49 protein-coding genes and 1 pseudogene (1 of these 50 running past the window's edge) are annotated in these 55,661 nt (G+C 73.3%); 27 read left to right on the top strand and 23 right to left on the bottom strand.

What is annotated here, in order from left to right:
- Both ACIGXM_RS16605 and ACIGXM_RS16600 read right to left on the bottom strand, forming a co-directional pair.
- Positions 1–609: the 5' portion of a hypothetical protein gene (locus ACIGXM_RS16605; protein WP_396561371.1), read on the bottom strand. It extends 327 nt beyond the left edge of the window; the window shows 609 of its 936 coding nt (coding positions 1–609); its start codon is at positions 607–609; its stop codon lies beyond the left edge, outside the window.
- 92 nt (positions 610–701) lie between these two features.
- On the bottom strand, positions 702–1,313 hold the full coding sequence (locus ACIGXM_RS16600; RefSeq protein WP_396561369.1) for an NTP transferase domain-containing protein: 612 nt from the start codon (positions 1,311–1,313) through the stop codon (positions 702–704).
- A 130-nt stretch (positions 1,314–1,443) separates the two neighbouring features.
- Between ACIGXM_RS16600 and moaA the strand changes: the two genes are divergently transcribed.
- The 3 genes from moaA to ACIGXM_RS16585 all read left to right on the top strand — a co-directional run bounded on the left by moaA (position 1,444) and on the right by ACIGXM_RS16585 (position 5,091).
- A complete protein-coding gene (gene moaA / locus ACIGXM_RS16595) occupies positions 1,444–2,439 on the top strand; it encodes a GTP 3',8-cyclase MoaA (protein ID WP_396561367.1) in 996 nt (331 codons plus the stop codon).
- Positions 2,440–2,518: 79 nt separating this feature from the next.
- Positions 2,519–4,093, top strand: a complete 1,575-nt coding sequence (locus ACIGXM_RS16590; RefSeq protein WP_396561950.1) for an alpha/beta hydrolase — start codon at positions 2,519–2,521, stop codon at positions 4,091–4,093.
- A gap of 335 nt (positions 4,094–4,428) precedes the next feature.
- Positions 4,429–5,091, top strand: a complete 663-nt coding sequence (locus tag ACIGXM_RS16585) for an NAD(P)H-binding protein (protein WP_396561365.1) — start codon at positions 4,429–4,431, stop codon at positions 5,089–5,091.
- A gap of 3 nt (positions 5,092–5,094) precedes the next feature.
- On the opposite strand, the gene ACIGXM_RS16580 is transcribed toward ACIGXM_RS16585, so the two are convergent.
- On the bottom strand, positions 5,095–6,213 hold the full coding sequence (locus tag ACIGXM_RS16580; RefSeq protein WP_396561363.1) for an alpha/beta hydrolase: 1,119 nt from the start codon (positions 6,211–6,213) through the stop codon (positions 5,095–5,097).
- Between the two features lie 491 nt (positions 6,214–6,704).
- On the bottom strand, positions 6,705–8,729 hold the full coding sequence (locus ACIGXM_RS16575; RefSeq protein WP_396561361.1) for a CocE/NonD family hydrolase: 2,025 nt from the start codon (positions 8,727–8,729) through the stop codon (positions 6,705–6,707).
- 213 nt (positions 8,730–8,942) lie between these two features.
- Here ACIGXM_RS16575 and ACIGXM_RS16570 point away from each other — a divergent pair, with 213 nt between their 5' ends.
- The gene (locus tag ACIGXM_RS16570; RefSeq protein ID WP_396561359.1) at positions 8,943–10,100 is read left to right on the top strand and encodes a HoxN/HupN/NixA family nickel/cobalt transporter; all 1,158 of its coding nucleotides are present in this window, start codon (positions 8,943–8,945) and stop codon (positions 10,098–10,100) included.
- A gap of 49 nt (positions 10,101–10,149) precedes the next feature.
- On the opposite strand, the gene ACIGXM_RS16565 is transcribed toward ACIGXM_RS16570, so the two are convergent.
- Together ACIGXM_RS16565 and ACIGXM_RS16560 are read right to left on the bottom strand one after the other, a co-directional pair.
- The gene (locus ACIGXM_RS16565; protein WP_396561357.1) at positions 10,150–11,103 is read right to left on the bottom strand and encodes an SGNH/GDSL hydrolase family protein; all 954 of its coding nucleotides are present in this window, start codon (positions 11,101–11,103) and stop codon (positions 10,150–10,152) included.
- A 222-nt stretch (positions 11,104–11,325) separates the two neighbouring features.
- Entirely contained in the window at positions 11,326–12,078 is a 753-nt protein-coding gene (locus ACIGXM_RS16560) for a hypothetical protein (RefSeq protein WP_396561355.1), read from the bottom strand.
- A 385-nt stretch (positions 12,079–12,463) separates the two neighbouring features.
- Here ACIGXM_RS16560 and ACIGXM_RS16555 point away from each other — a divergent pair, with 385 nt between their 5' ends.
- Positions 12,464–14,119: an FAD-binding dehydrogenase gene (locus ACIGXM_RS16555; protein ID WP_396561354.1), complete on the top strand. Its 1,656-nt coding sequence runs from the start codon at positions 12,464–12,466 to the stop codon at positions 14,117–14,119.
- A gap of 1 nt (position 14,120) precedes the next feature.
- Here ACIGXM_RS16555 and ACIGXM_RS16550 read toward each other — a convergent pair whose 3' ends face one another.
- On the bottom strand, positions 14,121–14,480 hold the full coding sequence (locus ACIGXM_RS16550) for an ArsR/SmtB family transcription factor (RefSeq protein ID WP_396561352.1): 360 nt from the start codon (positions 14,478–14,480) through the stop codon (positions 14,121–14,123).
- Between the two features lie 89 nt (positions 14,481–14,569).
- Between ACIGXM_RS16550 and ACIGXM_RS16545 the strand changes: the two genes are divergently transcribed.
- The 4 genes from ACIGXM_RS16545 (at position 14,570) to ACIGXM_RS16530 (ending at position 18,649) form a co-directional block, all read left to right on the top strand.
- The gene (locus tag ACIGXM_RS16545) at positions 14,570–14,977 is read left to right on the top strand and encodes a (2Fe-2S) ferredoxin domain-containing protein (protein ID WP_396561350.1); all 408 of its coding nucleotides are present in this window, start codon (positions 14,570–14,572) and stop codon (positions 14,975–14,977) included.
- 111 nt (positions 14,978–15,088) lie between these two features.
- Complete coding sequence (locus ACIGXM_RS16540) at positions 15,089–16,759, top strand: purple acid phosphatase family protein (RefSeq protein ID WP_396561348.1); 1,671 nt, start codon at positions 15,089–15,091, stop codon at positions 16,757–16,759.
- A gap of 160 nt (positions 16,760–16,919) precedes the next feature.
- Positions 16,920–18,005: an S-(hydroxymethyl)mycothiol dehydrogenase gene (locus tag ACIGXM_RS16535; RefSeq protein ID WP_396561346.1), complete on the top strand. Its 1,086-nt coding sequence runs from the start codon at positions 16,920–16,922 to the stop codon at positions 18,003–18,005.
- Positions 18,005–18,649: an MBL fold metallo-hydrolase gene (locus tag ACIGXM_RS16530; RefSeq protein ID WP_396561344.1), complete on the top strand. Its 645-nt coding sequence runs from the start codon at positions 18,005–18,007 to the stop codon at positions 18,647–18,649. Before ACIGXM_RS16535 ends, ACIGXM_RS16530 begins: the two co-directional genes overlap by 1 nt.
- Positions 18,650–18,691: 42 nt before the next feature.
- Here the strand turns inward: ACIGXM_RS16530 and ACIGXM_RS16525 are convergent, their stop codons facing one another.
- Positions 18,692–19,180 (bottom strand): peroxiredoxin, encoded by a 489-nt coding sequence (locus ACIGXM_RS16525; protein WP_396561342.1) that lies wholly within the window; start codon positions 19,178–19,180, stop codon positions 18,692–18,694.
- A gap of 129 nt (positions 19,181–19,309) precedes the next feature.
- Here ACIGXM_RS16525 and ACIGXM_RS16520 point away from each other — a divergent pair, with 129 nt between their 5' ends.
- The 3 genes from ACIGXM_RS16520 (at position 19,310) to ACIGXM_RS16510 (ending at position 20,639) form a co-directional block, all read left to right on the top strand.
- Complete coding sequence (locus tag ACIGXM_RS16520; RefSeq protein ID WP_396561340.1) at positions 19,310–19,918, top strand: TetR/AcrR family transcriptional regulator; 609 nt, start codon at positions 19,310–19,312, stop codon at positions 19,916–19,918.
- Between the two features lie 37 nt (positions 19,919–19,955).
- The gene (locus tag ACIGXM_RS16515; protein WP_396561338.1) at positions 19,956–20,291 is read left to right on the top strand and encodes a YnfA family protein; all 336 of its coding nucleotides are present in this window, start codon (positions 19,956–19,958) and stop codon (positions 20,289–20,291) included.
- 72 nt (positions 20,292–20,363) lie between these two features.
- Positions 20,364–20,639 (top strand): hypothetical protein, encoded by a 276-nt coding sequence (locus ACIGXM_RS16510; protein ID WP_396561336.1) that lies wholly within the window; start codon positions 20,364–20,366, stop codon positions 20,637–20,639.
- Between the two features lie 90 nt (positions 20,640–20,729).
- On the opposite strand, the gene ACIGXM_RS16505 is transcribed toward ACIGXM_RS16510, so the two are convergent.
- Together ACIGXM_RS16505 and ACIGXM_RS16500 are read right to left on the bottom strand one after the other, a co-directional pair.
- Positions 20,730–23,297 (bottom strand): germacradienol/geosmin synthase, encoded by a 2,568-nt coding sequence (locus ACIGXM_RS16505; RefSeq protein WP_396561335.1) that lies wholly within the window; start codon positions 23,295–23,297, stop codon positions 20,730–20,732.
- A 238-nt stretch (positions 23,298–23,535) separates the two neighbouring features.
- The gene (locus tag ACIGXM_RS16500) at positions 23,536–24,747 is read right to left on the bottom strand and encodes a pyridoxal phosphate-dependent aminotransferase (protein WP_396561333.1); all 1,212 of its coding nucleotides are present in this window, start codon (positions 24,745–24,747) and stop codon (positions 23,536–23,538) included.
- Between the two features lie 91 nt (positions 24,748–24,838).
- Here ACIGXM_RS16500 and ACIGXM_RS16495 point away from each other — a divergent pair.
- Positions 24,839–25,198 (top strand): annotated as a pseudogene (locus ACIGXM_RS16495) (winged helix-turn-helix transcriptional regulator); the annotation flags it as partial.
- A 95-nt stretch (positions 25,199–25,293) separates the two neighbouring features.
- On the opposite strand, the gene ACIGXM_RS16490 reads toward ACIGXM_RS16495, so the two are convergent.
- A complete protein-coding gene (locus ACIGXM_RS16490) occupies positions 25,294–26,751 on the bottom strand; it encodes a phytoene desaturase family protein (protein ID WP_396561331.1) in 1,458 nt (485 codons plus the stop codon).
- Between the two features lie 103 nt (positions 26,752–26,854).
- Here ACIGXM_RS16490 and ACIGXM_RS16485 point away from each other — a divergent pair, with 103 nt between their 5' ends.
- Positions 26,855–27,652 carry an SGNH/GDSL hydrolase family protein gene (locus ACIGXM_RS16485; protein WP_396561329.1) on the top strand — a complete coding sequence of 266 codons (798 nt, stop codon included), beginning with the start codon at positions 26,855–26,857 and terminating at the stop codon, positions 27,650–27,652.
- 56 nt (positions 27,653–27,708) lie between these two features.
- A complete protein-coding gene (locus tag ACIGXM_RS16480; RefSeq protein ID WP_396561327.1) occupies positions 27,709–29,430 on the top strand; it encodes an AMP-binding protein in 1,722 nt (573 codons plus the stop codon).
- An 81-nt stretch (positions 29,431–29,511) separates the two neighbouring features.
- Here the strand turns inward: ACIGXM_RS16480 and ACIGXM_RS16475 are convergent, their stop codons facing one another.
- A complete protein-coding gene (locus tag ACIGXM_RS16475) occupies positions 29,512–29,886 on the bottom strand; it encodes a cupin domain-containing protein (RefSeq protein WP_396561325.1) in 375 nt (124 codons plus the stop codon).
- 89 nt (positions 29,887–29,975) lie between these two features.
- Here ACIGXM_RS16475 and ACIGXM_RS16470 point away from each other — a divergent pair, with 89 nt between their 5' ends.
- Positions 29,976–30,431 carry a MarR family winged helix-turn-helix transcriptional regulator gene (locus ACIGXM_RS16470; RefSeq protein WP_396561323.1) on the top strand — a complete coding sequence of 152 codons (456 nt, stop codon included), beginning with the start codon at positions 29,976–29,978 and terminating at the stop codon, positions 30,429–30,431.
- 16 nt (positions 30,432–30,447) lie between these two features.
- Here the strand turns inward: ACIGXM_RS16470 and ACIGXM_RS16465 are convergent, their stop codons facing one another.
- Positions 30,448–30,831 (bottom strand): PPOX class F420-dependent oxidoreductase, encoded by a 384-nt coding sequence (locus ACIGXM_RS16465; protein WP_396561321.1) that lies wholly within the window; start codon positions 30,829–30,831, stop codon positions 30,448–30,450.
- 132 nt (positions 30,832–30,963) lie between these two features.
- On the opposite strand from ACIGXM_RS16465, the gene ACIGXM_RS16460 reads away from it, so the two are divergent.
- Positions 30,964–33,354 (top strand): Tex family protein, encoded by a 2,391-nt coding sequence (locus tag ACIGXM_RS16460; protein WP_396561319.1) that lies wholly within the window; start codon positions 30,964–30,966, stop codon positions 33,352–33,354.
- Between the two features lie 52 nt (positions 33,355–33,406).
- Here ACIGXM_RS16460 and ACIGXM_RS16455 read toward each other — a convergent pair whose 3' ends face one another.
- A complete protein-coding gene (locus ACIGXM_RS16455) occupies positions 33,407–33,967 on the bottom strand; it encodes an NUDIX domain-containing protein (RefSeq protein ID WP_396561317.1) in 561 nt (186 codons plus the stop codon).
- A 125-nt stretch (positions 33,968–34,092) separates the two neighbouring features.
- Here ACIGXM_RS16455 and ACIGXM_RS16450 point away from each other — a divergent pair, with 125 nt between their 5' ends.
- Complete coding sequence (locus ACIGXM_RS16450) at positions 34,093–35,727, top strand: isovaleryl-CoA dehydrogenase (protein ID WP_396561316.1); 1,635 nt, start codon at positions 34,093–34,095, stop codon at positions 35,725–35,727.
- A 405-nt stretch (positions 35,728–36,132) separates the two neighbouring features.
- Here ACIGXM_RS16450 and ACIGXM_RS16445 read toward each other — a convergent pair whose 3' ends face one another.
- From ACIGXM_RS16445 to ACIGXM_RS16435, 3 genes are all read right to left on the bottom strand, one after another.
- Entirely contained in the window at positions 36,133–36,744 is a 612-nt protein-coding gene (locus ACIGXM_RS16445) for a GNAT family N-acetyltransferase (protein WP_396561314.1), read from the bottom strand.
- 66 nt (positions 36,745–36,810) lie between these two features.
- Positions 36,811–37,485 (bottom strand): nitroreductase family protein, encoded by a 675-nt coding sequence (locus ACIGXM_RS16440; protein WP_396561312.1) that lies wholly within the window; start codon positions 37,483–37,485, stop codon positions 36,811–36,813.
- 71 nt (positions 37,486–37,556) lie between these two features.
- Positions 37,557–39,194: an ABC-F family ATP-binding cassette domain-containing protein gene (locus ACIGXM_RS16435; protein WP_396561310.1), complete on the bottom strand. Its 1,638-nt coding sequence runs from the start codon at positions 39,192–39,194 to the stop codon at positions 37,557–37,559.
- 340 nt (positions 39,195–39,534) lie between these two features.
- On the opposite strand from ACIGXM_RS16435, the gene ACIGXM_RS16430 reads away from it, so the two are divergent.
- From ACIGXM_RS16430 to ACIGXM_RS16420, 3 genes are read left to right on the top strand one after another with little or no spacing between them, the layout of a single operon-like run.
- Entirely contained in the window at positions 39,535–41,142 is a 1,608-nt protein-coding gene (locus ACIGXM_RS16430) for an ABC-F family ATP-binding cassette domain-containing protein (RefSeq protein WP_396561308.1), read from the top strand.
- Positions 41,143–41,193: 51 nt separating this feature from the next.
- A complete protein-coding gene (locus ACIGXM_RS16425; protein ID WP_396561306.1) occupies positions 41,194–41,421 on the top strand; it encodes a hypothetical protein in 228 nt (75 codons plus the stop codon).
- On the top strand, positions 41,418–41,795 hold the full coding sequence (locus ACIGXM_RS16420) for a toxin Doc (RefSeq protein ID WP_396561305.1): 378 nt from the start codon (positions 41,418–41,420) through the stop codon (positions 41,793–41,795). Before ACIGXM_RS16425 ends, ACIGXM_RS16420 begins: the two co-directional genes overlap by 4 nt.
- Positions 41,796–41,826: 31 nt before the next feature.
- Here the strand turns inward: ACIGXM_RS16420 and ACIGXM_RS16415 are convergent, their stop codons facing one another.
- Both ACIGXM_RS16415 and ACIGXM_RS16410 read right to left on the bottom strand, forming a co-directional pair.
- On the bottom strand, positions 41,827–42,492 hold the full coding sequence (locus tag ACIGXM_RS16415) for a Pr6Pr family membrane protein (RefSeq protein ID WP_396561304.1): 666 nt from the start codon (positions 42,490–42,492) through the stop codon (positions 41,827–41,829).
- Between the two features lie 174 nt (positions 42,493–42,666).
- Positions 42,667–43,140 (bottom strand): DoxX family protein, encoded by a 474-nt coding sequence (locus ACIGXM_RS16410; RefSeq protein ID WP_396561302.1) that lies wholly within the window; start codon positions 43,138–43,140, stop codon positions 42,667–42,669.
- 411 nt (positions 43,141–43,551) lie between these two features.
- Between ACIGXM_RS16410 and ACIGXM_RS16405 the strand changes: the two genes are divergently transcribed.
- Genes ACIGXM_RS16405 through ACIGXM_RS16395 form a run of 3 tightly spaced genes read left to right on the top strand, consistent with a single transcriptional unit; the run spans position 43,552 to position 48,138 of the window.
- Complete coding sequence (locus ACIGXM_RS16405; protein WP_396561948.1) at positions 43,552–44,700, top strand: CaiB/BaiF CoA transferase family protein; 1,149 nt, start codon at positions 43,552–43,554, stop codon at positions 44,698–44,700.
- A complete protein-coding gene (locus ACIGXM_RS16400; RefSeq protein ID WP_396561300.1) occupies positions 44,697–45,911 on the top strand; it encodes an acetyl-CoA C-acetyltransferase in 1,215 nt (404 codons plus the stop codon). The genes ACIGXM_RS16405 and ACIGXM_RS16400 overlap by 4 nt, the downstream gene beginning before the upstream one ends.
- Before the next feature lie 31 nt (positions 45,912–45,942).
- The gene (locus tag ACIGXM_RS16395; protein WP_396561298.1) at positions 45,943–48,138 is read left to right on the top strand and encodes a 3-hydroxyacyl-CoA dehydrogenase NAD-binding domain-containing protein; all 2,196 of its coding nucleotides are present in this window, start codon (positions 45,943–45,945) and stop codon (positions 48,136–48,138) included.
- 69 nt (positions 48,139–48,207) lie between these two features.
- On the opposite strand, the gene ACIGXM_RS16390 is transcribed toward ACIGXM_RS16395, so the two are convergent.
- The 4 genes from ACIGXM_RS16390 to ACIGXM_RS16375 all read right to left on the bottom strand — a co-directional run bounded on the left by ACIGXM_RS16390 (position 48,208) and on the right by ACIGXM_RS16375 (position 53,207).
- Positions 48,208–48,960 (bottom strand): MerR family transcriptional regulator, encoded by a 753-nt coding sequence (locus tag ACIGXM_RS16390; RefSeq protein WP_396561296.1) that lies wholly within the window; start codon positions 48,958–48,960, stop codon positions 48,208–48,210.
- Positions 48,961–49,137: 177 nt separating this feature from the next.
- On the bottom strand, positions 49,138–50,181 hold the full coding sequence (locus ACIGXM_RS16385) for an isopenicillin N synthase family dioxygenase (protein ID WP_396561294.1): 1,044 nt from the start codon (positions 50,179–50,181) through the stop codon (positions 49,138–49,140).
- 377 nt (positions 50,182–50,558) lie between these two features.
- Entirely contained in the window at positions 50,559–52,007 is a 1,449-nt protein-coding gene (locus tag ACIGXM_RS16380; protein ID WP_396561946.1) for a dihydrolipoyl dehydrogenase family protein, read from the bottom strand.
- A 156-nt stretch (positions 52,008–52,163) separates the two neighbouring features.
- Positions 52,164–53,207, bottom strand: coding sequence for a YbhN family protein (locus tag ACIGXM_RS16375; protein ID WP_396561292.1), 1,044 nt, complete (start codon positions 53,205–53,207; stop codon positions 52,164–52,166).
- Between the two features lie 113 nt (positions 53,208–53,320).
- On the opposite strand from ACIGXM_RS16375, the gene ACIGXM_RS16370 reads away from it, so the two are divergent.
- The 3 genes from ACIGXM_RS16370 to ACIGXM_RS16360 all read left to right on the top strand — a co-directional run bounded on the left by ACIGXM_RS16370 (position 53,321) and on the right by ACIGXM_RS16360 (position 55,529).
- A complete protein-coding gene (locus ACIGXM_RS16370) occupies positions 53,321–53,962 on the top strand; it encodes a hypothetical protein (RefSeq protein ID WP_396561290.1) in 642 nt (213 codons plus the stop codon).
- Positions 53,963–54,046: 84 nt separating this feature from the next.
- On the top strand, positions 54,047–54,904 hold the full coding sequence (locus tag ACIGXM_RS16365) for a DsbA family protein (protein WP_396561289.1): 858 nt from the start codon (positions 54,047–54,049) through the stop codon (positions 54,902–54,904).
- Positions 54,905–54,908: 4 nt separating this feature from the next.
- Entirely contained in the window at positions 54,909–55,529 is a 621-nt protein-coding gene (locus ACIGXM_RS16360) for a vitamin K epoxide reductase family protein (RefSeq protein WP_396561287.1), read from the top strand.
- Positions 55,530–55,661 lie beyond the last annotated feature (132 nt).

The raw sequence follows: 55,661 nt of genomic DNA, 5'->3' as shown, positions 1-55,661 counted from the left end.
GCGGACCGCGCTGAGCACGGCGTCCTTCGCGGTGCGCACGGGGTGCGGACGGAACGGCGCGCGGTTCTGCCGCCGGGCGCCGCCGTGCGGGCCGGCCGGTGGCATGGACGGTCGGGCCGGCGGGCCGGCCGGCGGCTGCTCGGCGTAGAGCGGGGTGGGCGAGGGGTGGTACGGGCGCACCCCGAGCGGACGCGCCCCGGCCGGCCCACCGGCCCCCGTCCGCGGCGCGCGATCGACCGGCAGCCGCACGGTGGCCCCGCAGTTGCAGGTGAACTCCGGCTGCGGCCACTGGTCGGAGCGGCCGCAGTGCGGGCAGCGCATGCTCAGCCAGGAGTCCTCCCAGGAGCGGAACCGCACCTGCACCGGCACCCCGCCCGGCAGCAGCGGCACCTTGAGCGCGGCGCCGCACGGGCAGGGCAGGGTCGGCGGCTCGTACCGGTGCTCGCGGCGGCAGGCGGGACAGCGGATCTCCCGGCCGCCACCCCCGGCGTGCTCGGGCCCGCGCGGGACGGCGGGCGGCTCCGCGTCGTACGGGCCGGTGAAGTCGTCGGGCAGCGGGTGTCCGGACATGGCGCGCACCGTCCGTTCGGTGGAGAGGCGGGTCGGCACCCATGCTCCCCGATCGCGGCCCGGGATGGCAGGGAATGCCGGAATGATCAGGGGTTTCTCAGGGATGCGGCCGGTCGTCGCCCGGTGCGTCGTCAGCCCGCCGACCAGCGGGCCAGATCGGCCGGGGTGTCGAGGTCGTCCGGGACCGCGACGTCCGCGCACTCGACCAGCCGCAGCTGGTCGCCGCGGGCCGCCAGCAGTGCCCGTGCGCCGGCGTCGCCCCGGGCCCCGGCGGCGGCCTCGGCCAGGTGCTCGGCGCCGATCAGCACCGGGTGGCCGCGCCGGCCCCCGTACGCCGCGGCGGCCAGCCGGGCGCCCGCCCGGTGTGCGGCCAGCAGCCGGGCGACCGCGGCCGGGGTGACGCCGGGCGTGTCCACCAGCGCGACCAGCACCGCCGAGCAGTCCGCCGGCACCGCGGCCAGCCCGGCGCGCAGCGAACCGCCCATCCCCTCGGCCCAGTCGGGGTTGTCCAGCACCGTGCAGCCGTCCAGCGCGGCGCTCGCCCGGACCTGCTCGCGGGCCGCGCCGAGCACCACCAGCACCGGCCCGCAGCCGCCCTCGCGGACCACTCGCACGGCGTGTTCGACCAGCGGCCGGCCCTGGTACGGCAGCAGCGCCTTGGGCCGGCCGCCGAGCCGCCGGCCGCCGCCGGCCGCCAGCACCAGGGCGGCGACCGGGGAGAGCGGGGAAGTCGGTGAGGCCATGCCACCACTCTGCCGAAAACGAGGCGCCCACGGTGTTGTGTGAACGCACAACGGTGCACCGGTGACCTTGTGCGGAACCCGGGCCTTCCACCGCTGGATCTTCCCGGTCCGGGGGCTTCTACTGGCCGTCATGCACACCGCACCTGCCCCGCTGGTCGACCGGTTCGGCCGGGTCCACACCGACCTGCGGGTCTCCCTGACCGACCGCTGCAACCTGCGCTGCACCTACTGCATGCCCGCCGAGGGCCTCGACTGGCTGCCGCGGTCCGAGGTGCTGAGCGACGACGAGATCGTCCGGTTGGTGCGGGTGGCGGCCGGGCGGCTGGGGATCCGCACGGTCCGGCTGACCGGCGGCGAGCCGCTGCTGCGGCGCGGGCTGCCCGCGCTGGTCGCCCGGCTGGCCGCGCTCGGGGTGGAGCTCTCGCTCACCACCAACGGGATCGGCCTGGCCCGGACGGCCGGCGCGCTGAGGGCGGCGGGTCTGCGCCGGGTCAACGTCAGCCTGGACACCCTGCGGCCGGAGCGCTACCGGGAGATCACCCGCCGGGACCGGCTCCAGGACGTCTTCGCCGGTATGGCCGCCGCGCGGGATGCCGGGCTGGCGCCGGTGAAGATCAACGCCGTCCCGGTGCGCGGGGTGAACGAGGACGAGGTCATCGAGCTGGCCGAGTTCGCGGCCCGGCACGGCTACCGGATGCGGTTCATCGAGTCGATGCCGCTGGACGCCCAGGGCGCCTGGGACCGGACGAAGATGGTCACCGCCGACGAGCTGCTGGCCCGGCTCGGCGCCCGCTGGGATCTGGTGCCGGTCGGCCGGCACGGCAACGCGCCCGCCGAGGAGTGGCGGATCGCCGGCACCGACACCGTGATCGGGGTGATCGCCTCGGTGACCCGGCCGTTCTGCGGAGGCTGCGACCGGGTCCGGCTGACCGCGGACGGTCAGCTGCGCAACTGTCTCTTCGCGACCACCGAGTCCGACCTGCGAGCGCTGCTGCGCGGCGGCGCGGACGACGACGAGGTGGAGCGGGCCTGGCGGCGCACCATCGCGCGCAAGGGGGCGGGGCACGAGATCGGCTCGGCCGACTTCCGGCAGCCGGACCGCCCGATGTCCGCGATCGGCGGGTAGCGGCGGACAACCGCCGGCGTCCGAATCCGGTGTCGGGCGCTGCCGCGATGGTGATATTTCTTATTCTGTGAAGATCATCATGGCGCGGGTGTCGCGCCGCATCCTGCCGGCCGCGCTGGGCGTCACCATGGTCGCCGGGTGCGGCGGCGCCGCCGGATCCAGGGGTGCTGAGGTCGTCAACTCCGCTCGTCCCTCGACGAGTTCGTCGGCAGCGGCATCGAGCGGGGCGGCCGACCCGGCACTCGAGCCGTTCTACGGCCAGCAGATCGCCTGGGCCACCTGCCCCGACGACCCCACGCGGAAGGGCGTCGACGAGGCCGACTTCCAGTGCGCCACGCTGCACGTACCGCTCGACTACACCCACCCCGGCGGCGACACCGTCGACATCGCCGTGGTCCGCAGGCCCGCCGCCCAGCCCGGCCAGCGGCTCGGCGCGCTGGTCGTCGACCCCGGCGGGCCGGGTGGCTCCGGGATCCAGGAAGTCACCCTCGACGGCAAGCAGTTCAGCGGCCTGACCGACCGCTACGACCTGGTCGGCTTCGACCCGCGCGGGGTCGGCAAGAGCACCGCCGTGCACTGCCTCGGCGACCAGGCCCGCGACCAGTGGGACACCGACGACCATCCCGCGCAGCCCAAGGGCACCACGCTCGCCCAGGCCTGCCAGGCGAACTCCGGCAAGCTGTTGCCGTTCGTCGGAACCGCCGACGCCGCCCGCGACATGGACGTGCTGCGCGGCGCGCTCGGCGACCCGAGGCTCAACTACCTCGGCTCCTCCTACGGCACCTACCTCGGCAGCGTGTACGCCGAGGAATTCCCGGACCGGACCGGCCGGTTGGTGCTGGACGGCGCGATGGACCCGAGCATGGACCTGCTGGACCAGGACGTGCAGCAGACCATCGCCTTCGAGGGCGTCTTCGAGCGCTTCGCCAAGGACTGCACGACACAGGCCCGTTGCCCGCTCGGCAAGGACCCGGCCGGCGCCGCCCAGCGCCTCGGGGACTTCCTGGACGGCCTGGACGCCCGCCCGATGACCGCCACCGACGGCCGCAAGCTGACCGCGAGCCAGGGCTGGACCGGCACCCTCGGCATGCTCTACGGCGACGCCAAGTCCTGGGAGTACCTGCGGGACGGACTGGACTGGGCGATGAACGGCAACAAGGCGGACTACCTGCTGGAGTTCGCCGACGACTACAACGGCCGTGACACCGGCGGACATTACAGCAACGAGCTGGACGCCTACGCGGCGATCACCTGCGCGGACCACAGCGGCGAGGGCATCCCGTCGGACGGCCGGGTCCAGCAGGCGGTGCAGCAACTGCACGAGCAGGCGCCGCTGTTGACCAAGCACTACACGACGGACGACCTGTTCGACCCGGACTGCCGCAACTGGCCCTTCAAGTCCACCGCGCAGCCACACGCGATCAGGGCGGCCGGCAGCGCGCCGATCCTGGTGGTCGGCTCCACCGGGGACGACGCCACGCCGTACGCCTGGGCGCAGAAGCTCGCCTCGGGCCTGGCCAACGCCACCCTGCTGACCCGGGACGGCGACGGGCACACCGGTTACGGCAAGAGCGCCTGTATCCAGACGGACGTGAACGCCTTCCTGCTGGACGGGACCATGCCGCCGGCCGGGACGCACTGCCCGACCAGTTGACTGACGCGCGACACCCCCGTCCGTGGTGGGCGGGGGTGTCGCGTGCTCGTGGGGGTCAGTCCTCGCGGCGGTACGACGATGTCGGGATCGCCCGGTGGGTCCGGTCGGGCCCTGGTCGCAGTGCTCCTCGTGCCCGCCCCCCTTGCCGCCGTTGGCCTCCTCCCTCGCCAGCACCGCGAACAGGCCGTCAGGAACCGGGAGTTCGCGGTACGAGGCGCCCAGTGACCGAGGAACCGTTCGCCCCGTCGCTGCTGGCGGGCCCGCTCGTGGCCCTGTCGCGCCGCACCGCCCGGCCGAGCGCCTCCGCGCGGTCGGCTGACGTAGGCTCAGGGACCATGCGCACTCTCATCGCTGGTGGACACGGTCAGATCGCCCTTCGGCTGGAGCGGTTGCTCGCCGCGCGTGGGGACGAGGTCGCGGGGATCATCCGCCGTCCGGAGCAGGCCGGGGACCTGCTCGCGGCGGGGGCCGAGCCGATCGTCTGCGACCTGGAGTCGGCCTCGCTGGCGGATGTCGCGCGGCACCTGGAGGGCGCGGACGCGGCGGTCTTCGCGGCGGGAGCCGGCCCGGGCAGTGGTGTCGCGCGGAAGGACACCGTGGACCGGGCGGCGGCGAGCCTCTTCGCGGACGCGGCCGAGGCGGCCGGCGTGCGCCGGTTCGTGGTGATCTCCGCGATGGGTGCCGACCGCGAGCCGGCCGAGGGCACGGACCCGGTCTTCGCCGCGTACCTGCGGGCGAAGGGCGCGGCGGACGCCGACATCCAGGCCCGGCCAGGCCTGGACTGGACGATCCTGCGGCCCGGCCGGCTGACCGACGACCCGGGCACCGGGCTGGTCGCGCTGGCCGGGACGACCGGGCGCGGCGACGTCACCCGGGACGACGTGGCCGCGGTGCTGGCCGAGCTGCTGTTCGAACCGGGCAGTGCCGGGCGGACGCTGGAGCTGATCGGCGGCGAGGAGCCGGTCGCGGAGGCGGTCCGGGCCGTGGCCCGGAGGTGATGCTCAGACCGGCTGCGGCACGGTCAGGTGCTTGCCGAGCCAGTCCAGCGCCGGCGGGATCTCCCGGTTCCAGGTGTGGAAGTTGTGGCCGCCGCTGTCCAGGGTGATCGTGGAGAGCTGGGTCGGCGCCTTGAAGGCGGCGACCATCTCCTGGGTGTCCTTGTAGTTGTCCTCGTTCGGGCTGGTGGCGAGCAGCAGCGAGACCGGCGCCGCCGGGGCGTTCCGCAGCCGCCAGATCAGGTTGTTCTCCTGCTTCAGCTGCTCGCTGCCGCCGAACAGGTCACCGGTGGTCGGGTCGTTCGAGACGCTGTAGTCGGCGGAGAGCGCGATCGCCGCCCGGTAGGCGTCCGGCTTGCGCAGCGCGAACTTCAGCGCGCAGTAGCCGCCGGTGGAGTCCCCGATCACCGCGTGCGCCGAGGCGTCCGGGGCGACCCGGAAGCCGCTCTCGACGGCCTTCGGCAGGTCCTCGGTGAAGAAGGTCTCCACCTGCGGCCCGCCGGGGATGTCCATGCACTCGGTGTCCCGGTTGCCGACCACGGTGGGCGTCATCATCACCAGGACGGTCGGCGGCAGCTGCTTGGCCTGGATCGCCTGGAGCGTGCTGGTCGGGTACTGCATCAGCGAGATCAGCTTCTCGGCCGAGCCGGGGTAGCCGGAGAGCACCAGCGCCATCGGAAACCGCTGGTTGGCGTACGCGGACTGGAAGTACTGCGGCGGCAGGTAGACGTAGCCGGGGTGGCTCAGGCCGGACAGCGCGCCGTGCACCTCGATCTTCTTGATCACCCCGGAGCGGTTCTCGGCCGAGCCCAGCGTGGAGTAGACCTTCTGCTGGCCGGTGACCGAGAGCGCGTTGCTCGGGGTGTGGTCCACCACCGTGCCCGGCCCGCCGGCCGTGCCGAGCAGGTCGGTCCAGGTGGTGTAGAAGCCGAAGTACGAGTTGGCGACCAGGCCCATCGCCACCAGCACCATCACCTGGGTGGCGAAGAACGCGCCGATCCGGCCGAGCAGCGCCCGCCAGCCGTGGCCGCCCAGCCTCGGCCACAGCCAGATGGTGGCGACGAAGGTGGCCACGGCCAGCAGACTGGCGATGATCTGCAGTGGGAGTCCGGTCAGCGCGAGCATTGGCTGATATTAATGGACGAAATCTGGAAGGTTTCGATCGCCCCCGAGTCTCCTGGGCACCCCGTGTGCGCCAGCTGTGCGCCTGATGAGCACCCCGGCACGCCGTTGACCGGCTCGCCCGGGCGCGGGACCCTGTTCAGCCACGACCGGACACCACGCGTGGGCTCGGGTGGGACACGCACGAACCGCCGGGGGGCGAGTCCTGCACGGTTCAGACTGTCCAGACCCTTCAGCGGCCGGACGCGCGCCCCGGTGCGGCCTGCTCGCGCTGCCCGTCGCCGCCGGGTTGCTGGTCGCCGGCTGTACGTCCGGCTCGTCGGGGGCCGCGCCGGCGCCGGTCAGCCAGGTTCCGAGCCGGCCGACCGCCGGACTGACCCAGCTCGACACCGATCTCTCCCAGGTGCGCAGCGACATTTCCAGCCAGCAGGTCTGCGCGCCCTCCGCCGCGCTGGTCGACACCGCCGGCTCGCAGGGCCTCCAGCCGGGCGGGCTCAGCCCGCGCTGCGCGGGAAGCGCCGCTCCCAGTCCCGTTCGAACACCACCGCGCCCGCCTCCCAGCCGGTCAGCCGGTGCACGGCCGTGAACGACGTCGCGTCGCAGCTGAGTTCGGCGCTGCTCCGGAGCGTGACGTCCCAGCCCTGGTCGGGCCGTTGGAACCGGACGGTGCGCTCGGCGCGGGCGGTCGCGCTGAGCGGGTCGTCCTGCCGGATCCGGTAGCTCTCCCGGACCTCGTCGGTGCGGATCACGCCGTCCGGGTGGCTGTGCGCGCCGCCGAGGTCGGGGTCGGCCGCCAGTCGCCACTCGCCGGTCGCGAACTCGTGCGTCGCCAGTCGCTCCGGGCGCGCGTCGGTCCGGTGCGCGACCAGCACCTCCAGCGGCGCGGCCTGCTCGGGCGGCCCGAAGGTGATCGGCGCCCGCCCGATGTCGGCGGCCAGATGGCGGACGGGCAGCGTCAGCACGCCGTGCCCGGGGTCCACGCCGAAACCGGCGTCCGGCGGCTGCGGCCAGATCCAGGGCCAGTAGGCGGAGGAGAGCGCCAGCCGGATCCGGTGGCCCACCGGGAAGGCGTGCGCGATCGCCGCCAGCTCGACCTCGACCTCCTCCACCGCGCCCGGCTCCCAGGGCACCACCTGGTCCCGGCCGTGCCGGGCGGTGAGGTTGAGCACGCCCCGGGTGACCAGGGCGGACGAGCCGTCCGGCGCCACGTCGCAGAGCCGGGCCACCACCTGTCCGCGGGCGGCCGTGCCGCGCAGCCGCAGCCGCACCACGGGCCCGCCGAGGATCTCCACCCGCTCGGACAGCGGCGCGCCGTCGAAGCAGACCGACCGGCCGTCCTCGGCGCGCTGGTCGGGCGGCAGGTCGGCGGGGGAGCCGGTCGGGCACGGGCGTCCGGCGTCGATCCCGGTCTGCTGGGGCGAGCGGACCGGGACGTAGCGCTCGCCGGACGGGGTGCCGGCGGTGCGCAGGGTGTCGGCCAGGTCGTAGTGGATCTCCCGGACGTCGTCCGAGGGCCAGCCGTCCTCGCCGATCCACCGGCCGTCGTGCTCGGCGCCCGGCTCGTCGGGCGGCTCGGGCATCCAGCTGCGCAACGCGGGTTCGGCCAGCACGCCGGTGTCCAGGTCCTTGAGCCAGTGGTCCCACCAGCGCAGCGTCTCCTGGAGGAAACCGATCGGGTGCCGCCGGTCCCGGTCCGGATAGTCGTGCGCCCAGGGGCCGATCAGGCCGCGCACCGGCGCCGCCAGCCGCTCGACCAGGCGCAGCACGGTGTCCCGGTGCGGCTCCGCCCAGCCGCCGACGGCCAGCACGGCGGCCCGGATCGCCCGGTAGTCCTCGGCGACGCTGCCGCGCCGCCAGTAGTGGTCCCGGGTCTGGTGGGCCAGCCAGCGGTGCAGCGGCGGCTCGACCGCGGCCAGCCGGGCCAGCCAGGCCTGCCGCCAGTCCGCGTCCGTGCCGGCGTACCGGGGGTCGGGCGGGGCGGCGGCCAGCGCCAGCAGTTCGGCCGAGCGGGCCGGCAGCTCCTCGGCGAGCAGCGAACCGCCCAGGTGGTGGCCGTCGTTGCGGTACCGGTCGTCGGTGGCGCAGACGGCGACCACGGCCCGCAGCGGTTCGGGCGCCAGCGCGGCGAGCTGCAGGCCGGCGGTGCCGCCGCGGCCGAGCCCGAAGAGTCCCACCCGGCCGTTGCACCAGGGCTGCCGGGCCAGCCACTCGATCACCGCGACGCCGTCGGTGAGCTCGTGCGGGGCGTACTCGTCGCCGGCGAACCCGGCGGAGTTGCCGTGGCCGCGGGCATCCACCCGCAGGCTCGCGTAGCCGTGGCCGGCGTACCAGGGGTGCCGCTCGGCGTCGCGGGTCGCCGTCCCGTCGCCGAGCCGGGCGGGCAGGTACTCCAGCAGCGCGGGCACCGGTGTCCCGGTGACGGGCCGCCAGAGCCGCGCGTGGAGCGTGCCGCCCTCGGGGAGCGGGATGCGTGGCTCCTCGCGGGTGATCCGGTTGGGGTACGAGCTCGGGTGCTGCATGCGGGCTCCGTGCGGCGGTGCGGGATGCCCGGCGGGCGGCCGGTAGAAACCGACAATAGTGGACATTTCGCTGCACTCGCCTGTTCGCGTGCGCGGTCTCCCGGCCGGATTCGCCGTTGGCGCGTAGTTGCAAGCTATTTGCAATTACGACTTGGCGGAGGGAAGGATGACCCGGTCGCACCGCCCCCGTACGCCCGAAAGAGGTCGCCGCCCATGAGCAGCGCGTCCGCGGCTCCCGCCGCCCGGTCCCGATGGACCGCCAGACTCACCCGTGACGAGTGGATCCGGCTGGCCGGCATGTGCGGCTTCATCCTGGCGCTGCACGTGATCGGCTGGTTCACCCTGCTGGCCGTCATCGCGCCCGAGCACTACCGGATGGGCGACCAGGTCTTCGGCGCCGGGATGGGCCTGACCGCCTACACCCTCGGCATGCGGCACGCCTTCGACGCCGACCACATAGCGGCCATCGACAACACCACCCGCAAGCTGATGGGCCAGGGCAAGCGGCCGCTCTCGGTCGGCTTCTGGTTCTCGCTCGGCCACTCGTCCATCGTCTTCGGCCTCTGCGCGCTGCTCGCCTTCGGCATCCGCTCGCTGGCCGGCGCGGTCGAGACCGACGACTCCGCGCTGCACAAGACCACCAACCTGATCGGAACCAGCGTCTCCGGCGGCTTCCTGCTGCTGATCGGCCTGGTCAACCTGGGTGCCTTCAACGGGATCCTGAAGGTCTTCCGGAAGATGCGCGGTGGCCACTTCGACGAGGCCGAGCTGGAGCGGCAGCTCGACAAGCGCGGCCTGCTCAACCGGATCCTGGGCCGGGCCACCCGGGCGGTCAGCAAGCCCTGGCACATGTACCTGGTCGGCCTGCTGTTCGGGCTGGGCTTCGACACCGCGACCGAGGTCTCGCTGCTGGTGCTGGCCGGCGGTGCGGCGGCCTTCGCGCTGCCCTGGTACGCGCTGCTGGTGCTGCCGGTGCTGTTCGCGGCCGGGATGAGTCTGCTGGACACCATCGACGGCTCGTTCATGAACTTCGCCTACGAGTGGGCGTTCTCCAAGCCGGTCCGGAAGATCTACTACAACCTCACGGTGACCGGGCTCTCCGTGCTGGTCGCGCTGGTGATCGGGGCGATCGAGCTGATCGGGCTGCTCGCCGACCAGTACGACATCACCACTGGCCCGATCGGCTGGATCGGCTCGCTCGACCTCAACCTGGTCGGGTACGCGATCGTCGGGCTCTTCGTGCTCACCTGGGTCGGCGCGCTGGCGTTCTGGAAGTTCGGCAAGGTCGAGCAGAAGTGGTCGGCGGAGATCCGGGAGGACGCGCCGGCTGCGGCTCCCGCGCCGGCCTCGGCCTGCGCCGAAGTCGACTGAGGCTCGGCGGTCTTCCGGCCGCCGAGCATCAACTCCTCTTCTCCATCGATTACTTGAGCGCGGCCAGGACGGCGTCCGCCATCACCTGCTCGCCGGTCGCGTTCGGGTGGAACGGTACGGCGGGCTGCTCGGGCAGCGCGCCCTCGATCCAGCGGTCGTCGGAGCAGACGTCGTGGCCCTGGGTCGGGGTGGCGGTGTCCACGTAGGTCGCGCCGTTGGCGGCGGCGGTGCTGGCCAGCATGGCGTTCAACTGGTCCAGGATGCCGTGCAGGTAGGCCACGTCCCCGACGGTGACCGGCTGCTTGCCCGCGCAGGTCGAGGCGTCCGCGGGCAGCACGGACGGGTAACCGACCAGCAGCACCTTGGCGTTGGGCGCCTTGGCGTGGATCTGCTGGAGCACGGAGGCGAGTTGGGGAGCTGCCGCGTTGATCCGGTCGACCAGGGTGTCGTCGTCGCTGTACTGCCAGGACCAGGAGAGCGTGCTCCAGTTCCAGACCCAGTGACCGTGCTCGTAGACGTCGCGGCACGGCGTGCCGGACGGGTTGACCACCGCGCCCGCGATGCAGGTCGCGATGACGTCGCCGATGCCCAGGGCGGAGGTGCCGAGGTCGTTGCCGCCGATGCCGAGGGTGACCAGGCCGGTGCCGGCGTTCACCGCGTCGATCTGTGGGTCGTTGACCTTGATGATGGCGTCGTACTGCGACCCGGTGATGTCCTTGATCTTGGCCGCCGAGCAGGTGGCGTCCGTGTACGAGGGGGAATTGAGCGCGGCCGCCACCAGATGTCCGTAGTTGTGGTCCGAACGAAGGCAGAGCCCGTCCGACTGGTCGGGCACGCCGGCACCGGCGGCGTACGAGTCGCCGAGCGCGACGTAGTTGCCGTAGCCGGCGGCGGGCGCGGCGGCGGAGGCCGGGGTGGCGAGTGCGACCAGCGAGCCGGCCAGCGCGAAGCTGCCGAGGACGGTGGCGAGTTGGCGGGCGGACTTCCGGGCAGGGCTGAACACGGTTCCTCCTGGGGGAGAGAAACGGGAACGGGTGGGGATGCCGAGCCGCGGCTACTGCTACTGGTTGGTAAGTTACCGTCAGGTTTCGTACGCGTCTATGGAAACAGTGGGTGAATTTCTCGCCGATCCCCTTCGGGTGATTTCGAATTTCGCTCCGGCGTGAAGCGTTTTTAATTCCACGTCACCGCGTAGCGAAATTCGCTCTGCCCGCTCCGCCCCGAGTCACCCGGTCGCCGGCAGATTTCGAGTCCGGCAGTCACGGCACCGGCCGGCCGTGGGCGACCGGAACGCCCGCTCGCAGCCCGGGCAGTTCTGCAGCGGCGCGGGGATGGCCGTCGTGGTGTGCGGCCGACCCGCCGGCGGCGGCAGCTGGTTGGCCAGCCGGTACGCCAGCAGCCGGGCCGGGCGCCGCTGGATCGGCACGGGCAGGTCGGTCGCCAGCGTCTTGGCGATCGCCTCCGGCGCGACCCCGCGCGTCAGCCACTCCCTCACCGCCGGCGCGAGTTCGGCCACCTCGCGCTCGGACAGCAGCAGCCGCGAGTCCCGCCGGCGCAGTGAGGTCAGCACGGCGGCGGCCTCGGGATCGGGCACGCTCGCCGGCGGAGTCCGCCCGACCCTCCGCCCCTGGGGCCTCGGCTTCCCGCCCGGCACATCATGGGCGTACGTCCGGGTGCAGATCCTCCCGCCCGCGATCCGCTCGCGACGCCGCTCCAGGTAGCCGGCGGCCTCCAACTCCCGCAGCGCGCGGGCGATCAGGATCTCGCCCTCGCTGAAGTGCGCGCAGAGCGCCGCGATGCTGACCGGCGCGCCGTCGGGGAGGGAGAGGATGTACGTCGCCACTCCGAGCGCGATCGCGCTTCCGCCGCGCTGGGCAAGGCGGTTGGAGATCACGGTGAAGTGGGAGGTGAGACGGGTCCGGACGTGGATCACGCCGGAAGTGGGCGCGCAGGGCGCGTTAGACTCTGGCTCAGCCATCGGGAAGGTACTACTTCCTCGTCATGGTCAGGCCCTCGGTCGGGAGTGCAAGTCCCGCCCGGGGGCTGTCCGCGTTCATGGGGTTGTGTGGCCGAGCGTACCTCCAGCTGACGGACCGTCCGGTCGAAGTCACCCGCGCGGGTGAACCCTTTGCCGGGAGGGTGGGTGGGAGGTTCTTTTCCCCGGTTCTTTTACTTGGAAGACCTCGTGCCCCACCGGCTCGCGGCCCACCACGACCCGGTGACGTCGGTCTCGGCCCGGTCGGCGGCCGTGAAGGCCGACCGTCCGCCACCGCCCGTGCCCGATCGTCAATCCTCGGTTGACGGCGGGTGGCGGGGGACGCAGTATCGACCCCACTGTCGGGGTGGCTCTGGAGGATTGGCGCATGGCGCTCGATGCCGACGTGATCGTGATCGGGGCGGGGCTCGCCGGGCTGGCGGCCACGGCCGAACTGGCCGAGGCGGGACGGCGGGTGATCCTGCTGGACCAGGAGCCGGCCGCCTCGTTGGGCGGGCAGGCGCACTGGTCCTTCGGTGGCCTGTTCCTGGTCGACTCGCCCGAGCAGCGCCGGCTGCGGATCCGTGACTCGTTCGAACTCGCCTGGCAGGACTGGCAGGGCACGGCCGGCTTCGACCGCACCGAGGACCACTGGCCGAGCCAGTGGGCCCGCGCCTACGTCGAGTTCGCGGCCGGTGAGAAGCGCGCCTGGCTGCGCGCGCTGGGCGTGCGGCTCTTCCCGGTGGTCGGCTGGGCCGAGCGCGGCGGGTTGCTGGCCAGCGGGCCGGGCAACTCGGTGCCGCGCTTCCACATCACCTGGGGGACCGGCCCGGGCCTGGTCGAGCCGTTCGTCCACCGGGTCCGCGCGGCCGCCGCCAAGGGGCTGGTCGAGCTGCGGTTCCGGCACCGGGTCACCGGGCTGGCCGCCACCGCCGGGGTGACGGACACCGTCACCGGCGAGGTGCTGGTGCCCAGCGGGGCCGAGCGCGGCACCGCGTCCTCACGCGAGGTGGCCGGCGCCTTCGAACTGCGGGCGCAGGCGGTGATCGTCACCTCCGGCGGCATCGGCGGCAACCACGAACTGGTCCGCAAGGCCTGGCCGGCCCGGCTCGGCGCACCGCCCGAGCGGCTGCTCTCCGGGGTCCCCGCGCACGTGGACGGGCTGATGCTCGGAGTCACCGAGCGGGCCGGTGCCCACCTGGTCAACGGCGACCGGATGTGGCACTACACCGAGGGCATCGAGAACTGGAACCCGATCTGGGCCCGGCACGGCATCCGGATCCTGCCCGGCCCCTCCTCGCTCTGGCTGGACGCCCGCGGGCGGCGGCTGCCGGTACCGCTCTTCCCCGGTTTCGACACCCTGGGCACCCTCGAACACATCATGACCACCGGGTACGACCACACCTGGTTCGTGCTCACCCAGAAGATCATCGAGAAGGAGTTCGCGCTCTCCGGCTCCGAGCAGAACCCCGACCTGACCGGCCGCAGCGTCCGCGACGTACTGGGCCGGGCGCTGCCCGGTGCCCCCGGCCCGGTCGAGGCGTTCAAGCGGTACGGCGCGGACTTCGTGGTCGCCCGCGAGCTGTCGGCACTGGTCCGCGGGATGAACGCCCGGACCGGGCAGGCGCTGCTCGACGAGGCGGCGGTGCGCCGCGAGATCGAGGCGCGCGACCGCGAGCTGGCCAATCCGTTCAGCAAGGACCTTCAGGTGACGGCGATCCACGGGGCCCGCCGCTACCTGGGCGACCGGCTGGTGCGCACCGCCAGCCCGCACCGGCTGCTCGACCCCGAGGCCGGGCCGCTGATCGCGGTGCGGCTGAACATCCTGACCCGCAAGTCGCTGGGCGGGCTGGAGACCGACCTCTCGGCGCGGGTGCTGCGCCCGGACGGCGGGGTGCTGGCGGGCGTCTACGCGGCGGGGGAGGCGGCCGGCTTCGGCGGCGGTGGGATGCACGGCTACCGCTCGCTGGAGGGCACCTTCCTCGGCGGCTGCCTGTTCTCGGGCCGCACGGCGGGCCGGGCGGCGGCGCTGGCCACCGCCTGAACTAGGGCCGGTCCGGCAGGCCGAGGCGGAGGTGCTCCACGTGGTAGACCGCCTGGTCGAGCAGCTGGGCCACGTGGTTGTCGTGCAGCGAGTAGACCACCGACCGGCCGCGTCGCTCACCGACCACCAAGCCGAGGTTGCGCAGCAGGCGCAGCTGGTGGGAGCAGGCCGACTGCTCCATCCCCACCGCACCGGCCAGCTCGGTGGCGGCCCGCGGTCCCTCCCGCAGCTCGGCCAGGATCAGCAGTCGGGACGGGGTCGCCAGGGCCTGCAGGGTGCTCGCCACCCGCGCGACGTTGGCCGCGTCCAGACGCATCCGAGGCACGGCGTTCTCTTCGGTGGTCGCGACTCCATGGCCCATGGCGGCATCCTACGTGTGTTGAGCTGATGAACGACCGCCGCCGAGCGGGCAACGCCCGGTGGCGGTCGCCCGTGTCCGAGGAGACGCCGATGAGCCGCCGCAGGAGCCGTGACCTACCCACTCCGCAGGACTCGCCCTGCACGGTGACGGTCTGCCGGGGCTGCTGCTGCGGCACGGAGGCCAAGCACCCGGGCGTCGACCACGCCGGACAGCTGGCCCGGCTGAAGGAGCGGGTCGGCGGCGACGGCCGGGTGCGCGCGGTGCCCTGCCTGGACGCCTGCGCCCACTCCAACGTGGTGGTGGTCAGCCCGTCGGCCGAGGGGCGCCGGGCCGGCGGGCGACCGGTCTGGCTGGGTTGGGTGCTGCAGGACGACATGGTCGAGGAGATCGCCGAGTGGGTCCGGGCGGGCGGCCCGGGGCTGGCGGAACCGCCGGGCACCCTGGACCTCCAGGAGTTCGCGGTCTCCCGGCGGGTGCGCGAGGGCCTGTCGGGGTGACGGATCGTCAAGGTACCGGCTGGCACGGGAAGGGAGCGTCACCGACGCGTTCCCGGCCGTTCACCACGGTGGCCTTGTCGTTCGCCACCGGCTGCTGGTTGGGTCGGCGCCATGGATATCCCGAACATGGGCGTGCCCGAGCGACTCGCCGCCCGGATGAGCATGGCCGAGCAGCATGAGTACCTGCGCAGCCGGTTCTCCCGGCGGAAGGCGCTGCGCGCCGGTGCGATCACCGTCGGCGCCCTGGCGGTGGGCGGGGCGATCAACAGCGGTACGGCGTACGCCGCGCCCGCCGCCGGGCCGACCCTGGTCACCGACCGGGCCTCCTCGACCGTGGACGGCTCGCAGGTCGTCCCGGTCGGCCGTCACCTTCAGTTCGGCGCCGAGCCGGAGAGCGAGTTCCGGATCTCCTGGCAGGTGCCGGTGCCGGTGAAGAAGCCCTTCGTGCGCTACGGCCGCACCCCGTGGGACCTGGAGTGCGAGGTCCGGGCGGAGATCCGCTCGCTGCACACGCCGGCGCTGGTCCCGGGTCAGACCCCGCTGGACCAGTACTACGTGCACGCGGCGCTGGAGGACCTGGAGCCCGACACCACGTACTACTACGGCGTGGGCCACCAGGGCTTCGACCCGACGCGCCAGCAGGCCATCTCCTCGCTCGGCACCTTCCGCACCGCGCCCTCGCGCGACCACCGCTGGGGCAAGGTCTACCAGCCGTTCACCTTCACCGCCTTCGGCGACCAGGGCGTCAGCGTTCATGCGGCCAACAACGACAACGTGATCCTGGCCCAGCAGCCCGCCTTCCACCTGCACGCCGGCGACATCTGCTACGCCGACCCGGACGGCCAGGGCCTGGACGCCGACAAGGTCGACTACAACGCGAAGACCTGGGACGCGTTCCTGGTCCAGACCGAGCCGATCGCCTCGAAGATCCCGTGGATGGTCGCCTACGGCAACCACGACATGGAGGCCTGGTACTCGCACAACGGCTACGGCGGCGAGGACAGCCGCTGGTTCCTGCCGGGCAACGGCCCGGAGCCGCGCAAGGCCCCCGGCGTCTACGCCTTCCGCTACGGCAACGTCGGCGTCGTCTCGCTGGACGCCAACGACGTCTCGTACGAGATCCCGGCCAACCTGGGCCTCACCGCGGGCCGCCAGACCAAGTGGCTGGAGCGCACCCTCAAGGACCTCCGCGGCGACGAGACCGTCGACTTCGTGGTGGTCTTCTTCCACCACTGCGCCTTCTCGACCACCACCGCCCACGCCTCCGAGGGCGGGGTGCGCGAGGCCTGGGTGCCGCTGTTCGAGAAGTACCGGGTGGACCTGGTGATCAACGGTCACAACCACGTCTACGAGCGGACCGACGCGATCCTCGGCAACAAGGTCTCCAAGGCGGTCCCGAGCGGCGCCACCCTGGAGCCGGCGAAGGACGGCGTGGTCTACGTGACCGCGGGCGCCGCCGGCCGCAGCCTCTACTCCTTCGGCGCGCCGCAGAGCTACGAGGGCCACGAGGACCGGGTCGACGAGATCCAGACCTTCTACAACGCCAAGGGGCAGACCAAGGTCGCCGAGACGGTCGAGTGGTCCCGGGTCCGCTACCTGGGCTACTCGTTCATCAAGGTCGACGTCACCCCGGCGCGGCTGGGCCAGCAGTCCTCGATGAAGGTCACCGCGCTGACCGAGACCGGGCAGCGGATCGACCACTACACCATCGTGCGCACGGTGGGCGAGGGCTGGGACAGCGGTTCGGACGACGACGGCGAGGGCGGCGGCTGGGGCTGGTGAGCCCGCGCCGACGCGCTGGTGGTCCGGGGCCGACGCCCCGGTGATCCGGCCGATGACCGACGCCCGCTGACGGACGGGCGTCATGGGCGGTCCCTCGGGAGAGAATCTTCCCGGGGGGCCGTTCGGCTCCTCGCAGAGGTCGCAGAAAGGGCACCACCGGATGTCACAGCAGGTCAGGGGAGTCATCGCACGGGGCAAGGGCGAGCCGGTGCGGGTGGAGACGATCGTGGTGCCCGATCCGGGACCGGGTGAGGCGGTGGTCAAGGTCCAGGCCTGCGGCGTCTGCCACACCGACCTGCACTACCGGGAGGGCGGGATCAACGACGACTTCCCGTTCCTGCTCGGCCACGAGGCGGCCGGCCTGGTGGAGAGCGTCGGCGAGGGCGTCACCGAGGTCGCCCCGGGCGACTTCGTGATCCTCAACTGGCGTGCGGTCTGCGGGCAGTGCCGGGCCTGTCGGCGCGGCCGGCCGCAGTACTGCTTCGCCACCCACAACGCCAAGCAGTCGATGACCCTGCTGGACGGCACCAAGCTCTCGCCGGCGCTGGGCATCGGTGCCTTCGCGGAGAAGACCCTGGTCGCCGCCGGGCAGTGCACCAAGGTCGACCCGGCCGCCTCGCCGGCCGCGGCCGGCCTGCTGGGCTGCGGGGTGATGGCCGGCCTCGGCGCCGCCGTCAACACCGGCGGGGTCGGGCGGGGCGACAGCGTCGCGGTGATCGGCTGCGGTGGCGTGGGCAACGCGGCCGTGCTGGGCGCCCGCCTCGCCGGCGCGGCGAAGATCATCGCGGTGGATGTCGACCCGCGGAAGCTGAACCGGGCGAGCGCGCTCGGGGCCACCCACACGGTGGACTCCTCGAAGAGCGACCCGGTCGAGGAGATCCGGGCGCTGACCGGTGGTCACGGCGCCGACGTGGTGATCGAGGCGGTCGGCCGCCCGGAGACCTACAAGCAGGCCTTCTACGCCCGTGACCTGGCCGGCACGGTGGTGCTGGTGGGCGTGCCGACCCCCGAGATGACCCTGGAGCTGCCGCTGCTGGACGTCTTCGGCCGCGGTGGCGCGCTGAAGTCCTCCTGGTACGGCGACTGCCTGCCCTCGCGCGACTTCCCGATGCTGATCGACCTCTACCTCCAGGGCCGCCTCGACCTGGACGCCTTCGTCACCGAGACGATCGCCCTGGACGAGGTCGAGCAGGCCTTCGACCGGATGCACGGCGGCGACGTGCTGCGTTCGGTGGTGGTGTTCTGATGCAGGTCATGCCTCCCGAGCCGGAGATCGAACACCTGGTCACCGCCGGCACCTTCACCCTGGACGGCGGCAGCTGGGAGGTGGAGAACAACGTCTGGATCATCGCCAACGACCGCGAGGCCGTGGTGATCGACCCCGCGCACGACGCCGAGGCCATCGCGACGGCGGTCGGCGACCGGCGGCTGCTGGCGATCATCTGCACGCACGCCCACAACGACCACGTGAACGGCGCGCCGGCGCTGGCCGCGCTCACCGGCGCGCCGATCCTGCTGCACCCGGACGACCTGCCGCTGTGGAAGCAGGCCCACCCGGGCGACAGCCCCGACGAGGACCTGAGGGACGGTCAGCGACTGGTCGTCGGCGGGATCTACCTGCACGTCCGGCACACCCCCGGGCACAGCCCCGGCAGCGTCAGCCTGTACGTGCCGGCGCTGGACGCGGTGTTCACCGGGGACACCCTGTTCAAGGGCGGGCCGGGGGCGACCGGGCGGTCGTTCTCGGACTTCCCGACCATCATCCGCTCGATCCGCGAGCGGCTGCTCGACCTGCCGCCGGAGACCGTGGTGTACACCGGGCACGGTGAGACCACCACGATCGGCGCGGAGGCGCCGGACCTGCCGGACTGGATCGCCCGCGGGCACTGAGGTGGCGGGGCCCGGGCGGTGTGGTCCGCCCGGGCCCTGGGCTCACAGCGCGGCGAGCTGGGCGGTGAGGGTGTCGCTGTGCTGGAAGGTCAGGCCGGCCAGCGCGACGTGCTTCCAGCGGACCGTGCCGTCGGCGTCGAGGATGAAGACCGAGCGGCGCAGGCCCAGGCCGGGTACCGCGATGCCGTAGGCCTTGGCGACCGTGCGCTCGGTGTCGGCGAGCAGCGGGAAGCCGAGCCGGTGCTTGCGCGCGAAGCGCTCGTGGCTGTCGAGGTCCTGCGGGCTGATGCCCCAGACCGTGGCGCCGAGGCCCTTGAAGCGGTCCAGGTCGGAGGTGTACGAGCAGAGCTGCTTGGTGCAGACGGCGGTGTCGTCGCCCGGGTAGAAGACCAGCACGAGCGGGGCACCGGCCGCGTCGGCGAGCCGGTAGTCGCGGCGGTCGGCGGTGCCGCCCTCGCTGTCGCCGTCGAGGACGAGGCCGGGGAGGGTGAAGTCGGGGGCGGGCGAGCCGACCTCGGGGGACTTGGCCATCGGGGAACCCTTCGTGGGCTGTAGTGGATAGAACGTTCGTTCTTCCGGTGTGCCGAATGGTAGCCCGGCGGCGGTGCCGGCGCCAGCACCACGGTCGGGGCCGGGCGCTCGTGCAGTACGGTCGGGGACGTGAGTACGTCTGCCGCCACCAGCGCTTCCGCCGACGCCCCGCCCGTCCCTCGCCGGTCCGCGGCCCGCGAGCGCGTACTCGCGGCCGCCACCCGGCTGTTCTACGCCGAGGGGATCCATGCCGTGGGCGTGGACCGGATCATCACCGAGGCCGGCGTCACCCGGGCCACCTTCTACCGGCACTTCCCGGGCAAGGAGGACCTGGTCCGCTCGTACGTCGAGGAGTGGGACGCCCGGGTGCGTGCCGAGGCGGTCAGCGTGCTGGCCCGGCTGACGGCGGAACAGGTGCTGCCGGCGCTGGTCGCCCGGCTGGCCGAGGAGATGTGCGGGCCGGGCTTCCGAGGCTGCCCGTTCATCAACGCCGCGGCCGAGTACCCGGATGCCGACCACCCGGTGACCCTCGCCATCGCCGCGCACCGGCAGTGGTTCCGCGGCCTGCTGGCGCGCCTGCTCGCCGAGACCGGCCTGCCGGTGGAGGCGGCCGAGCAGCGCGCCGACGAGCTGGTGCTGCTGCGCGACGGCGCGATGGTCGGCGCCGCGCTGGGCGCCCCGACGCCGGTGGCCGCGACTCTGGAACGCGCGGTGCGGGAACTGCTCCGGGCCGGTTAGCGCCTGGCGCCGGGCCGGGGTCGTAAGCTCGCTGGTCATGACCGTGACGCGTTCCGCCCTGCTCTTCGTGCTCGCCGCCCTGCTGGAGATCGGGGGTGCCTGGCTGGTCTGGCAGGGCGTCCGCGAACACCGGGGCTGGGCGTGGATCGGCGTGGGCGTGGTGGCCCTCGGCGCCTACGGTTTCGTGGCGACCCTGCAGCCCGACAGCCACTTCGGCCGGGTACTGGCCGCCTACGGCGGCGTGTTCGTGGCCGGCTCGCTGCTGTGGGGCGTGCTGGTCGACGGCTTCCGCCCGAGCCGGTACGACGTGATCGGCGCGGTGATCTGCCTGGCGGGGGTGGCGGTGATCATGTACGGGCCGCGGGGGCGGTAGGGGTGGGTGCCCCTGGCGCCGGCGGTGGGGTGCCGGGATGCGGTCGGCGGTGGGGTGGCGCAGGGTCGAGGCATGAGCGGTGTGATCGTGCTGATGGAGTTGGAGCCGAGTACCGAGGTGCTCAGCGGCGGCGAGGTCGACGTGGGGGCGCGGATCCGGTGGGTGCATGCCGCCCCGGCGGATCCGGAGGTGCCGGAGGACCCCGGACCGCTGACCTTCTGCGGGATCGACACCGGGCCGCTGGAGCGGGAGCCGTACGTCCCCGCCGCGCCTGGTGACCCCTGGTACCCGCCCTCGCAGCGCACCCGCCGCTGCCGAGCCTGCGAGGCCGCGCTGCGTGCGCGGTGAGGGGGTGGGGTGGCGGGAGCGGTCGGTGGTGGGGGCACGGGCGGACCGCGGGCCCCGGGTGGGGCGCGCGGTCCGCGTGGGGCGGGCGGGTCAGGGGGCGGAGGTCAGGGTGCGGGGCTGGGGGACGAGGAGGTCGGCGAGCCGGGCGGCCGAGGTGCCCAGGCCGGTCGGGCCGCCGATCGGGGCCGGGACGACCGGCCGCGTGGTGCCCGCGAGGGTGGCCGGGCCGCCCGGGGGCTGGGTGCCGGCCGGGCTGCCGCCCGCGGACGAGGGCGAGCCGGGGAACGCGGCGGCGGCCGCGCCGATGAGCGCACCCGCGACGGAGGCCGCGCCGGGCGGCGCCGCCAGGTCCGAGAACGGTCCGGAGGCGGTGAGCGCGCCGCCGACCGGCCCGGCCGGGATCCGGCCGGGCCGGCGGAACCGCGGCGAGGGCTGGTGCTCCAGGTGCGCCTCGCCGTAGCGCAGGCAGTCGCGGTGCCAGACGTAGATGCCGGACAGCCAGTCCCGCAAGTCCGACACGTAGTCCCCGACGGCCGCGCGGGCGGCCGGGTCGAGGTCGAAGTCCTCCAGGAGCTGCGGGAGTTCGTGCGCCGCGATGTGCTGGAACTGTCGCATCCGGGACGTCATCAGATCGTTGACGACGGCCGCCGCCTGCGGGATGTCGCAGTTCAGGAAGGACTGCACCACCAGCACGGCGTTGTGCAGCTCGCCCTCGAACTGGATCTCCTTCTGGAACGAGAACATGTCGTTGAGCAGGCAGGCGTAGTCCGCGGCGGAGTTCTCCAGCGCGACCATCGGGCCGGCCCGGAACACCTCCTCCGGCACCGCGTTCGCCCGGGCGATCCGGCACAGGCTCATGGTGAGGTCGGAGCCGAAGGTCCTGCGGCGCATCTCGATGTAGTCGACCGGGTCGGGGATCCGGTGCTGGGCCTGGTTGGTGAGTTCCCAGAGCCAGCTGACCGTCATATCCTCGACCGAGGTGCGGAACCGCTGCCGGGCACTCGGTGTCATCGCACCGGCCGTGCGGGCCCAGAGGTCGGCCAGGCCGCGTTCCAACGCCGTGGCGGCCGTGGCCGCCTGGGGGTCGCCGGGCAGCGCGTCTAGCGGCATCTGCGCGGCGAGCCGCTCCACGCAGAGCCGCGCGCCGGTCAGGTCGCGCGAGTAGCCGAAGGCGCGGACGAGGTAGTCGTCGGCGTAGGTGCCCCAGAGCAGCCAGTCGCTGGTCAGGTCGAGCTTGTCGGGGGCGGCGTCCGGGTCGATGCCGGCCGCGCAGAGCGGCAGGTCGTACCGGACGAGCTGCTCCTCGGTCCAGACGCCGGAGCTGAGGTCGCCGGGCTGCTCGTCCAGCAGGCCCATCTCCCGGGCCCAGCCGCGGACATGGCGCCGCGAGGACTCCAGGTGCGGGCTGAGCCGGGGCGTGAACGGCAGGTAGAAGTCCGGCAGTGGGAGCGGGCCGACCTGCTGGTAGGGGACGTGGGTGAAGTTGCGCGGCCCGCCGGGCGAGGCCAGACCGAGCGAGCGCACCAGGTCGGCCGCCGAGGCCCCCAATCCGCCCGGGAGCAGGGCGAGTCCACCGAACGCTCCACCGAACGCGGGGTCGACCCCGCGGGCTCCCGCACCCGGTTGACCGTTCATGTAGCGGCTGGAGCGCATGTGCCACTCGTGGCCACCGGACTGCCAGTCCTGCAGCCCCTTGACGTATGCCAGCACGTCCGCGCAGGCCTTCGGATCGAGGTCGAACTCGACGAACAGCGGGGGGAGTTCGGTCACCACGGTGTTCTCGAACTGGCGCAGCCGGGAGGTCAGGATCTCGTTGACCGCGTCGGCGGCCCGCTGCGTGGGGTAGCCGAGGAAGGTCTCCAGCACCAGTACGCCGTTGCTGAGTTCGCCCTCCTCCTCGGTCTCCCGCTGGTAGGAGAAGAGGTCGTTGCGCAGGTGAACGCCGTCCGCGAAGGTGTCCCGGAGCACCCGCAGCGGACGGCTGCCGGCGACCACCGCGGGGACCTCGGCGCCCACGGCGTGCTCGACCAGCCCGGCGGACCAGGGCGCGCCGCCGACCTTGCGGCGCATCTCGATGTACTCGACCGGGTTGGGGATCCGGCCGGCGTTGATGTTGGACAGCTCCCAGAGCGACTCGTTGAGCAGGTGCTCGGTGCTCTCGCGGAACCGGGCCCGCCAGTCCAGCGACATGCTGGGGACCGTCCGGGCCCAGAGGTCGGCCAGGCCGGCCTCCACCGGGTTGGTCGGTTCGGGGAAGCCGTCGGCGAGGTCCATCGGCATGAACGCGGCCAGCCGGTCCAGGTAGGCCTTGCCGCCGGCGCGGTCCTGGCTGCGCTTGAAGGTCTCCAGGAAGTGGTCGTCGAAGAAGAACACCCAGACGTACCAGTCGGTCACCAGGGCGAGCTCGGCCGCGTCCGTGTCGGGGTGGGTGTAGGCGCAGAGCAGGGCGTAGTCGTGCGACTCCAGGTCGTGGGTGTCCCAGACGCCGGAGCCCTCCAGCATGCCCATCGCGCGGGCCCACGTCCTGGTGTGCGCCCGGGCGCTCTCCAGGTGCGGGTTGAGGCGCGCCGGGTGCGGCACGTAGAACTCGGGCAGTTCGAAGGGTTGTGCGGTCGACGCCTTCGAAGGTGTCGAAGGCGTCGAAGGTCCTGTGGTCACCGTGGCCCCCCAGCGTGGTCGCTCGCGGGTGACCGTCGGCGCGGCACCCGGACCGGCGGCGCGCACGGTCCGGGTGCGGACCCGGGCCGTGCGACCGGTCCTGCCCAGTCTCGGCAGGAGGCTCCGGGCCGTACAGCCGCGTGTGGCAGCGCGGGCCCGGCTTGCGGCCGAGGCCGCACGGGATCTTTCGAGCGAAGATCCACCGAACGCCTGCGCGCCGGGGGAGGACCGGCTAGGACTACTGCCGGTAGGTGGTCAGGAAGCGGCCGATCCGGCTGATCGCGGTCTCCAGGTCGTCCGCCCGGGGCAGCGTGACGAAGCGGAAGTGGTCCGGGCGCGGCCAGTTGAAGCCGGTGCCCTGGACGATGTGGATCTTCTCGCGGAGCAGCAGGTCCAGCACGAACCGCTCGTCGTCGTGGATCTCGTGCACCGCCGGATCCAGCTTGGCGAACGCGTACAGCGCGCCCTTCGGCTTGACGCAGCTGACCCCCGGCAGCTCGTTCAGCGCCCGCCAGGCGACGTCGCGCTGCTCGGTCAGCCGGCCGTTCGGCAGGGTGAGGTCGTGGATGGACTGGTGCCCGCCGAGCGCCGCCTGGACCGCGTACTGCGCCGGGACGTTCGGGCACAGCCGCATCCCGGCCAGCATGGTGAGCCCCTCCAGGTAGTCCCTGGCGTGCTCCTTCGGACCGGACACCACCAACCAGCCGCTGCGGAACCCGGCCACCCGGTAGGACTTGGAGAGCCCGTTGAAGGTGAGGGTCAGCACGTCGTCGGAGAGCGCGGCCAGGCAGTGGTGCTCGGTGCCGTCGTAGAGGATCTTGTCGTAGATCTCGTCCGCGAACACCACCAGACCGTGTCGGCGGGCCAGGTCCAGGATCCCCTCCAGCAGCTCCTTCGGGTAGACCGCGCCGGTCGGGTTGTTGGGGTTGATGACGACGATGGCCTTGGTCCGGTGGTTGATCTTGGCGGCGATGTCGGCCAGGTCCGGGTACCACTCGGCCTCCTCGTCGCAGAGGTAGTGCACCGCCTTGCCACCGGCGAACCGGACCACCGCCGTCCACAGCGGGTAGTCCGGGGCGGGCACCAGCACCTCGTCACCGTCGTCCACCAGGGCCTGCACGGCCATCGGGATCAGCTCGGACACGCCGTTGCCGAGGTAGACGTCGTTGACGCCGACCCCGGGCACCCCGCGCTGCTGGTAGTACTGCACCACGGCCCGGCGGGCGGGCATGATCCCGCGCGAGTCGCTGTAGCCGTGCGCCTGGGGGAGGTGACGGATGATGTCCTGCAGGATCTCGGCGGGCGCCTCGAAGCCGAAGGCGGCCGGGTTGCCGGTGTTCAGTCGCAGCACGCTGTGGCCGGCCTCCTCCAGGGCGTTCGCCTGGTCGACCACCGGACCGCGGATCTCGTAGCAGACGCCCGAGAGCTTGCTGGACTGGCGATACTCCATTGCTGCGGCCTCCCGACCCTCACCCACACTGGTGCTTTGTTCTACCAAGTAAGCACTTGGAAAGTCCAACCTTTTGGCTATGCTGATCACCATGTCACGTCAGTCACACCGAAGCTACGACCAGTACTGCGCCGTCGCCCGGGCCCTGGACGCGGTGGGGGAGCGCTGGAGCCTCCTGATCGTCCGTGAACTGCTGGGCGGGCCGCGCCGCTACACCGATCTGCACGCGGACCTGCCGGGAGTGAGCACCGACATCCTGGCGGCCCGGCTGAAGCAGCTGGAGGCCGAGGGCGTGCTGCAACGGCGGCGGATGGAACCACCCGCACGGGGGATGGTCTACGAGTTGACGGCGCGTGGGGAGGCGCTGCGCGCGGTGGTGGCGGCGCTCGGGGAGTGGGGGCTGGACGCGCTCGGCGCGCCCCGGCCGACGGACGCGGTGCGCGGGCACTGGGTGACGGTGACGCACGAGCCCGTCGGCTGAGGTCGGCGCCGGTCAGCCGGTCAGCCGGTCGTCAGGCGGCCGATCGGTCCGCCCCGGGGACGGGGTCAGGGCGAGAGCGACGGTGCCCGGCGGAGGCCGAACTCGCGCCGGAGCGCCGAACGCGCCGCCAGGTACCCGCACATGCCGTGCACGCCGGGCCCCGGCGGGGTGGCGGCGGAGCAGAGGTACACCCCGGGCAGGGCGGTGCGGTACGGGTCCCAGCGGGGCACCGGCCGCAGCACGGACTGCCGCAGCGTGAGCGCCCCGGCGGAGATGTCGCCGCCGACGTAGTTGGGGTTGTACCGCTCCAACGCGGCCGCGCTGCGCGCCTGTCGGGCGATCACGGTGTCGGCGAACCCGGGCGCGTACCGCTCGATCGACGCCGTCACCAGCTCCGCCGGATCCGTGGGGTCGCCGTTCGGCACGTGCGCGTACGCCCACACCGGACGGGCCCCGCCGGCCGCCCGCCCCGGGTCGGTCACCGCCGGGTCGACCACCAGCACGAACGGCCGTCCGCCGGGCAGCCCCCGGGCGACCCGGGTCTCCTGCCGGAACACCTCGCGCTGGGTGCCGCCGAGGTGCACCGTGCCGGCCCGGCCCACCCGGGGATCGGCCCAGGGGATCGGCGCCGAGACCAGGAAGTCGACCTTGGCGGCCCCGGGCCCGTACCGGAACGCGCGCAGGGCACGCCGGTAGCGCTCGGGCAGCAGCGCTCCCGCCACCCGCAGGAACTCCGTCGGCCCGAGATCCAGCAGCACCGCCCGGGCGCCGCGCAGTTCGCGCAGGTCGGCGACCCGGCGCCCGGTGGTGATCCGCCCGCCGTGCGCGGTCAGGTCCGCGGCCATCGCCCGGGCGATCCGGTCGCTGCCGCCGCGCACCAGCGGCCAGCCGGTGCCGTGCGCCAGGTGACCCAGCAGTAGCGCCACCGCGGCACCGGTCGGCGAGGGCAGCCGACCGACGGCGTGCGCGGCGACGCCGGCCAGCAGCGCCGGGGCCTGCTCGCCGGCGAACTGGTGGCGGGCGAGCGGCGTGCCGACGGTGGGGAGCCGCGCCGCCAGCAGCAGCGCGGCCACCGGGTCCGCCGGCAGGCTCCGCTGGCCGGACAGCATCAGGTCGACCAGCCCGCGGCTGTGCGGCAGCAGCGGCTCCATCAGGGCGCGCCAGCGCCGTCCGTCCGGTCCGAGCTCCGCGCAGGTCCGGCGCAGGCTCCGGTAGGCGAGCCCGGCCCGCCCGCCCGGGAGCGGGTGGGCGTAGCTCAGCTCCGGCACCAGCAGGTCGACGCCGCGCGCGGCCAGGTCGAACTCGCGCAGGAACCGGGACGCCCGGGCCATCGGGTGGGCGGTCGAGCAGAGGTCGTGCCGCACGTCGGGGCGGAAGAGCGCGGCCGACCGCAACCCGCCGCCGACCTCCGGTGCCGCCTCGTGGAGCTCGACCGCGAGCCCGGCCCGGGCCATGGTGATCGCGGCGGCCAGACCGTTCGGTCCGGATCCGACCACCGCGACGTCCGGCCGGCCGTCCGTCATGGTCCGCGCTCCTCTCGACGGTCACAGTGATCATCCCGCCACCGGGTGCGCGGCGCACCCCGGTCGATCCGGGGCGCCGCGGCGCGCGTAGCATCGTGCCGCCATGGACGAGACCACCGCCCCCACCCGCTTCGCGAGCTACGTCGCCGTCGGTGACTCCTTCACCGAGGGCATGTGCGACGAGCTGCTCCCGGACGGCCACTACCGCGGCTGGGCCGACCGGCTCGCCGCCGCGCTGGCCGCCGAGGACGGCGGATCCGGCTTCGGGTACGCCAATCTGGCGGTCCGGGGCAAGCTGATCGGCCAGATCTGCGACGAGCAGCTGGCAGCGGCCGCCGGGATGGGGGCCGAGCTGGTCACCCTGGCCGGCGGGCTGAACGACGTGCTGCGCCCCGGCTGCGACATCGCCGAGGTCGAAGCCCGGCTGGCGGCGGCGGCCGAGCGGCTGCTGGCCACCGGTGCCACCGTGGTGCTCTTCACCAGCACCGACCCGAGCCGCCGGATGGCCGGCAGTGCCCGGCTGATGCCCGCGATCCGCCGGCTCAAGGCCTTCGTCGAGGGGTTCGTCGCCGCGCACCCGGGGGCCGTGGTGGTGGATCTGTTCTCGGCCGGCTGCTTCGACGACCGGCGGCTGTGGGCCGAGGACCGGCTGCACCTCTCGCCGGAGGGCCACCGCCGGGTCGCCGAGGCGGTGCTCCAGGCGCTCGGCCGCCCGGCCGCCTTCGACTGGCGCGCCGCGCTGCCGCCCGCCCCGCCGGCCGGGCGGTGGCGGCGGGTGCGGTCCGACCTGCGCTGGCTGCGGATCCACGTCGGCCCGTGGCTGGTCCGGCGGCTGACCGGCCGCTCCTCGGGGGACGGCCGGCCGGCGAAGCGGGCCGAGCTGCTGCCGTACGAGGGCTGACCGGCCGCGGCCGGACTCTGCCCCTCGGTGGGGTGCGGTGAGTATGCTCGGCTGCCGTGACCACGACGTCGGGTAACCACTCTCAGCTGACCCCCGCTCAACTGACCTCCGCGACGGCGCGTTTCCGCTCCGCCCGCGACCTGCTGCTGCGGCCGGGCGCCGAGCGGTTCGCCTGGCCGGCCATCGAGGGCCGGTTCAACTGGGCGGTCGACTGGTTCGACGCGATCGCCCGCGGCAACGACCGGACCGCGCTGTGGATCGCCGAGGAGGACGGCACCGAGGCCCGCTACAGCTTCGCCGAACTGGCCCACCGCTCCGACCAGGTGGCGCACTGGCTGGCGGGTCAGGGGGTGCGTCCCGGTGACCGGGTGCTGCTGATGCTCGGCAACCAGGTCGAGTTGTGGGAGGCGATGCTCGCGGTGATGAAGCTCGGCGCGGTGATCATGCCGACCACCACCGCGCTCGGCCCGGCCGACCTGGCCGACCGGATCGCCCGCGGTGCGGCGGGGCACGTGCTGGCGAACGTCGCGGACACCGCGAAGTTCCAGGGCCTGGAGGGGAGTTGGACCCGGATCGCGGTGGGTGAGGGTGAGGCCGCCGGCTGGGCCCGGTACGCCGACGCCTACACCCTGGCGGAGCCGTCGCCGTTCGAGACCCGTACCGCGCCCGGCGATCCGCTGCTGGTCTACTTCACCTCCGGCACCACCAGCCGGCCCAAGTTGGTCGAGCACACACAGATCTCCTACCCCGTCGGGCATTTGACGACGATGCACTGGATCGGCCTGCGCCCGGGTGACGTCCACCTCAACATCAGCTCGCCGGGCTGGGCGAAGCACGCCTGGAGCTGCTTCTTCGCGCCGTGGATCGCCGAGGCGACCATCTTCGTGTACAACTACACCCGCTTCGACGCCACTCGGCTGGTCGAGCAGCTGCACCGGGCCCGGGTCACCACCTTCTGCGCGCCGCCCACGGTGTGGCGGATGCTGATCCAGAGCGACCTGTCGGCCGGCCCGGGCGCGTTGCGCGAGCTGGTCGCGGCCGGCGAGCCGCTCAACCCCGAGGTGATCGCGCGGATCGAGGAGCACTGGGGCCTGACCATCCGGGACGGCTTCGGGCAGACCGAGACCACCCTGCTGGTCGGCAACGCCCCGGGTGCGCCGGTCAAGCCCGGCTCGATGGGCCGCCCGCTGCCCGGTGTGCCGGTGGTGCTGGTGGACCCGGTCTCCGGGAAGGCCGCCGACGAGGGCGAGTTGTGCCTGGACCTCGCCGAGCGGCCGCTCAACCTGATGACCGGCTACCTGGGCGACCCCGAGCGCAACGCGGAGGTGACGGCCGGCGGTTACTACCGCACCGGTGACGTGGCGAGCCGTGACGCGGACGGCTACATCAGCTACGTCGGCCGCACCGACGACGTGTTCAAGGCGTCCGACTACAAGGTCTCCCCGTTCGAGCTGGAGAGCGTGCTGATCGAGCACCCGGCGGTGGCCGAGGCGGCGGTGGTGCCGGCGCCGGACCCGACCCGGCTCGCGGTGCCGAAGGCGTACGTCGCGCTCGCACCCGGCTGGGAGCCGGACCGCGAGACGGCGCTGGCGATCCTGCGGCACGCCCGGCAGGACCTGGCGCCCTACCTGCGGGTGCGCCGGGTCGAGTTCTTCGAGCTGCCGAAGACCATCTCCGGCAAGATCCGCCGGGTCGAGCTGCGGGCCCGCGAGGAGCACGGGTTGCCGGCCACGGCCCGGGAGTGGCGCGACGACCAGTTCCCCGAGCTGCGCGGCTAAGGCCTGTCTGACAACTCCCGCCGGGCGCCCAACGCCGCGCGCTGATCCGACGCGAATTGTCAGACAGGCCCTTGCGCCCCGTCAGGCGGCCCAGGGCGGGCTGAGGACCGTGCCGTCGGCGAGTTCGGCCCGCAGGCCGAGCCGGGTGGTGACCCAGGCGCGGCCCGCCTCCCGCTCGGAGCCGTGCACGGCGAGGCGGCAGCCGGCGGGGGCGATCACCACGTCGCCGGCCCGGGCGGTGGTCTGCTCGTCGTCGATCGAGAAGGCCAGCTCGCCCGCCTGGACCAGGAAGACCTCCTCCCGGCTGATGGTGTGCGGTACGCCGCGGCTGCCGGCCGGGATCTCCAGCCGCCAGGCGGCGAGTTCGGTGCTGCCGGTGGCGCTGGTGGCGTAGGAGGTGAAGCGGGCGCCGTGCACCTCGTGGACGGCGCCCTCGGCGGCGGTGATGACGGGCATGGGGGTCCCTTCGTGGAAGCAAATGGTCAAGCTGCTTGTCTATATGGTCAAGCTACTTGTCTATCTCGTCAAGTGGCAGACTGGCCGCCATGACCGAAGCCCCCGACCCCGTGGCCCTCAGCCTCCCGCCGCTGGTGCTGAGCCTGGCGGCCGACCTGGTGCGCCGGATCGACGACGGGGTCCGCCGGCGCGGCTTCGCCGACCTGCGCCCGGCGCACGGCTACGCCTTCGTGCGGCTCGCCCCGGACGGCGCCACCGTCGGTGAGCTGGCCGAGCACCTGGACGTCACCAAGCAGGCGGCCAGCCAGCTGGTCGAGGAGCTGGTCCGCAAGGGCTACGTCGAGCGCCACCCGCACCCGGCCGACGCGCGGGCCCGGCTGATCGTGCTCACCGAGCGCGGCCGGGCCTGTACCCGGGCGGCCGAGGAGGCGGCGGCCGACGCGGTCCGCCCGTGGCAGGCCGAGCTGGGGCCGGCCCGACTGCGCGAGCTGCGCGACGGACTGGCCCGGCTCGCCCCGTCCGGCCGGCTGCGTCCGCTCTGGTGAAACCGGCCCCGGAGGCTCAGCTGAGGGTGAGCCGGATCCCGACCGTGCCCTCGGTGCCGCGCCGGATCCGGCTGCCGAGCATGGTCAGCCGCCCGAGGACGCCGTACTTGCGGGCCAGCAGGGCGCGGTAGCGGGAGGTGCCCGCGGTGTCCAGCAGCTCGGCGCGGGCCGGCACCGACAGCCCGGTCGGCTTGCCCCGGACGTCGCACGGGCCGACCAGCACGTCCGGCCGGCGGCGGATCCGCTTGACCTTCCAGGAGTCGGTGGCCGTCCACACCCCCAGCGCCGGCCCGTCCCGGACCACCCAGACCGGGGTGGCCACCGGCGAGCCGTCCTTGCGATACGAGGTGACCAGCAGGTACTTGCCGCGGCTGAGCCGCTCCAGCTGCGCTTCGTCCATGGCCCGAACTGTACGGGCCTCGCGCCACACCGCCGGGGAAGGCGCGGAAGCTGCCAGAATGCAGGGCGTACCAGCAGGACCGGCAGTGCAACTCTGATCGACAGCGCAACTCTGGAGAAGGTGACCGGCTTCGTGACCACGCCAGCCGAGCAGGCAGCACAGGCAGCAGCGGCAGCCGAACGGGCAGTCGGGCGGCGGATCGCCGAGGAACTCGGTGTCCGCGAGGGCCAGGTGAGGGCAGCCGTCGAGCTGTTGGACGGCGGCTCGACCGTGCCGTTCATCGCCCGCTACCGCAAGGAGGTCACCGGCGAGCTGGACGACGCCCAGCTGCGCACCCTGGAGGAGCGGCTGCGCTACCTGCGGGAGCTGGAGGAGCGGCGCGCGGCGGTGCTGGAATCCGTCGAGGCACAGGGCAAGTTGGACGACGCGCTGCGAGCGCAGATCCTGGCCGCCGACTCCAAGGCCCGGTTGGAGGACATCTACCTCCCGTTCAAGCCCAAGCGGCGCACCAAGGCGCAGATCGCCCGCGAGGCCGGTCTGGAGCCGCTGGCCGACCAGCTGCTGGCCGACCCCGGGCAGCAGCCGGCCGTGCTCGCCGCGACCTTCGTCAACGAGAACGTGGCGGACGCGCCCGCCGCGCTGGAGGGCGCCCGGGCGATCCTGGTCGAACGCTTCGCCGAGGACGCCGACCTGATCGGTGGCCTGCGCGAGCGGATGTGGACCCGTGGCCGGCTGGTCGCCACCGTCCGGGAGGGCAAGGAGCAGGAGGGCGCCAAGTTCGCCGACTACTTCGACTTCGCCGAGCCCTTCACCAAGCTCCCCTCGCACCGGATCCTGGCGATGCTGCGCGGTGAGAAGGAGGAGGCCCTCGACCTGGAGCTGTCTCCGGAGGACGGCGAGCAGTCCGGCGACCTGCCCGGCCAGAGCGACTACGAGCAGCGGATCGCCGCCCGGTTCGGGGTCGCCGACCACGGCCGCCCGGCTGACAAGTGGCTCGGTGACACCGTCCGTTGGGCCTGGCGGACCAGGATCCTGGTCCGGCTCGGCCTGGACCTGCGCACCCGGCTGCGCCAGGAGGCCGAGGACGAGGCGGTCCGGGTGTTCGCCGCCAACCTGCGCGACCTGCTGCTCGCCGCACCCGCCGGCACCCGGGCCACCATGGGCCTGGACCCGGGCTTCCGGACCGGCGTCAAGGTCGCGGTGGTGGACGCCACCGGCAAGGTGGTGGCGCACGACACGATCTACCCGCACCAGCCGGCCAACAAGTGGGACGCGGCGCTGGCCACCCTGGCCGCGCTGGCCAAGGCGCACGCGGTCGACCTGATCGCGATCGGCAACGGCACCGCCTCGCGGGAGACCGACAAGCTGGCCGAGGAGCTGATCAAGCGCCACCCGGAGCTGAAGCTCACCAAGGCGATGGTCTCGGAGGCGGGCGCCTCGGTCTACTCGGCCTCCGCCTACGCCTCGCAGGAGCTTCCGGAGCTCAACGTCTCGATCCGCGGCGCGGTCTCCATCGCCCGCCGGCTGCAGGACCCGCTGGCCGAGCTGGTGAAGATCGACCCCAAGTCGATCGGGGTCGGCCAGTACCAGCACGACCTCAGCGAGGCGAAGCTGTCGCGCTCGCTGGACGCGGTGGTCGAGGACTGCGTGAACGCGGTCGGCGTGGACGTCAACACCGCCTCGGCGCCGCTGCTGACCCGGGTCTCCGGGGTGACGGCCGGGCTGGCCGACAACATCGTCGCGCACCGGGACGCCAACGGGCCGTTCCGCACCCGCAGGGCGCTCAAGGACGTGGCCCGGCTCGGGCCGAAGGCGTTCGAGCAGTGCGCGGGCTTCCTGCGGATCCCGGACGGGGACGACCCGCTGGACGCCTCGGCGGTGCACCCGGAGGCGTACCCCGTGGTGCGACGGATCCTGGCGACCACCGGTGGCACGGTGCGCGAGCTGGTCGGCAACGGTGCGGCGCTGCGGGCGCTGCGGCCGGCCGACTTCGCGGACGCGACCTTCGGCGTGCCGACCGTCACGGACATCCTGGGCGAGCTGGACAAGCCCGGGCGCGACCCGCGGCCGGCGTTCCGCACCGCGACCTTCAAGGAGGGCGTCGACAAGATCGGCGACCTGGAGGTGGGGATGGTGCTGGAGGGCGTGGTGACCAACGTCGCCGCGTTCGGGGCCTTCGTCGACGTGGGCGTGCACCAGGACGGGCTGGTGCACGTGTCGGCGCTGTCGGCGAAGTTCGTCAAGGACCCGCGGGAGGTGGTCAAGCCCGGTGACGTGGTGACCGTCCGGGTGGTCTCGGTGGACGTGGCGCGCAAGCGGATCGGGTTGACCCTGCGGCTGGACGACGAGGTCGGGCGGCCGGGCGGCGGATCGGGTGGTTCGGGCCGCACCGAGCGCGGAGGCGAGCGCGGTCCGCGTCCGCCTCGGCAGGACCGGCGCGGGGGCGGTGGCTCGGGTGGCTCGGCGCCGATCGGCAACAGCGCGATGGCCGACGCGTTGCGGCGGGCGGGGCTGACCAAGTAGGTGCTGCGGCGTGGGAGGTCGGCAGAGTCGACTTCCCACGCCTCGTGACGTCCTACAAGGTGCCGTCGCGGTGCGCCGCGGCGAACGCCACCAGCTCGCCCCACCAGGGCTCCCGTCCCCGGGCCAGCAACTCGCAGGCCTCCGCCACCGGCATCGCCCGGACCTCCTCGACCTGCTCGCCGTCCGCCGGGTTGGTCGGCGCGGAGTCGACCACCACCTCGGCCCACCCCCACAGCCAGGCCTTCTCCGGGTGCGGCTGCCACGGGCGGTACGGCTCCGGATGGTCCGTCACGCAGCGGTGCGCGCCGATCCAGCTGGCCGGCCCGAGCAACCGCGCGCCGGCCTCCTCGCGCAGCTCGCGGTCCAGGCAGGAGCCGATGCTCTCGCCCGCCTCCCGGGTGCCGCCCGGCAGGAACCAGTGGCCGCGCGAGTCGCGGCAGAGCACCAGCAGGTCGCCGGTGAACCCGGCGAGGTGGATGTTGGTGATCAGACCGTCCGGCGGCAGCTCGGTGGAGAACTGGGCGTCCATCCCTCCCCACTCCCAGCGCTGCGGCGCGAAGAGCGCGGGGAAGCGGTCCTGTGGGCGGTTCGCGATATCGGTCGTTTCCGTCATCGGCCGATCCTAGTGGGCGTTCCCCACCGGCCGGCGCCCGCAGGACGGGGAGCGTCCACCCTCCCGTTCCGCCCGTCGATGCGGCAGGCTGGAGATATCAGTTACCCGCGAGTAGGGAGTAGCGCATGGCGCCGACCCACGAGGTCACCAACCAGGTACCGCCGCCGTACGGCCACAACACCGCGCAGGACCCGGCTCTGCTCGCCGCCCTGCACCGGGCCGGTGCCGGCTGGGCCGAGCCCGAGCTGCGCGAACTCGGCGCGCTGGCCGGCACCGAGCAGGCCGCCGAGTGGGGCCGGCTGGCCAACGAGAACGAGCCGGTCCTGCGCACCCATGACCGCTTCGGCCACCGGATCGACGAGGTCGAGTTCCACCCCGCCTGGCACCAGTTGATGGAGATCGCCGTCTCGCACGGCATGCACGCCGCCCCCTGGCAGGACGCCCGCCCCGGCGCGCACACCGCCCGGGCGGCCAAGTTCTACCTCTGGGGCCAGGTGGAGGCCGGCCACAGCTGCCCGATCTCGATGACCTACGCGGCCGTCCCGGCGCTCCGCAGCACCCCTGAACTGGCCGGCTGGCTGGAGCCGTTGCTCGCCTCCCCCAGCTACGACTTCGGCCTGCGCGAGCCGCACGGCAAGCGCGGCCTGATCGCCGGCATGTCGATGACCGAGAAGCAGGGCGGTTCGGACGTCCGGGCCAACACCACCACCGCGGTGCCCGCCGCGGACGGCAGCTACCGGCTGACCGGCCACAAGTGGTTCACCTCCGCGCCGATGTCCGACGTCTTCCTGACCCTCGCCCAGGCGCCCGGCGGGCTCAGCTGCTTCCTGCTGCCGCGGGTGCTGCCGGACGGCTCGCGCAACGCGCTGTTCATCCAGCGGCTCAAGGACAAGCTGGGCAACCGTTCCAACGCCTCGGCCGAGTTGGAGTACGACGGCGCGGTCGGTTGGCTGGTCGGCGAGGAGGGGCGCGGCGTGCCGACCATCATCGAGATGGTCAACATGACCCGGCTGGACTGCACCCTCGGCGCCGCCTCCGGGATGCGGCTCGGTGTCCAGCGGGCGGTCCAACACGCGAACCACCGGCGGGCGTTCGGCAAGGCGCTGATCGACCAGCCGCTGATGCGCAACGTGTTGGCCGATCTGGCGATCGAGTCGGAGGCCGCCACCACGGTCGCGCTGCGGCTGGCCGAGGCGACCGACCGGGCGGTGGCCGGGGACGAGGGCGAGGCGCTGTTCAAGCGGCTCGGGCTGGCGGTCTCCAAGTACTGGGTGTGCAAGCGCGGTCCGGCGCACGCGGCGGAGGCGTTGGAGTGCCTGGGCGGCAACGGGTACGTCGAGGAGTCGGGGATGCCGCGGCTCTACCGGGAGGCGCCGCTGGTGTCGATCTGGGAGGGCTCGGGCAACGTCGCGGCGCTGGACGCGTTGCGGGCGATGGCGCGCAGCCCGCAGTCGCTGGAAGCCTACTTCGCCGAGGTGGACGCGGCGGCCGGTGCCGACCGCCGGCTGGACGCGGCGGCGGCCGGACTGCGCAAGCAGCTGGGCGACCTGACCGACCTGGAGTTCCGCACCCGCCGGCTGGTCGAGCAGCTGGCGCTGACCCTGCAGGGCGCGCTGCTGGTCCGGTACGCCGACCCGGCGGTCGCCGACGCCTTCTGTGCCTCGCGGCTGGCCGGTGACCACGGCGGCGCCTTCGGCACCCTGCCGGCGGGCGTCGACACCGAGGCGATCCTGCGCCGCGCGCAGCCCGTGGCGGCTTAGGGCCTGCCCGGCGGATCTTGCCGGGCGCGCGACGCCGGGAATCCTCCCCCAGCCTTCGGCCGGGAGGTGCCCCCACCTGGACGCACGCCCGAATCGCCCAAGTACGACCCAGTACGAGGACGACTCGGGCGCACGCCCAGCCGGGCCCCCAACGCCGCACGCTGATCCGGCAAGATCCGCCGGGCAGACCCTAGGGCCTGCCCGGCCGGCAAGGGATGCCGGGGAGGGCGTCCGAGCCGATCGGACCGACGTCGAACGCCGTGCGGCCTCGCCGTCGCACCGTCGTCCACCGGCGTGCGGGGCCCACCCGGGAGCCCCGCACGCCAATGATGGGGTGACAGATTCTGCCAGCTGTCAGCTGACAGCTGCCACCTGTTTTCGACCGCGGTTGTTCGGCCAACCCGCTCAGTCGGCCGCCCGGCCACCCGGCCGTTCGGTGATCCAGATCTGCAGCCGCTCGGTCTCCGCCGGGGCGCTCGGTGGCCGCCGGTCGACCCGGTCCAGGCGGTAGCCGAGCTTGCGCGGGACGGCCGCGCTGGCGAGGTTGGTCTCGTCGCAGTGGATCTCCACCCGGACGATGCCGGGCAGCGCCAGCGCCGCCCCGGTGAGCGCGCGGGCGGCGTCGGTCGCGATCCCCCGGCCCGTGTGGGCCGCGTCCACCCAGTAGCCGATCTCCAGCGCGCCCGGCCCGACCCGGCCGTGCAGCCCGAACGCGCCGACGATGCTGCCGGGTTCGGCGTCCAGCCCGACCACGTACAGGAAGTCGGTGCCGTCCTCCCAGAGTTGCCAGCCGGCCTTGGTCATCTCGGTGCTGCGCTCCAGGGTCGGCGCCGAGCCGGCCCAGGGCATCCAGGGCCGCAGGTGTTCCAGGTTGCGGATCACCGCCGCGTTGGCCGCCGCGGCGTCCGCCACCGTCCGGCGGCGCAGCGAGACGCCGCCGGGCAGGGCGATCAGCTCCGGCGGTCGGCCGGTGGTGACCGGGGCGGCGGCTGCGGGTTCGTCGTAGGTTCGGCTCATGTCCCGCATGATGGCAGCCGGCCGTCCACCCCGACCAGCCGTTTCGGCGGTGCCCGGAGGCGTGGTTCAGAGTCGGACCAACACCTCGTCCAGCTCCTTGCGCCGCAGGTCCGGCACCCGGGCGCCGTCGGCCGGGTAGCCGACCGGGATGACGTAGGCCGCCCGCTCCTCGGCCGGCCGGTCGCAGACCTCGTTGAGGAAGCGCATCGGGCTCGGGGTGTGGGTCAGCGTGGCCAGCCCGGCCTGGTGCAGCGAGGCCAGCAGCAGGCCGACCGCGATCCCCACCGACTCCTTGGTGTAGTACGGCCGCGGCGAGTCCGGCCCCTTGTGCACCTCGAAGACCACGATCACCGCCGGTGCGTCCTCCAGGAACGGCTTGCGCCAGTCGGTCCCGATCGGCGCCAGCGCGGCCAGCCACTCCGCCGAGGCCCGGTGAGCGTAGAACTCGCGCTCCTCGGCCTCGGCCGCCTCGCGCAGCCGCCGCTTGCGCTCCGGGTCGGTGATCACCACGAACCGCCAGGGCTGGACGTGGGCGCCGCTGGGCGCGGTGGCGGCGGTCCGGACCGCCCAGTCGATCACCCCGTCCGGGACCGGGCGGGTCGCGTAGTCGCGGACGGTCCGGCGCTGGGCCATCACGTCGTGGAAGGACCGGCAACGGTCCACCGCCTCGTCGGCCGGCACGGTCATCGGGCGGAGCGGGACGGTCGGGTGGTCCGTCGCGGGCGCTGTGCTGTCAGCCATGGTCGACAGCACAGCACACCACGGCGGCTCGGCGGAAGAGGTTCAGACCTCTCCGCCCTGACGGTGACCGATCAGAACTCGGTCACCCGGCCGTCCGCCACCGCGATCCGCCGGTTCACCGAGACCGCCTCCAGCATCCGCCGGTCGTGGGTGACCAGCAGCAACGTCCCCGGGTAGGAGGCCAGCGCCGACTCCAACTGCTCGATGGCGACCAGGTCCAGGTGGTTGGTCGGCTCGTCCAGCACCAGCAGGTTCACCCCGCGCGCCTGCAGCAGCGCGAGCGCCGCCCGGGTGCGCTCGCCGGGCGAGAGCGTGTCGGCCGGGCGGAGCACGTGCGCCGCCTTCAGCCCGAACTTGGCGAGCAGGGTACGGATGTCGGCCGGCGCCAACTCCGGTACGGCGGCGCCGAACGCCTCCAGCAGCGGCTCGCCGCCGAGGAACAGCCCGCGCGCCTGGTCCACCTCGCCGACCACCACGCCGGAGCCCAACGAGGCGTCCCCGGAGTCGAGTCGGAGCCTCCCGAGGAGAGCGGCCAGCAGCGTCGACTTGCCCGCGCCGTTGGCCCCGGTGATCGCCACCCGGTCCGCCCAGTCGATCTGCAGGTCGACCGGGCCGAAGGTGAACTCGCCACGCCGGACGGCCGCCTGACGGAGCGTCGCCACCACCGAGCCTGAGCGCGGGGCGATCGCGATCTCCATCCGCAGCTGCCACTCCTTGCGCGGCTCCTCGACCACCTCCAGCCGCTCGATCATGCGCTGGGTCTGCTTGGCCTTGGCGGCCTGCTTCTCCGAGGACGAGACGGCCGCGGCCTTGCGGATCCTGTCGCTGTCGGGCTGCTTCTTGAGGGCGTTGCGCACGCCCTTGTCCGCCCAGCCCTTCTGCATCCGGGCCCGGGCCTCCAGGCCCGCCTTGGTGTCCGCGTACTCCTCGTACTCCTCGCGGGCGTGCTGCCGGGCCCGCGCGCGCTCCTCCAGGTACGAGTCGTAGCCACCGCCGTAGAGGTTGACCTGCTGCTGGGCGAGGTCCAGCTCCAGCACCCGGGTCACCGTCCGGGCCAGGAACTCGCGGTCGTGGCTGATCAGCACCGTCCCGGCGCGCAGGCCCTTGACGAACGACTCCAGCCGGGCCAGGCCGTCCAGGTCGAGGTCGTTGGTGGGCTCGTCCAGCAGGAACACGTCGTAGCGGGAGAGCAGCAGCGAGGCGAGGCCGGCCCGGGCCGCCTGGCCGCCGGAGAGCGCGGTCATCGGCAGGTCGAGGCCGACCTTGAGGCCCAGCGAGTCGGCCACCTCCTCGGCCCGCTCCTCCAGGTCGGCGCCACCCAGGTTGAGCCAGCGGTCCAGGCAGTCCGCGTAGGCGTCGTCAGCGCCCGGCCGGCCCTCGACCAGGCCCTCGGTCGCCACGTCCAGCGCCGCCTGGGCGGCCGCCACGCCGGTCCGCCGGGCCAGGAAGTCGCGGACCGACTCGCCGGGACGGCGCTCCGGCTCCTGCGGCAGGTGGCCGACGGTGGCGGCGGGCGGGCTGAGCGTTATCGAGCCGCTCTCCGGCCGGTCCAGCCCGGCCAGCAGGCGCAGCAGGGTGGACTTGCCCGCGCCGTTGACGCCGACCAGCCCGGTCACCTCACCCGGCGCGACGACCAGGTCGAGCCCGGAGAAGAGGGTGCGCTCGCCGTGGCCCGCGCTGAGATCCTTGGTTACGAGAGTGGCACTCATGATGTCCCCGATCCTAAGGCGGCCCGGTGCGGGCCCGGGGAACGGCCGCGGAAAACCGGTTGTCGAGGCCGGCCGGGCGCCCGTAGCGTTGCCGTCGTCGGTTCGCCCGAACCGCTTGCGAGCCCGTTCGCACCTCTGCCGGACAGGAGAAGGCCGTTGCTCTACTGAGGTCATGAGACACCGCTCCCGCGCTGAGTCCTCGCGCGGCGATCGAGCGTGCTGTCCGACCTCGGCCCGGAGCCGTCCGTTCCGTCCGCCTGTTCCGTCGCGTCCGCACGCCCCTCGGCGGTGTCTCCCGTGGTGCCCACCATCCCTTTGAGCAACCACCCAGGAGGCCCCCGTGGCAGCCACCAGCTCCATCCTCTGCACCGACCTCAGCTTCGAGTGGCCCGACGGCACGACCGTGCTGGACCGCTTCCACCTCGCGGTCGGCCCCGGCCGCACCGGCCTGATCGGCCTCAACGGTGCCGGCAAGTCCACCCTGCTGCGCCTGCTCGCGGGCGACCTGACCCCGTCCGGCGGCAGCGTGCGGGTCGCCGGCGAGCTCGGCTACCTGCCGCAGGACCTCGTGCTGGACACCGCGCTGCGCATCGACGAGGTGCTCGGCATCCGGGCCCGCCGCGAGGCGCTGCACGCGATCGAGTCCGGCGACGTCGACGAGCGGCACTTCGGCACGCTCGGCGACGACTGGGACGTCGAGGAGCGCGCTCACGCGGCCCTCGACCGGCTGGGCCTCGGTGGGCTGGACCTCGACCGGACCACCGGCGAACTCTCCGGTGGCGAGGCCGTGTTGCTCCGGCTGGCGGCCCTGCTGCTGGCCCGGCCCGACGTGCTGCTGCTCGACGAGCCGACCAACAACCTGGACCTGGCCGCCCGCGAACGCCTCTACGAGACCGTCGCGAGCTGGGCCGGCGTGCTGGTCGTGGTCAGCCACGACCGCGAGCTACTGGAGCGGGTCGACCAGATCGCCGACCTGCGGGCCGGTGAAGTGACCTGGTACGGCGGCAACTTCGGCGACTACCAGCGCACCCTGGCGGCCGAGCAGGAGGCCGCCGACCGGCTGGTCCGGGTCGCGGAGGGCGACGTGCAGCGCCAGGAGCGCGAACTCGTCGAGGCGAACGTCAAGTTGGCCCGCCGGGTGCGCTACGGCAAGAAGATGAACGAGAACAAGCGGGAGCCCAGGATCGTGATGAACGAGCGCAAGCGGCAGGCCCAGGTGTCGGCCGGCAAGCACCGGGTCATGCACACCGAGCGGCTGGAGGAGGCCCGGGAGCGGCTCACCGCCGCCGAGGAGGCGATCCGGGACGACGCCGAGATCCGGATCGACCTTCCGCGCACCGAGGTCCCGGCCGGCCGTACCGTGCTCTCGCTGGAGGCGGTCCGCCCGGCCTTCGGGCCGGGCATCGCCCTCGACCTGCGCGGTCCCGAGCGGATCGCGCTGGTCGGGCGCAACGGCTCCGGCAAGTCCACCCTGCTGCGGACCATCGCCGGCGAACTTGCGCCGCTGGCCGGGACGGTCAACGTGCCGGTCCCGCTGCGGTACCTGCCGCAGCGGCTCGACCTGCTCGACGACGCGCTGAGCGTCGCCGACAACGTCAAGGCCTTCGCGCCCGGGATCACCGACAACCTGGTCCGGGCCCGGCTGGCCCGCTTCCTGTTCCGCGCCGGCCGGGCCGACCAGCTGGCCGGCACGCTCTCCGGCGGGGAGCGGTTCCGGGCGGCGCTGGCCGCCCTGCTGCTGGCCGACCCGCCACCGCAGTTGTTGCTGCTCGACGAGCCGACCAACAACCTCGACCTGGCGAGCGTGCGGCAGCTCACCCAGGCGCTGTCGTCCTACCGCGGGGCGCTCGTGGTGGCCAGCCACGACCTGCCGTTCCTGCGCGGGCTCGGGATCACCCGCTGGCTGCGGCTGGACGGGACGGGGTTGCGGCGGGTGGACCCGATGTGAGCGGTACCGGACGGGTACCGGCCGCGGTACCCGTCCGGTACCCTGACGGGCATGCCAGCTCTCAACATCGAGTACACGGAGACCGAACTGGCCGCGATCCGTGAGGCGGCGGCCGCGGACGGCAAGAGCGTGAAGGCCTACGTGCACGACCTGAGCGTGCGGGAGCAGCAGCGCCGCACGTTCGTCAACCACGGTGTGGCGTTCTGGAACGCGCACCTGGCGGAGTTCGACGAGGCCTTCCCCGAGGACACGCCCGCCGCCAAGCGCTCCGCGGCGTGAGGATGATGCTGCACGTCGACATCCGCTGGTTGCTGGATGTCCAGGAGCAGGCCTCGCCGGAGGACCTGAGCGTCCGCGACTACTCCGCGCTGCAGGCCGCCGTCGCGCGGCACCGGGTGAACACCGCCCAGCTCGGCCACGACGCGGACCCGGCCTGGTGCGCCGCCGCCCTGATGCACACCATCGCGCTGCTGCGGCCGCTGCCCGCCCGCAACAACCTGTTCGCGTGCATGGCCACCGCCGCCTACATGCACGCCGCCAAGGAGGGCATCGACCCGCCGTACGGCGCGCTGGTGGAGCTGGCGCGCGACGTCGCCGAGGGAGCGGCGGACGTGTTCGCGGCGGCCGACCGGATCCGCGACTGGCGGATCTGATCCGACCGTCGGCGGATACCGGGCGCCGGGATCAGGCGGGTTGCGGGCGGAACCTGGCACGGAGCCTGGCGCGCACCGCCGTACCGAGCCGGTCCAGGCCGACCACGCCCGCCGCCAGGATGACGAACTCCACCGTCAGCTGGGCGATCTGCAGGGCGACCCAGCCGTAGCCGTGCCCGGTCGGGTCGAGGAAGAAGTACGGGTACTTGTTCGGGAAGCTCGGGAACAGCGCCGCCCGCAGCAGGGTCAGCGCCGCGTAGCCGAGCGGGAACGAGAGCCAGAGCGGCAGGTCCCGCCATCGCGAGGCGTTGCGCGGCTTGTTGCCGAGCCAGTCGCCGACCACCAGCACCGGCGTCACGTAGTGCAGGAAGAACGACGACCAGTTCGACAACCGGTCCGCCCCGGACCCGGAGACCAGGCCGGGCAGCGGGCTGACGCCGTGGTTGAGCACGAAGTGCGCGACCAGCCCGGTGATCACGATGTAGAGCGTGACCGCGCCGCGCAGCCGCGGCGCGGGTCCGTCCACCGTGTCGCGTCTGAGCATCCAGTAGACCGCGCCGACGAAGTAGCCGAGCACCGCGACGTTGCTCTCGACCGTGAAGTACACCAGTGAGCTGGTGCCGAGGAGCAGTCCGAGCCCGGAGGAGGCGACGATGGCGAGCCGCCACCAGAGGGCGGGAGCGGTCCGGACAGACATGCGTTCACCAGGTTCGTCGATCGTCGGGCGGCCTTCGTCGAGCAGCGGGTCCGCCGTCCGAGTCCGGGTACTCTACCGACGGGTACGGCTCCGCGGGAGTCCTCCCGCAGGACGAGAACTCCACGCCGATGCCCTGGTCACAGCCCGTGTCCGGCGGCCTGGAGACCGCCGGTCTCAGTCGGTCGTCGGCTGCAGCGTCGCCGGTCCGCGCTCGGCGGCGGCTCTGCTCCTCGCCTGCCACAGCCGGTCCAGGGCGAGGGCACCGGGGCCGGCCACCGCGATGGTGAGGAAGATCCAGCAGTACAGCACCGCCGGCTCGCCGCCGTTCTGGATCGGCCAGAGCGCGTGCTGCTGGTGGACGGTGAAGTACGCGTACGCCATCGACCCCGAGCAGAGCAGCGCCGCCGGCCGGGCCAGCAGGCCGATCAACACCAGTATGCCGCCGACCAGTTGGATCAGCCCGGCCCACCACCCCGGCCACTGTCCGACCGGTGTGCTGGCGCCCCCGTGCGTTCCGCCGAGGACCCCGAACAGGGTGGCCGCGCCGTGGCAGGTGAACAGCAGGGCGGCTACGATCCGCAGCAGGCCCAGCGCCTGGGCGGGCGCCGCGGCGACGACGCCGGCTGGAAGGCGTGGGACGGTGGCCATGGGGACTCCTCGGGTCGGGTGTGGGGGAGAGTGGGACAGGGGAGAGCCGTCACTCGGAAGTCGAACGAGCTCCAACTCTTTGACGTGACACCGTCATCTTGACGCCATGTCAGCTCCAGGGCCAGGCCTGACGGCTCTGAGGTTCTTCTGAATTTCCCGTTCCGGGGCATCGCCGCCGGCCCGCTCCTCGCCTGTCGGCTGACAGGAGCCGTCAGTTGTCAGCTGTCACCCGTCAGTCGTCACTCCTCGGGTCGACCACCCTTGTTACCGGCGAGTCACCGACATACCATCGCGGGTGTTACAGCTCCACTGTCACGCTCGCGGGCGACGCGACGATGCGAGGAGACGACCAGGTGGTGACCAGCGGTGGCCGACGCTGACCAGGCGCGGGTGGCGGAGCCGGCCGGCCCGCTGGCCGGGGTGCGGGTGGTGGAGCTGGCCGGGATCGGCCCGGGCCCGTTCGCCGCGATGCTGCTGGCCGACCTCGGCGCCGACGTGGTGCGGGTGGACCGCCCCGGCCCGTCCCCGCTCGCCGGCGACCCGGCGCACGATCTGACCAACCGCAACAAGCGCTCGGTGCTGATCGACCTCAAGTCCCCCGAGGGCCCCGGCCTGCTGCTCGACCTCGCCGAGCGGGCCGACCTGCTGATCGAGGGCTACCGCCCGGGCGTGGCCGAGCGGCTCGGCGTCGGCCCGGACGCCTGCCTGGCCCGCAACCCCGCGCTGGTGTACGGCCGGATGACCGGCTGGGGCCAGACCGGCCCGCTCGCGGCCACCGCCGGCCACGACATCGACTACACCGCGCTGACCGGGGTCCTCGGCATGATCGGCCCGGCCGACGGCGACGGCCCGCCCAGCATCCCGCTCAACCTGCTCGGCGACTACGCCGGCGGCTCGCTCTACCTGGTGATCGGCCTGCTCGCGGCGCTGCAGCACGCCCGGACCACCGGCGCCGGCCAGGTGGTGGACGCGGCCATCGTCGACGGCACCGCCCATCTCGCCACGCTCTTCTGGGGGTTGCGTGCCGAGGGCCGCTGGCGGGACCGCCGTGGTGGCAACCTGCTGGACGGTGGCGCGCCCTGCTACGCGATCTACCAGGCCGCCGACGGCGGGTACTTCGCGGTCGGCGCGCTGGAACCGCAGTTCTACGCCGAGTTCGCCCGCCTGCTGGAGCTCGGCGAGGACGCGCCCGGCCAGTACGACACCACCCGCTGGCCGGAGTTGCGGGCCCGGATCGCCACCCGCTTCGCCACCCGCGACACCGCCGAGTGGACGGCCGTCTTCGCGGGTACCGACGCCTGCGTGACACCCGTCCTGACGCTGGACCAGGCCGCCGTCCATCCGCACCTGGTGGCCCGCGCCACCTACGTCGAGCGGGACGGCATCACCCAACCCGCCCCCGCCCCGAGGTTCTCCGCCACCCCCACCGCGCTGCGCCGTCCACCCGCCCGGCCCGGCGCCGACACCGCCGAGGTGGCCCGTGACTGGGGCCTGCCCGCCCTGGACCGGTGGAGCCGTCCCGCCCGCACGACCAACTCCTCCGAAAGGCAGCCATCGTGAGTACCGAAGCCTACGTCTACGAGGCGATCCGCACCCCGCGCGGACGCGGCAAAGCCAACGGTTCCCTGCACGGGACCAAGCCGGTCGACCTGGTGGTCGGCCTGATCCGCGAACTCCTCACCCGGCTGCCCGGATTGGACCCGGCGGCGATCGACGACGTGGTGCTCGGCGTGGTCAGCCCGCTGGGCGACCAGGGCTCCGACATCGCCCGGATCGCCGCCATCGCGGCCGGCCTGCCCGACACGGTGGCCGGCGTGCAGGAGAACCGCTTCTGCGCCTCGGGCCTGGAGTCGGTCAACCTGGCCGCGGCCAAGGTCCGTTCGGGCTGGGAGGACCTGGTGCTGGCGGGCGGGGTCGAGTCGATGTCGCGGGTCCCGATGGGCTCCGACGGCGGCGCCTGGGCGATGGACCCGATGACCAACTACGAGTCGAGCTTCATCCCGCAGGGCGTCGGCGCCGACCTGATCGCCACCATCGAGGGCTTCACCCGCGCCGACGTGGACGCCTTCGCCGCCGAGTCGCAGTCCCGCGCGGCCAAGGCCCAGGCGGACGGGCTCTTCGACCGTTCGGTCGTCCCGGTCCGCGACCGCAACGGCCTGATCGTGCTGGAGCGCGACGAGTACCTGCGCCCCGGCACCACCGTGGAGACCCTGGGCGCACTGAAGCCCTCCTTCGCCGGGATCGGCGAGGCCGGTGGCTTCGACGCGGTCGCGCTGCAGAAGTACCACTGGGTGGAGCGGATCGACCACGTCCACACGGCCGGCAACTCCTCCGGCATCGTGGACGGCGCCTCGCTGGTGGCGATCGGCACCCGCGAGGTGGGGGAGCGGTACGGGCTGCGCCCGCGGGCCCGGATCGTCTCGGCCGCGGTCTCCGGATCCGAGCCCACCATCATGCTCACCGGTCCGGCCCCGGCCACCCGCAAGGCGCTCGCCAAGGCCGGCCTGACCGCCGCCGACATCGACCTGGTGGAGATCAACGAGGCGTTCGCCGCGGTCGCGCTGCGCTTCGTCCGGGAACTGGGCTTCCGCCCGGACCAGGTGAACGTCAACGGCGGCGCGATCGCGCTCGGCCATCCGCTGGGCGCCACCGGCGCGATGCTGCTCGGCACCGTCATCGACGAGCTGGAGCGCCGGGACCAGCGCTACGGCCTGGTCACGCTCTGCGTCGGTGGCGGCATGGGCATCGCCACCATCGTCGAGCGGCTCTGACCACCCCCGTCCCCTCCTGGAGAGAAACCCCATGACCGACGCATCCGTCGCATCCGTTGTCCGCTGGGAGCAGGACCAGGACGGGGTGGTCACGCTCGTCCTCGACGATCCCACCCAGTCCGTCAACACCATGAACGCCGCCTTCACCGCCTCCTTCGAGGCCGTGGTGGCGCGGCTGGCGGCCACCGAGGGGCTGCGCGGGGTGGTGATCACCTCGGCCAAGAAGACCTTCTTCGCCGGCGGCGACCTGCGGCTGCTCTCGGCCGCCGGTCCCGAGGACGCCGAGCAGGTCTTCGCCTCCTCGCTGCGGATCAAGCGCGACCTGCGCGCCCTGGAGACGCTGGGCGTGCCGGTGGTCGCGGCGATCAACGGCAGCGCGCTCGGCGGCGGCCTGGAGCTGGCCCTCGCCTGCCACCACCGGATCGCGCTCGATGTGCCCGCCAGTCGGATCGGCCTGCCCGAGGTCACCCTGGGCCTGCTGCCCGGTGGTGGCGGGGTGGTCCGCACGGTCCGACTGCTCGGCCTCACCGACGCGTTGCTCAAGGTGCTGCTGACCGGCCGTCAGTACCGGCCGGCCGCCGCCCTCGAGGCCGGCCTGGTGCACGAACTGGCCACCACTCAGGATGAGTTGCTGGCCAAGGCGCGGGCCTGGATCGCCGCCCACGAGAGCGCCCGGCAGCCCTGGGACGTCAAGGGTTACAAGATCCCCGGCGGCACCCCGGCCACCCCCGCGCTCGCCGCCAACCTGCCCGCGTTCCCGGCCAGTCTGCGCAAGCAGCTGGCGGGTGCCCCCTACCCGGCGCCACGCAACGTGCTGGCGGCCGCGGTCGAGAGCACCCAGGTCGACCTGGACACCGCGATGGTCGTCGAGGCCCGTTACTTCACCGAGTTGGTCTGCGGCCAGACCGCCAAGAACATGATCCAGGCGCTCTTCTTCGACACCCAGGCGGTCAACTCCGGTGCCAGCCGCCCGGCCGGGGTGCCGAAGCGCGAGGTGCGCCGGGTGGCCGTGCTCGGCGCCGGGATGATGGGCGCGGGCATCGCCTACTCCTGTGCCAGGGCGGGCTTCGAGGTCGTCCTGAAGGACGTCAGCCTGGACTCCGCCGAGCGTGGAAAGGCCTACTCGGCCGGGCTGTTGGAGAAGGCGGTGGCACGCGGCCGGTCCACCGCCGAGCAGCGGGACGCGCTGCTGGCCCGGATCACCCCGACCGCCGACGCGGCCGCGCTGGCCGGCTGCGACGCGGTGATCGAGGCGGTCTTCGAGGACGTCGCGCTGAAGCACAAGGTGTTCCAGGAGGTCGAGGGCCTGCTCGCACCCGACGCGCTGCTCTGCTCCAACACCTCGACGCTGCCGATCACGCTGCTCGCCGAGGGCGTCCAGCGGCCGGCCGACTTCATCGGTCTGCACTTCTTCTCGCCGGTGGACAAGATGCCGCTGGTCGAGATCATCAAGGGCGAGCGGACCGGCGAGGAGGCGGTGGCCCGCGCCTTCGACCTGGTCCGCGCGCTGGGCAAGACGCCGATCGTGGTGAACGACTCGCGCGGCTTCTTCACCTCGCGGGTGATCGGCCAGTTCATCAACGAGGGCGTGGCGATGGTCGGCGAGGGCATCGAGCCGGCCTCGATCGAGCAGGCCGCGGCCCAGGCCGGCTATCCGGCCAAGGTGCTCTCGCTGCTCGACGAGCTGACCCTGACGCTGCCGCGCAGGATCCGGGCGGAGGCCCGGCGCGCGGTGGAGGAGGCCGGCGGTGTCTGGCAGCCGCACCCGGCGGACGCCGTCTTCGACCGGATGGTCGAGGAGTTCGGCCGCCCCGGCCGCAGCGGCGGCGCGGGCTTCTACGAGTACGACGCGGACGGCGGGCGTGGCCGGCTCTGGCCCGGACTGCGCGAGCACTTCGGGGCGACGACGCCCGTGGACGTGCCGTTCGAGGACCTGCGGGAGCGGATGCTCTTCGCGGAGGCACTGGACTCGGTCCGCTGCCTGGAGGAGGGCGTGCTCACCTCGGTGGCCGACGCCAACGTCGGCTCGATCCTGGGCATCGGGTTCCCGGCCTGGACCGGCGGCGTGCTCCAGTACATCAACGGCTACCCCGGCGGCCCGGCCGGGTTCGCCGCCCGAGCACGGGAGTTGGCCGCCGCCTACGGCGAGCGCTTCGCCCCGCCGGCGATGCTGGAGCGGATCGCGGCGGAGGGTGGCCGGTTCACCGACCGGCCCGCCGAAGCCTGACGGTCGCCTGCCCCGGCGGCAACACGCCGCCGGGGCAAGCCCGTTGTGGCCTTCTGCTACGCCCGACCGTCAGGCCCGCTCGGCCAACTGCTCGGCCAGCGAACGGTGGAAGGCCGTCACCAGCGCCTGGGCGAGCAGTGGCTCGATCCCCCCGGTCAGCTCCCGCATCCGCGCCACCTCGGCCGGCGCCGGCCCGCTCTCCCGGAACGGCCGCCACACCGTCTCCCGGAACAGCCGGTGCAACTCCTGGGCGGCGGCCTGGCTGTGCAGCCGCACCACGGCCCGGGTGGCGACGATCACCTCCAGCGGTATCGGCAGGTCCAGCACCCGTGCGCCCAGCGGCAGTAGACCCGGATCGACCCGGAACACCCCGTCCCGGTCGGTCGGTTGCAGCGCGCCCATGGCCACCAGTCGGTCCAGGTCCGGCGCGGACAGCTCGCGGCCGACCCGGCGGGACAGCTGCTCGACGCTCGCCTCCTCGGCCGACTCCGGCTGCCAGGCGGCGACCAGTGCCCGATGGATCGCCAGGTCCAACGAGCCTATGTCTGCCGGGAGTTGTGCCAGGTAGCGGTCGATCGCGGCGAGGGTGAGGCCCTGTCGCTGCAACTCCTCGATCAGCTCCAGCCGGTCCAGGTGCGCCACTCCGTACCAGCCCACCCGGCGCGGTCCCAACTCCGGTGGCGGCAGCAGCCCGCGCCCGCTGTAGAACCGCACCGTCCGCACCGTCACCCCGGCCCGCGCGGCGAGTTCGTCCACCGTCAACCGCAGCGGCGCGGAATCGGACGGAGTCGGGGCGGGGGAGGGCGCCGGAGCTGCGACCATCGATCTCTCGCCTCCTGTCGCGCCAGACCAGGCTGGCACAACCCTGCTGGGACAGTCCTGCTGTGACAGTAGCAGTGCCCAACCCGGGCCCCCGGTACGCCCGGGGACCCGACCGCACGGCTCGGACCGACCGGCACCTGGTCATGTGCCGGTCGCTGGTGGACCGCGCGGCGAGGATCAGCCCACCAGGAGGCCGGCGTGGTGGCGGCGGGCCACCTCGGGGTGGGCGCGGAGGTAGCCCTTCAGCTCGTTGCGGCCGTACTCGGCGAAGAGCGGGTTGGCCGGGTCGGCGGTTGCACCGGGGGCGTGCTGGGCGTGCGGGAAGTCCAGCGGCTGGATGTGGGCGTCCAGGCGCGGGTTGTAGAAGAACGGCACGGAGTACCGCTCCCGGCCACCGGGCGGGCTGACCACGCGGTGGTTGGTGGCCTTGAGGTAGCCGTCGGTGGCGACTTCGAGCAGCTCGCCGAGGTTGACCACGAAGGCGCCCGGCATCGACGGGACGTCCAGGAAGCTGCCGTCGGGGCGTTCGACCTGTAGGCCCGGGACGCCGTCGGTGAGCAGCAGGGTGAGGAAGCCGTAGTCCTTGTGCGCGCCCACCCCCTGGCCGGCGCCGTCGGGCGCGCTGCCGGGGTAGCGGACCAGCTTGAGGCGCAGGTGCGGGTGGCCGGCGAAGACGTCGTCGTAGAAGTCGGGCTTGGCGCCGATCGCGGTGAGCAGTTCGTGCAGCAGCCGTTCGGCGACCGCGCTGAGCCGGTCGATCCAGTCCAGCGCGGCGGCGCGCAGCGTGGGCAGTCCGGCCGGCCACTGGTTCGGGCCCTCCAGCCACCAGTAGTCCGGTTCGCCCTCGGCCGGGCGGTGGACCGGGAGTTCGGCGCCTATGTCGAGCTGGTCGCGCCAGTCGCTGCGGCCGCCGGTGCGCTCGTCGCCGATCCGGGTGTAGCCGCGGAAATGAGGGGAGTTGAGGTTGCTGATGGCCAGCCGCTCGGCCTCGGGGAGCGCGAAGAAGGCGTGCATGGCGTCGGTGAGCCGGGCGGTCTCCGCCGCGGTGATGCCGTGGCCGGTCAGGTGGAAGAAACCGACCTCGGTGGCGGCCCGGTGCAGGGCGGTGTGCAGGGCGGCCCGCTCCTCGGCGCTGCCGGAGGCGGCGGAGAGGTCGATCACCGGAAGGGCGTCGAACGGAACGGCGGGGACGGAAGGGACAGAAGTGTGCTGCTGCGACATAAGGTGACATCCGCTGGGTATGCCCGGTCGGTTCCGGCGGTGGCCGGGAACGCCGGAGGCGCGGCGGGGTATGGGCGGCGCCCCCGGGACCAGGGTCCGAAGGTGAAGGTGGGGTCAGCGGTAGCGTCGACAGGACATGCTCGTGACGCGGAGCAGGTCCACGTGACGGCGACTGACCAGGAGAAGCAGGGGAAGCACGTCAACCAGCGTAGACGAGGCGCGGCGGTGGCCGGGAAGCGGTCTGCATGCTCCCCGATTATCGGGTCGGCCGGCTGGCCCGTCGATGGCCAGACCGGCCGTTTCGGCTCTGGCCGAAAATGCTCCCGGAACGGAAGGCTCCGGAAGGGGAGGCCCCGGAACGGACGGCGCGGGGGCGCCTACTTCCCGTCCCGGTACGCCTCCAGCAGCCGCAGCCAGACCTCGCTCACCGTCGGATAGGACGGCACCGCGTGCCAGAGCCGGTCCAGCGGCACCTCGCCCACCACCGCGACCGTCGCCGAGTGCAGCAGCTCGCCGATGCCGGGCCCGACGAAGGTGACGCCGACCAGGCAGCCGCGGTCCTCGTCCACCACCATCCGGGCCCGGCCCTGGTAGCCGTCGGCCTGCAGCGAGGCGCCGGCCACCTGGCCGATCTCGTAGTCGACCACCCGCACCCGCAGTCCGGCCCGCTCGGCGGCCGTCGCGGTCAGCCCGACCGACACCGCCTCCGGGTCGGTGAAGACCACCTGCGGCACGGCCGCGTGGTCCGCGGTCGCCACGTGCGCGCCCCAGCGGGCGGTGTCCACCGGCCGGCCGAGCGCCCGGGCGGCGATCGCCGCCCCCGCCATCCGCCCCTGGTACTTGCCCTGGTGGGTGAGGAGCGCCCGGTGGTTGACGTCCCCCATCGCGTAGAGCCACTCGCCGTCCACCCCGCGGACCAGGCAGCTGTCGTCCACCTCCAGCCAGGAGCCGTCGGTCAGCCCGACGCTCGCCAGGCCCAGCGCGTCGGTGCGCGGCGCCCGGCCGGTGGCGTAGAGTACCTCCTCGACCTCCAGGCCCTCGCCGCTGTCCAGCCGCACGGTGACCGTGCCGTTCACCCGGTGCAGCTCGGTCACCGTGACGCCGGTCCGCACCACCACCCCGGCAGCGGCCAGCCCGGCGCCGACCAGCTCCCCGGCGAACGGCTCCATCCGCGGCAGCAGCCCGGCCCCGCGGACCAGCATGGTGACCCGGGAGCCGAGCGCCTGCCAGGCCGTGGCCATCTCCACGCCCACCACGCCGCCGCCGACCACCGCCAGCCGGCGCGGCACCGTCTTGGCACTGGTGGCGTCGCGGCTGGTCCACGGACGGGCCTCGGCCAGCCCCGGCACGCCGGCGGGCAGCACCGCGCGGCTGCCGGTGCACACGGCCACGGCGTGTCGCGCGGTGAGCAGCCGCTCCCCACCGTCCGGCGTGCGCACCGCGACCCGCCGCGGACCGTCCAGCCGCCCCTCGCCGCGGACCAGCACCGCGCCGGTCCCCTCCAGCCAGGCGACCTGCCCGTCGTCCTTCCAGTGCGCGACGAAGGAGTCCCGCCGGGCCAGCACGGCCGGGGCGTCCAGCGCGCCGGTGGCCGCCTCGCGCGAGCCGGCCACCGCCCGCGCGGCCCCCAGCGCGGCGGGCGGGCGCAGCAGTGCCTTGCTCGGCATGCACGCCCAGTACGAGCACTCGCCGCCGACCAGTTCGCTCTCCACCACGGCGGTGGTCAGGCCGGCGGCCCTGGTCCGGTCGGCGACGTTCTCACCGGTCGGGCCGCCGCCCAGGACGATCACGTCGAAGGTGTCGGGGCCGTTGCCGTCGTCGGTCACAGGGCTCACGTGCGCTCCTCGGGGTCGCTGGTCCGCCGCCGATGGGCGGTCAGGCCATCCTGGCCCGCAGGCGCCCAGCTTGTCCGGCGGCGCGCGAGATCCGTGAGTACCCCGGCGCGCGTGGTGGGCGTGCGGGCGGCGAGGGGGCGCGGGCAGCTACAGCGCGCCAGCTCGTTGCAGCCGGGTGAGCGAGAGCCACCCCGGGAACACCGGCAGCACCAGCGTGATCAGCCGGAACAGCACCACCGACCCCAGCGCGGTGGCGTGCCCGAGCGAGGCCGCCGCCGTCAGCAGGGCGGCGGTGGAGCTCTCCACCGCGAGCAGCCCGGCCGGGGTGGGACTCGCCGAGCCGATCGCACTGCCGACCAGGTAGGCGACCGCGACCGCGGCGAACCGCGGGTGCCCGTGCCCGGCCCGCACGCTGCAGTACAGGCAGGACACCAGCGTCATCGACACCAGCAGTTGCCCGATCACCCCGGCGGCCAGCCGCCCGGGCTGACGTGACAGGTCGCGCAGCCGGCTGAGCGAGCCCGCGAGCAACGTCCGCAGCCGGCCCAGCACCCAGCGCCGCGCGGTCGGCGCCGCCAGCACCCCGGCCACCAGCAGCACGAGCGCGCCGGCGGCGATCGCCAGCACCGGCCAGGGCACGTGCTGGTGGGCGGCCGGGTCGAAGCCGAGCAGCGAGACGAAGAGCATCAGTTGGAGCAGGTGCAGCCCGAGCCCGACCAAGGAGCCCACCCCCACGCTGGAGACCGCCTCGCCCGGTGCCACTCCCGCGCGCTGCAGGAAGCGGGTGTTCAGCGCCATGCCGCCCAGCCCGCCCGGCGCGACCAGCTTGACGAAGGCGCCGGACAGCTGGACCAGCACCGTCCGCCCGGCGCCCAGCCGCTCCGGCACGAACCCGAGGAACCCCAGCGCCGCCGCCGGGTAGCTGGCCGCCGCGGCCAGCAGCGCGAGCAGCACCCAACCCGGGTCCGCGCCCAGCACCACCTCGACCGGATCGACGTCCCCCCGCGTCCCCTGGAAGTACAGCAGGACGCCGAAGACGACCGCCCCCGCGACGGTGATCAGCGTCCGCGGCCTGAGCCGCCCGGCCAACCCCGCCCGTCCCGTCCGTACCACCAGGCCCACCGATCGCGGCTGTCCGGCCGGCCGCGCCTCGGGCTCCGCCTCTGACCTCTCCGAGATCCCCGTTGTCATGGTGCATGCTCCCACGCGGCCCTCGAGCCGGGTGGGCCGAAGCCGAACAGCGGTGATGTGGTGCACGTCGCACCCCTCGTGCTTGCTCAGGGCACCGTGGCATACTCCGACTCGTGACTGGCAGCCGGATAACGAGGACCCTGCGCGCGTTGGTGTTCGCCGCGCTGGCCGTTCCGTTGTCCGCGGCCGGCCAGGTGGTGGTCACCGGCCGTCCACTGCCGGTGACCCTGGTGTTCGCCGCCGGTGCCGTGGTCTTCCTGCTGGCCGCCGTGGTGTCCGGCACCGAGCGCGGCTTCCTGCAGATCGCCGCGGTGTTCCTGCCGGTGGAGCTGCTGCTCAACACCACCTTCAATCTCGGCCAGGACACCTGCTCACCGCCGACCGGCCGCTCGCACGGCATCGACCTGGTGGTCTGTGGCGGCGGCTCGGTGAGCGACGGCAGCAGCGTGCTGACCATGGCTCCGGCCCTGGTCGAGCTGTTGCTGCTGGTGGTGCACGTGCTGGTCACCGTGCTCGCCGCGCTCTGGCTGCGCTGCGCCGAGACCGCGCTGGCCCGGCTGCCCGAGCTGGTCCGGGCGTTGGCCCGGCTGGCCCCGGACGCGCTGCGCGCCCTGCTGCTCGCACCGATTCCGGCCCGGCCCGCCCCAGGCGCACCGTTGCCGGAGCCGCGTCCCGAGTACGCGCCCGTCGAGGACCTTCCGCTCAGCCCGTCCCGCCGCCGCGGTCCGCCCGCCGGCTACGCGCTCGCCTGCTGACCGCCCTCCCCGCCCGGGGAGCCGCGGGTCCGGCGCGCGCGTCCGGCCCCCTTTTCTCCTTCGCGGACAGGATCGAGCAATCCCATGGGTAAGACCCCCAACGACAGCAAGTCCAACAAGAGCGGCAACCCGAGCAAGAACGGCCCCCGTGGCAACGGGGCCGACCAGGCGCGGGACCGGCGGCAGAAGATGCACGAGGCCCGGCTGCGCGAGCAGCGCGCCGAGACGATCCGGCGCCGGGTGGTGATCGGCGTCTCCTCGCTGGTGGTGCTCGCGCTGGCCGGCGGTGTGGCGCTGGCGATCAACAGCGGCAGCTCCAAGTCGAGCAGCGCCTCGAGCAGCCCCTCCGCCCCGGTGGTCACCCCGGCCAACGTGAGCGGGGACGGCACGGTGATCGTCTACGGCAACCCGAACGCCCAGCACACCCTGCAGGTGTACGAGGACTTCCGCTGCCCGATCTGCAAGAAGTTCGAGACCACCGACGGCAAGGCCGTGCAGGCGCTGGCCGACGACGGCACGTACAAGATCGAGTACCACATCGCCGCGTTCCTGGACGACAACCTGGGTGGCAAGGGCTCGGTCCAGGCGCTGGCCGCGGCCGGCGCGGCGCTGAACCAGAGCGTGGACGACTTCAAGAAGTTCCACGACGCGCTGTACGCCAACCAGCCGAGCGAGGAGACCGACGGCTACGGCAACGTCAACACCCTGCTCAGCGTGGCCGGCCAGGTCCCCGGCCTGAGCACGGACGCCTTCACCAACGCGGTGAAGGCCAACACCTACCTGCCGTGGGCGCAGAAGGTGGCCGCCAAGTTCAACACCAGTGGCGTCACCGGCACCCCGACCCTGAAGCTGGACGGCAAGCAGCTGACCCTCTTCGACAACAGCGGCAACCCGCTCACCCCCGACCAGTACACCGCCATGATCAAGCAGCAGATCGGCTGATGAGATGACGCTCCCCGCCGACGCCGACACCGGTCAGGTGTCGTCGTCCCGTGGCTACTCCGTCCTGCTCGTGGTGGCGGGGGCGATCGGCCTGGCCGGCGCCTTCATCCTGACCACCGACAAGATCAAGCTGCTGCAGAACCCGAACTACGTCCCGAGCTGCAACATCAATCCGATCATCAGCTGTGGTTCCGTGATGCGCACCGAGCAGGCCTCGGTGTTCGGGTTCCCCAACTCGCTGATCGGGTTGATGGCCTTCGCGGTGGTCGTGGCGATCGGCATGGGAGCGCTCGCCGGCGCCCGGTACCGCCGCTGGTTCTGGCTCGGCCTGCAGGCCGGGACGGTCTTCGGGATCGTGCTGATCCACTGGCTGATCGGCCAGACCCTGTACGTGATCGGCGCGGTCTGTCCGTACTGCATGGTGGTCTGGGCGGCGATGATCACGCTGTTCTGGTACACGCTGCTGCACAACCTGCGCACCGGCGTGATCCCGGTCTCCGACCGGCTGCGCCCGGTGGTCCGGGAGTTCCACCGCTACCACTGGGTGGTGCCGGTGCTCTGGTACGCGATCATCCTGCTGCTGGTGCTGAACCGGTTCTGGTACTACTGGAAGACGTTGGTCTGACCCTGCTCGGCAGGGGAGCGAGGGGCCGGAAGCGCGCGGTGGTTTCTAGTGGTCGTCGCAACACGTGGTCGGTTGTCTAGGCCGCGATGAGTTTATGCAGACGCTCGGCTGGGGTTTCCCAGCCGAGCGTCT

The organism is Kitasatospora sp. NPDC052896, from assembly GCF_044547075.1.
Classification (GTDB): domain Bacteria; phylum Actinomycetota; class Actinomycetes; order Streptomycetales; family Streptomycetaceae; genus Kitasatospora.
The sequence above is the reverse complement of the archived record's forward strand: the minus strand, read 5'-3'. Positions and strand labels throughout refer to the sequence as shown.

Excerpts from the sequence above, each read along its gene's own strand:
- ACIGXM_RS16600 (WP_396561369.1), bottom strand. The coding sequence starts at position 1,313 with ATGGCCTCACCGACTTCCCCGCTCTCCCCGGTCGCCGCCCTGGTGCTG.
- moaA (WP_396561367.1), top strand. The coding sequence starts at position 1,444 with ATGCACACCGCACCTGCCCCGCTGGTCGACCGGTTCGGCCGGGTCCAC.
- ACIGXM_RS16590 (WP_396561950.1), top strand. The coding sequence starts at position 2,519 with ATGGCGCGGGTGTCGCGCCGCATCCTGCCGGCCGCGCTGGGCGTCACC.
- ACIGXM_RS16585 (WP_396561365.1), top strand. The coding sequence starts at position 4,429 with ATGCGCACTCTCATCGCTGGTGGACACGGTCAGATCGCCCTTCGGCTG.
- ACIGXM_RS16580 (WP_396561363.1), bottom strand. The coding sequence starts at position 6,213 with ATGCTCGCGCTGACCGGACTCCCACTGCAGATCATCGCCAGTCTGCTG.
- ACIGXM_RS16575 (WP_396561361.1), bottom strand. The coding sequence starts at position 8,729 with ATGCAGCACCCGAGCTCGTACCCCAACCGGATCACCCGCGAGGAGCCA.
- ACIGXM_RS16570 (WP_396561359.1), top strand. The coding sequence starts at position 8,943 with ATGAGCAGCGCGTCCGCGGCTCCCGCCGCCCGGTCCCGATGGACCGCC.
- ACIGXM_RS16560 (WP_396561355.1), bottom strand. The coding sequence starts at position 12,078 with ATGGCTGAGCCAGAGTCTAACGCGCCCTGCGCGCCCACTTCCGGCGTG.
- ACIGXM_RS16555 (WP_396561354.1), top strand. The coding sequence starts at position 12,464 with ATGGCGCTCGATGCCGACGTGATCGTGATCGGGGCGGGGCTCGCCGGG.
- ACIGXM_RS16550 (WP_396561352.1), bottom strand. The coding sequence starts at position 14,480 with ATGGGCCATGGAGTCGCGACCACCGAAGAGAACGCCGTGCCTCGGATG.
- ACIGXM_RS16545 (WP_396561350.1), top strand. The coding sequence starts at position 14,570 with ATGAGCCGCCGCAGGAGCCGTGACCTACCCACTCCGCAGGACTCGCCC.
- ACIGXM_RS16540 (WP_396561348.1), top strand. The coding sequence starts at position 15,089 with ATGGATATCCCGAACATGGGCGTGCCCGAGCGACTCGCCGCCCGGATG.
- ACIGXM_RS16535 (WP_396561346.1), top strand. The coding sequence starts at position 16,920 with ATGTCACAGCAGGTCAGGGGAGTCATCGCACGGGGCAAGGGCGAGCCG.
- ACIGXM_RS16530 (WP_396561344.1), top strand. The coding sequence starts at position 18,005 with ATGCAGGTCATGCCTCCCGAGCCGGAGATCGAACACCTGGTCACCGCC.
- ACIGXM_RS16525 (WP_396561342.1), bottom strand. The coding sequence starts at position 19,180 with ATGGCCAAGTCCCCCGAGGTCGGCTCGCCCGCCCCCGACTTCACCCTC.
- ACIGXM_RS16515 (WP_396561338.1), top strand. The coding sequence starts at position 19,956 with ATGACCGTGACGCGTTCCGCCCTGCTCTTCGTGCTCGCCGCCCTGCTG.
- ACIGXM_RS16510 (WP_396561336.1), top strand. The coding sequence starts at position 20,364 with ATGAGCGGTGTGATCGTGCTGATGGAGTTGGAGCCGAGTACCGAGGTG.
- ACIGXM_RS16500 (WP_396561333.1), bottom strand. The coding sequence starts at position 24,747 with ATGGAGTATCGCCAGTCCAGCAAGCTCTCGGGCGTCTGCTACGAGATC.
- ACIGXM_RS16490 (WP_396561331.1), bottom strand. The coding sequence starts at position 26,751 with ATGACGGACGGCCGGCCGGACGTCGCGGTGGTCGGATCCGGACCGAAC.
- ACIGXM_RS16485 (WP_396561329.1), top strand. The coding sequence starts at position 26,855 with ATGGACGAGACCACCGCCCCCACCCGCTTCGCGAGCTACGTCGCCGTC.
- ACIGXM_RS16475 (WP_396561325.1), bottom strand. The coding sequence starts at position 29,886 with ATGCCCGTCATCACCGCCGCCGAGGGCGCCGTCCACGAGGTGCACGGC.
- ACIGXM_RS16470 (WP_396561323.1), top strand. The coding sequence starts at position 29,976 with ATGACCGAAGCCCCCGACCCCGTGGCCCTCAGCCTCCCGCCGCTGGTG.
- ACIGXM_RS16465 (WP_396561321.1), bottom strand. The coding sequence starts at position 30,831 with ATGGACGAAGCGCAGCTGGAGCGGCTCAGCCGCGGCAAGTACCTGCTG.
- ACIGXM_RS16455 (WP_396561317.1), bottom strand. The coding sequence starts at position 33,967 with ATGACGGAAACGACCGATATCGCGAACCGCCCACAGGACCGCTTCCCC.
- ACIGXM_RS16450 (WP_396561316.1), top strand. The coding sequence starts at position 34,093 with ATGGCGCCGACCCACGAGGTCACCAACCAGGTACCGCCGCCGTACGGC.
- ACIGXM_RS16445 (WP_396561314.1), bottom strand. The coding sequence starts at position 36,744 with ATGAGCCGAACCTACGACGAACCCGCAGCCGCCGCCCCGGTCACCACC.
- ACIGXM_RS16440 (WP_396561312.1), bottom strand. The coding sequence starts at position 37,485 with ATGGCTGACAGCACAGCGCCCGCGACGGACCACCCGACCGTCCCGCTC.
- ACIGXM_RS16435 (WP_396561310.1), bottom strand. The coding sequence starts at position 39,194 with ATGAGTGCCACTCTCGTAACCAAGGATCTCAGCGCGGGCCACGGCGAG.
- ACIGXM_RS16425 (WP_396561306.1), top strand. The coding sequence starts at position 41,194 with ATGCCAGCTCTCAACATCGAGTACACGGAGACCGAACTGGCCGCGATC.
- ACIGXM_RS16415 (WP_396561304.1), bottom strand. The coding sequence starts at position 42,492 with ATGTCTGTCCGGACCGCTCCCGCCCTCTGGTGGCGGCTCGCCATCGTC.
- ACIGXM_RS16410 (WP_396561302.1), bottom strand. The coding sequence starts at position 43,140 with ATGGCCACCGTCCCACGCCTTCCAGCCGGCGTCGTCGCCGCGGCGCCC.
- ACIGXM_RS16395 (WP_396561298.1), top strand. The coding sequence starts at position 45,943 with ATGACCGACGCATCCGTCGCATCCGTTGTCCGCTGGGAGCAGGACCAG.
- ACIGXM_RS16390 (WP_396561296.1), bottom strand. The coding sequence starts at position 48,960 with ATGGTCGCAGCTCCGGCGCCCTCCCCCGCCCCGACTCCGTCCGATTCC.
- ACIGXM_RS16385 (WP_396561294.1), bottom strand. The coding sequence starts at position 50,181 with ATGTCGCAGCAGCACACTTCTGTCCCTTCCGTCCCCGCCGTTCCGTTC.
- ACIGXM_RS16375 (WP_396561292.1), bottom strand. The coding sequence starts at position 53,207 with ATGACAACGGGGATCTCGGAGAGGTCAGAGGCGGAGCCCGAGGCGCGG.
- ACIGXM_RS16365 (WP_396561289.1), top strand. The coding sequence starts at position 54,047 with ATGGGTAAGACCCCCAACGACAGCAAGTCCAACAAGAGCGGCAACCCG.
- ACIGXM_RS16360 (WP_396561287.1), top strand. The coding sequence starts at position 54,909 with ATGACGCTCCCCGCCGACGCCGACACCGGTCAGGTGTCGTCGTCCCGT.